The following is a 55,601-nucleotide window of genomic DNA, read 5'->3' on the forward strand; positions in this document are numbered from 1 at the left end:
CCCCGCCCCCCCCGCCCCCCGCCCCCCCCCCCCCCCCCCCCCCCCCCCCCCCCCCGTCGCATCGCGGACTATGTGATCAGGAGACCCTTGTCCATCATCTGCAGGGGATCGAAGGTGGCGAAATCGGCCTGGTGGATCAGCACGGTCTCGATCCTCTTGGGCGCCCCCTCACCCTCCTTCGCGTGGCAGGCGATCATGTTGATGATCTCGGGGGGCAGGCCGGCCCTGCCCGCCACTATCGAACCCGAGACGGGATGCCGCAGACAGGCGCCGTTCCGGCTCTTCCTGATCGTTCCGTCGACGCGCTCGTACTCGAGCAGCTTGCCCACGTCGTGCAGGAGACCGCCGACGATCAGCCAGTCCGTGTTTATCGAGTAGGGCAGCTGCATCTCGCCCTTCATCGCCTCCGCGAGCGCGAGGGCGCCTTCGGTGACGGCCCGGGTGTGCTGGATCAGATTGATCCCGTGGCTGTTGGCCAGGAGCGTGAAGGGGATCTGCTCGAGGTCGTCGGGCGACCACCCGCCGCCCGTGGCCGCGTCGACCCAGACATCCACGGCCGCCCTGCGGAGCCCGGGATCGGTGATCCTGTCGAGCTGCCTGCTGAACAGGGATTCGACCTTGTTCCTCACTTGTCGACCCTCCCGAGAGCCTCCACGACAGCATCGCCCATCCCCGGAGTGCTCGCGGCGCCCTGTGAGAGAACCTCCGGGCAGCCCCGCAGCTTGAGCATGTCGTAGGTCTTCACCCTGCCTTCGGAGATGACCATCTTGACGGCGTTCATGATCCTGCCGGCCCTGGCGTTGTCGCCGAGGTGCTCGAGCATCATGCACGCGGACAGTATCATCGCGATGGGATTCACGATGGATTCAGGATAGTCGGCGTACTTCGGGGCCGAACCGTGCGTGGGCTCGAACACTGCGACCTTCTCGCCGATGTTGGCGCTGCAGGCGAAGCCCAGCCCGCCCGTGAGCCCGGCGAAGCCGTCCGACACGATGTCGCCGAACATGTTGCCGGAAACGATCACCCTGTAGTCCTCCGGGTTCTTCGTCAGCCACATCGTCATGGCGTCGATGTTCACGTCGGACACCCTGATGCCGGGGTACTCCGCCTTCGCCATGTCCTGGGCGACCTTGAGCATCATGCCGGAGGTCTCGCGTATCACGTTGGGCTTCTCGCACACGTAGACCGTATCGATGCTCCTGGCCCTGGCGTACTCGAAGGCCTCGCGGACGATCCTCGAGGTGTACTTCCTGGTGAATATCCTGGTGGAGACGGCGAGCTCGGGCCTCGGGCACCAGGCGAAGTTGGCCCTGAACTTGGGGTGCGTCATCAGAGCGTCGTAGACCTGGTCGGGGGGGTTTGTCCATTCCACTCCGCCATAGAGGCCTTCCGTGTTCTGCCTGAAGATCATCGTGTCGATCGCGGGCTCCTCGATGGTACCGCCGGGGCCGCGCCTGACGAAGTTGAGAGGATTGCCGATGAAGGAGCGGCAGGGCCGCTTGCAGATGTCCAGGCCGAAGTGCTGCCTCATGGAGACGATCGGGCTGTAGTAGACGCAGCCCTGGTCCCTGAGGGCGGGAGACAGCTCGGCATCCGCAGCCGACTTGGGCTTGGACGTGATGGCACCGAAGAGGGCCACCGGATGCTTCTCGAGGAGCTCTATCGTCCTGTCCGGCAGTGCGTTGCCCTCGGCCTTCCAGAACTCCCAGCCTATGTCCCCGTGGACGTAGTCGGCCTCGAAGCCGGAGGCGTCGAGCACCTTGAGCGCCTCCTTCATCACTGCCCTGCCGATGCCGTCCCCGGGCATCACCGTGATGGTGTGTCTCATATCACTGCCTTTCTTGAGGTTTACGGGCCACAGGCCCGGCCGCGCCCTCTAACATACCGGATTGCATCCGGTGCCGCCCTCACATACCGGCAAGGATGGCCCGCACGGCCTCCTCGAGCTGTCTGTCGAGATTGGCGGCTGCATCCCCCGGCATGTCGGCAACCGGGATGTCGGGCTCCACCCCGAGGTTCTCGAGGTTGTCGCCCGAGAGTGTGAACCAGCCGCTCGAAGGGATCCGGAAGCCCGTACCATCGACCAGATCGACGTCGACGGTGCCGATTACGCCGCCGAACGTGCCTGCGCCGACAACGGGGCCCAGGCCGAGTTCCTTCCACGCCGCAGGGAAGATCTCGGCGTCGGAGAAGCAGGTCTCGTCGATCAGGAGTGCGAGGGATCCCTGCCATACCCCCAGGGGCTGGAGGGACTCGAGGCCGCCTCTCGATCTCGAAACCAGGTAGGAGGGCCTTGCGAGCATCTTCAGTATCTCGTCGTGGGTGCTGCCGCCTCCGTTGCCCCTGATGTCCACGACCATCCCGTCGCGGCCGAGCCCCTCGGCATGGAGGTCCGCCAGGAAGCCGGCGACGGATTCGTCATCCATCGAGGGGATGTGCAGATAGCCGACCCTGCCTCCAGAGAGGCGGTCGACGATGCGCCTGTTCCTCTCAAGACGCGCCTCGTACACGAGGCCGCCCAGCGCCCAGCGGGTGACGGGCTCGACGATCACGGTGTCCGGGCCGCCTGCCTTCCGGACCTCGACTGAGACCTCTTCTCCGGCAGTGCCCGACAGGGCGCGGTAGAGGTTCAGGCCCGGCCCGACCGGGATGCCGTCGATGCTCAGGATCACGTCGCCCGGGACGAGACGGGCCGGATCGGCGTCTGCCGGGCTCCAGGGGATCACGCTGTCGATCCTGATCCCCTCGCCCGTCCAGGAAGGATCCGGGATTATCCCGAGTTCCCCGGAATCCATCGAGGAATCCCACTCCCAGGGGCCGTAGATCCCGAGGTGCGAGGCGGACAGCTCGCCGAGCATGCGGTTCACGACGTCGTTGAACTCGGGGTTGGAAAGACATGCGGCCGCCCTGTCGCGATAGGCCGTGCGCAGGCTGTCCCAGTCGGTCCCGTGGAGGTCCGTGTCGTAGAAGCCGTCGCGCAGGAGGCGCCAGCATTCGTCGAACTTCTGGCGCTGGAGATCCCATACGGAGCCGGAGGTCCTGCACCTCCAGCCGAGGAAGCGCTCCGCGCCTCCGGACACGTCGACGCACTGCAGGCTGCCCCCGAGGCCGACGAAGTACGCGGTGTAGCCGTCCGATATCGAGATGCGGTACGGCTCGCATCCGCTGGAAGTGATCCTGTCGAGGTTCCCGCCCTTCCAGTCCACAGACCAGAGGTCGGAACCGCCCGACCGGTCGTAGCCCCTGAAGGCGAACCAGCGGCAGTCGGGCGACGCGCCGTAGAAGTCGTAGTAGCCCTGCACCGTGCAGAGCGTCTCCGTGCGCCTCTGCAGGCCGTCGAGCTCGATCGAGACCGTCTCCACAGGCTCGTCGAGGAGTTCCTCACGCCTTTCCGGGTCGGCCTCCCAGTCCTCCCGCGTCAGCCAGAGCTGCCTCAGGGAGTAGTCGCCCCCGTCGGTCCTGCTTGCATAGACAAGCCTCCTGCCGTCGGAGCTCCAGGTCGGCTGGAAGTCGTCGTTGGAATGCCTGCTGACGTCCACGGGTTCGCCTCCCGCGGAGGGCACGATGAAGACGTCCTCGAGGTGCCCCTCCACGGGGGTGCTGAAGGCCAGCCATGCGCAGTCGGGGGACCACGAGACGTGGATGACGTCCCTGGCGGGGCAGACTTCCCAGTCCCTTCCTGTCGGGAGTTCCACGACCCGGATCGAGGCGTTCCTGTCCAGATAGGCCAGCATGGAGCCGTCGGGCGACCAGCGGGGCCCCAGTGCGGTGCCGCCGGGAACCGGGAGCACCCGGGAGGGCACCGGGCGGAAACCGGTGAAGAGGCTCTCGGCCAGCACCGGCCCCGCGATCTCCAGGTCGGACCTCCCGTCGCGCTCGACCGTGTATGCGAGCATCGTACCGTCGGGGCTCCATGCGGGGGATCCCTCCCTGCCCGGGCTTTCCGTCAGCCTCCGGACATCCTCGATCCCTTCGGCGGCGAGCCTTCCGCAGAAGATCTCCCCCCCCGAACAGAGCGCGACCGTCCCGGAATCGCCGGTGAGGTCGTACGCATCGATGAAGGGCCCCGCCCATTGGTCGTAGAGGGGCGCCACCTGGAGGTCGGCTGCGCACTCGAGCGCGATCTCCACCGGTTCCCATGAGGGGAAGGAGGCCCTGAAGAGCCCGCCTGCGTATTCGAACAGCACGGTCGAGCCGTCGGCGGTGATCGAGGGGAAGGTCACATCTCCGGGAAGTCCCGTCAGCCTGCGTATGGAGCCGTCTCCGGCGAGCAGGTGGAGGTTGGCGGCTCCCGTGGAATCCTCCATGACGAAGACCAGGCCGTCTCCGGCGGGGCTCCACATCGGCCACCGCTCGTCGATCGGACTGTCGAGGAGCCTGGTCCAGACACCGTCACCGGACAGGAGCCAGACGTCCCTGGAGCCCGAACCGCTGTAATGCCTCCTCCACCAGGGGGTGACGCCGGTCACGACCGCGAGGCCCCGGGGGGTTCTCGCGACGTCGAGCAGCGAGGCGCGGATCACGGGAACGGGAGTGCCGCCCGAGAGAGGGACCGAATAGAGCCAGGACTCGAAACCCTCCCGGCTGGAGATGAAGTAGACGCTGTCGCCGGAGGCGGACCAGCCCTCTGCCTCGTCCAGGCCCCCGTGCCAGGTCAGCCGCACGGCCTCGCCCCCTCCGGCCGGCATGGCGTAGACATCGCCGCCTCCCGTACGGTCGCTGGTGAAGGCGAGGGTCGACCCGTCCGGCGAGTAGCACGGCAGGCTCTCGAAGGACCCGCAGGGCGTGAGATCGCGCATCAGGCCACCCGAGGAGGAGACCTCCCAGAGGTCGCCCCGGTAGCTTACGACGACCCGCGAACCGTCGGGCGAGACGGCGGGGGTCCGGGGGTCGGTCACGGACATGGCGATGGCCGAGAGGAGAAGGATCATACCCGGTCCTTTCGGGATGCGAGCGTGAGCATCCTGGGGGATCCGCACGGATCGAAGGGCGAACAGTCGTAGTCGCCCCAGAGTTCGACGGTCTCGAGGCCTGCACGGGCCAGCTCCTCCGAGAGCAGACCCGGCGGTATCAGGGCGAGTTCGAGATCGAGTTCGGAGACGTGCCGGTCTCCGGAGTCGTACCTCATGTGGAAGCTGATCGAGCCCGCGCTCCGCCTGACGGTCTCCGAAAGCCTCAGCCTGAGCCTGCCGTCATGGAAGTCGTATCGCTCTGCGTCGGTATCCTCGGGCCTCCGCGAGAAGCCGGGGCAGGTTTCCAGGAGGAGCCGGCCGCCCCTGTCCAGAAGCCTCCCGGCCTCGGAGAGGAGCGCGATCCGCTCGTCCGGGCCGGGGAGGCAGTGCAGGCCGTTGTAGGGGAATGTCACGAGTCTGAAGGATCCGTCGCGGAAGGGCATCTCCTGCCCCAGCGCCATGACCCGGGAGGCCCTGGAGGCATCGGCCCTGCGCCATCTCCCGAGCATCCCGGCCGAAGGCTCGAGAGCCACCGTCCGGTGGGGCGGCAGGTAGAGCGATCCCGCCAGCCGTCCGCAGCCTGCGCCGATCTCGAGGGCGTCTCCCCTGAAGCGGTTGCGCATCTCGGCATAGAACCGGAGTTCGAGAGCGTCGACGGGGAACACGGTTCCCTCCTCGGCGTCGAAGTACGGGGCGTACTCGTCCCACAGCCGGGAGTCGAAGCCGCGGCCCATCCCGTCAGAACACCGACTGCCTGGCGCCGGTGCGGATGATGAAGTCGTCAGGGTCTATCTGGACGCCGTCGCAGAGGACCTCGTAATGGAGGTGCGGGCCGACCGCCCTCCCGGTCATGCCCATTCTCGACAGCAGGTCGCCCCTCCGGACCGACTGCCCCACCGTGACGCACACGGACGAGCAGTGGGCGAACCTCGTGGAGATCCTCGCGGTGTGCCGTACGATGACCTCGAGGCCGTAGCCCGATGTCCATCCGCAGAAGGTCACCACACCGTCGGCCGGGGCGTAGATCGGCGTGCCTGTTCCCTCGGCGATGTCGATGCCCTGGTGCCTTCGCACGGCACCCGTGAACGGGTCTATGCGCGACCCGAAGTCGCTGACGTAGTATCCCTCGGCCGGCCAGATGGAGGGGATCCGCCTCAGCTGCTCGGTTATCTCGAGGAAGTGGGCCGCCAGTGAGTCGTAGGCTTCGAGCTCGGCTTCGGCCAGGCGTTCCGCGAGGACCAGCCTGAGGTCGATGTCGTCGATGTACATGAAGAGTTCCTGCTCGGATTCGGGGTCGGAAAGGGCGGAACCGGGGAGAAGGGACGAGAAGTCCATGTTGAGGCCCGCGCCGGCGAGCATGATCCGCTCCTCCCTCTCGGCGATGTCGACCAGACGCGCCGAGAGTTCGTCGACCCGCTCGCTGAGCTGGTAGATCTCCCCTTCGAGAACGGCCTCGTCACGTCCCGCCCCGGTGAGACCGTGCCTCATACCCGCGGCCCGCCCGAGCATGAAGGCCGCCCCGATGAGGCCCGAGATGGCCAGCGAGACGAACAGTCCGGCCAGCTGGAGCCTCAGCCTGGTGAGGACGACCGGGCGCCCCCTTCCGGAGCGCCACGGGACCCAGTGGATCGTGCCTAGGCGCATCGGGCCGCCGGACGGATCAGCCCAGGAACAGGAGCAGGGTGTTGCCGTCGGCCGATTCGTACAGCTTGCTGATCGCCCTGTTCTTGAGCTGCCTCACCCTCTCGCGGCTGATGCCCATGGTGCGGCCTATCTCGGCGAGAGTGTGCCTGCGGTCGGTGCCTATGCCGAAGAAGAGGCAGATGATGGTCTTCTCACGGTGGTCGAGGATCTCGAGCATCAGGTCGACGCTCTTCTTCATGGCCTCGTGGACGACGGCCTCGTCGGGAGAGATCTGGTTGTCGCTCGCGATCATCTCCTGGAAGGTCTTGTCGCTGCCCTCGTATACGGGGCTGTCGAGCGAGAGGTGGGTGCTGTGGATGGACATCATGCCCTCCACCTCCTCGCGGGAGACGTCGAGCTCCCTGGCGATCTCGTCGGTGGTGGGGTCGCGGCCGAGCGTGTGGCCGAGCTCGCGCGTGGCGCGGCCCATCTTGTAGAGCTCGCCCACCCTGTTCAGGGGGAGCCTGACGATCCTCGACTGTTCGGCGAGGGCCTGCAGTATGGCCTGCCTGATCCACCACACGGCATAGGTGATGAACCTGCAGCCCTTCGTCTCGTCGAAGCCCTTGGCGGCCCTTATCAGGCCTACGTTGCCCTCGTTGATCAGATCCTCCAGCGCCACGCCCTGGTTGGCGTACTGCTTGGCGATGCTGACCACGAAACGCAGGTTGGCCTCGGTGAGGAGGTTGAGCGCGGCCTGCTCGCCGGCGCGGATCCTCCTGGCCAGATCGGCCTCCTGCTCGGAGGTCAGGGTCTCCTTGCACCCGATTTCACGGAGATAGAGTTCGAGGGATCTGCCCTCGGTCCTCCTCGTAGCCAAGTGACACCGCCCTTCCGAAAACCCGTTCCATTCATTCGGCGTATAACCCCGGGACGCTCCGCCGGTTCCCCCCGGGGGGAGCCCGGCGGGCGGGGCATGCCTTTCGTGCGATCCGGCAACATCCGTCAAGCCCGCCGCCGTGTCAATACCGGAGCCCTTAGTGTTGCACGGCATACGATTGTGACCACCCCAGGCGTTCCCGACCCATGAGTGTCAACCATTCCGGGCGTGCCGTCAAGGGTTGACCGCAGCCTTCCTGCACGACACGTTGCGGGCTATGGAACCGAACCTGCTGGAGCGCGAGGAGACGTGCTGCATGCTGTGCGGATCGGCGGAACGCACGATCCTCAGCGTCCAGGACACGTGGCCGGTGGCGAGGTGTACCGTGTGCGGGCTCGTATACCTCTCCGAGAGGCCGAGCGAGTCGGCACTCGCGGAACTGTACGGGAGCGAGTACTACAGCGCGGGAACGACAGGCTACAGGGACTATGTCGACACCTTCGAGCGCCATGCCGACGTGTTCGGGAGACTGTTCGCCAGGCGCGAGTCGGACCTCCGCAGGCACGTGACGACCGGGCGCAGGCTCCTCGAGGTGGGATGCGCGCACGGATTCCTCCTCGACTATCTCCGGGGCCGCGGCTGGGATGTGGAGGGCGTCGAGGTGAGCCCCCTGTCGTCATCATTCGCCCGCGAACGTTTCGGCCTCCGCGTCCACACGGGCACCGTCGAGAGAGCCCCCCTCCCCCGCGGCTCGTACGACGCGGTGCTCCTCCTCGATGTCCTCGAACACCTCCACAGGCCCTTCGACACGCTCTCGCGCATCGCAGGACTGCTCGTACCCGGAGGAACGCTGGTGGTGCAGTGCCCCTGGGAGCTGACCCACTGGGAGGAGGCGCTGCAGGCCGTCCTCAGAGGCATGAGGACCGGCGGCATAAGACCGGATTCGATTCCGGCCCACCTCTACTTCTTCGGCCCCAGGACGCTCGAGGCGGTGCTCTCGAAGGGGGGCTTCCGTGTCACCGCCAGGCAGTCCGGCAACTACGGGGAGATCCGCGGCAGGGTCTCGCCCCCCGCGGTGCGAACCGGATCGCCGCTCGAACAGGCCTTCAGATTCGCATACTTCCGCCTCGGGGTCAGGAGGATCCTCTACCGGGCGTCGGCCGCCGCGGGCCTCGGCAACGGCCTGATTAGATACGCGACGCCCCTCTCGTGATGGACTGCATCCACGTCCCTCACTGGGCCGCGGCTCCGGGGTTCTTCGGACCCGGCAGCAGGCTGCCGGGAGGCGCCACGATCGAGCAGGCCGAACTGGCGATCCTGGAGCGCGCCGTTCCGGGCGGTATCATCCGGCAGGGGCGGATCGCCCCGGGGTTTGCGGAAGGCCTGTCAGATCCCTTCCTGCTCGTCCACGGCACGGGGATACGCAGTTTCGACGCGCCCGAACTGCTCGAAGAGATGACGAGCCGGCGTGCCGGCGCGCTGGTGGTCGCCCATCCGCGACCCGGAGCCGGCCGGCCCCTCCTGAGCGATCCCGACGGGCGGCTCACGTCCTTCGGCAGCGATCAGGCCTCCAATCTGAGGGATTCCGGGGTCTGGCTGGTCGGCCGGGAGGCCGCCGGCGCAGGAGCGGGCGCCCTCTCGTCCCCCCATGCATTCCTCGCCGCTGCGATGGAGTCGGGCGCGGCCCTATATTCCGAGTGCCTCGCCCGGTATTGCAGGGTTGTGGAGTCACCGGCCGACTTCCTCGCGCTGTGCGGTGACGTCCTCGGGGGAAGGATCCCGCGGGCGGCGGGGCTGGAAGCGAATCCGCACGTCGTGGATCCTTCGGCGACGACAGGAGAGGGGACCCTGATCGAAGGGCTGGTCTGGATCGACGGCGGAGCCAGGATAGGCAGGGACTGCCGGATCGAGGACTCCGTCGTGCTCGGGGGGGCCCTGGTGGGAGAGGGCTCCAGGCTCCGGAACACGCTCGTCATGCCGGGGTGCAGGGTGGCCGCCTTCTCGGACTCGTCCGACAAGTACATCGAGATCATCGGAGGATGACATGCTCGAAATGATCCGCTCCTACCTGGACGGAGTCGGCAGCCTGGTCATGAGGATCCCTCCCGAGGAGATCCGCAGGGTCACTGACATCATCTTCAAGGCCTGGAGATCGGGGCGCAGGGTGATGGTCTTCGGGAACGGAGGGGGATCCGCCACATCGGCCCACTTCGTGTGCGACCTGGCGAAGGGCACGGCCGCGCCCGGCAGGAGGAGGCTCAAGGCCATCTCCCTGGCCGAGAACGTGCCGCTCCTGACGGCATGGGCCAACGATACCGACTACACCAACACCTTCGGCGAGCAGCTCAGGAACCTGGTAGAGGCGGGGGACGTGGTGATCGGGCTCTCGGGCAGCGGCAGGAGCCCGAACGTCGTCAATGCCCTCAAGCTGGCGAACGAAGCCGGGGCGATCACAGTGCTGTTCTCGGGATTCGACGGCGGGGAGGCGGCGCAGGTGGCGTCGGAATCCATCATCGTCCCGTCGGACGACATGCAGATGATCGAGGACGTGCACCTGATGCTGGCGCACATAGTGTTCAGGTGCGTCCGCGGGCAGATGGAGTCGGAAGAGGGCTAGGAGGGCATCCAGCCGTCGAAGTCGTCGCCGCCCTTGGCGAGCACGTCCTTCAGGGCGTCCCTGAAGATCCCGACGCCCGACTCGCTCATCTCGGGGAACCTCGACTTCCAGAGCTGCCACGACCTGTCTATCTCGGCCTTCAGGAGCATCGGGAGGCTGCCGTCTAGGCGGGCCTTCTCGACGGTGTCCCTGTTGTAGACCACCATGTCGCTGGCAAGGACCCTGGCGAGGCGCCTGGCGCGGGTCGTGGCGTCCTCCTCGGCGGGCTCCTCCCTGCCGCGCCTGTCCGGCCCGGCCGAGATCGTGAAGACTTCCGAGCAGCTCCTGCACCTGAGCTTGCGCGGCCCGGCGCCGAGCTTGTCCTCGGGTATCTGATAGCGCTTACCGCAGCTTGGACACTCGACTATCATCGGATACCCCTCTTGGCTAGGAAGGATGACAGACGTTCCACTCCGCCGCGAATATCCCCGTCGGAAGCCGCGAAGGAAAGCCTGAGCCTGTTCTCCACGCCGAACGCGCTTCCGGGTATGACCGCGAGCCCTTCCTCGTCGAGCAGCAGGCCGCAGAGTTCGGCGCTGGAAAGCCCGATCGACCGGGGATAGCCGGCGAACACGTAGAACGCCCCTTCCGGCTTCGGGAAGGACATCCCGGGGATACCCGAGAGAAGGGAGCAGATCAGGTCACGCCGCGATGCGAACGACGCGAGCATCGACCTGCGCTCGCCCTCGGCGGCCCCCGAGACCACCGCCAGTGAGGCCCACTGGGAGATGGAGCAGGGATTGGATGTCGTGTGCTCCTGCACCCGGATGGCGAGCTTCGCCCAGTCGACCGGAGCCACCGCCCAGCCTATCCGCCACCCTGTCATCGCAAAGGTCTTGGACACCCCCGAGACGATGACGGCCCTCTCGCGGAGCTCGGGCCGGAAGTCCAGGACATGCGGCGCCGCCGAGCCCGTGAAGACGAGATCCTCGTAGATGTCGTCGGAGATGACCCACATGCGGGTTGCCGCGAGAGCGTCGGCCAGTTCACGGGCTTCCGCGGGCGTGTAGACGCATCCCGACGGATTGCCCGGGGAGTTGAGTATCACGCCGGAGACGCCGGATGCGGCGGCCTCCTCGACGTCGGCCGCTGTGATCAGGGAGTGGCCCGACCCCGGGTAGACAGGCTGCCCGCCGGCCAGGCGCACCATCTCGGGGTAGCTCACCCAGTACGGCAGCGGGATGAGCACCCTGTCTCCGGGGTTGATCACGGCCATCAGCAGATTTGCGAGGCTGTGCTTCGCACCGCAGCTCACCACGACCTCGGCTGGCTTGAACTCGATGCCTCGCCTGCGGGAGGTCGCGGAGGCCACCGCCTCGCGCAGCTCGGGAATGCCTGCTGTCGGCGTGTATCCCGTCCTGCCCTGCTCCATCGCCCTCACCGCCGCCTCGCGGGCTGCGGGCGGGCTGGGGAAGTCGGGCTGGCCGGCCGAGAGAGCGATGATCGACCTTCCCTGCCGGGTGAGCTCGGCCGCCCTCGCGGTGAGCTGAAGGGTCGCGGAAGGCTGGAGGCTTGCGATGTTCCTGGAATAGTTCATGTTCCCCGCCGCTCCGAAAGGCCCTCGGCGCGGCGCAGTGCGTCCTCGACGCACGGCTGCACCAGGGCGGAGAGGTCTCCTCCGTAGGCTGCGATTTCCTTCACGACCGTGGAGGAGAGGTACATGTTGTGCTCGGCCGGCATCAGATAGACCCCCGTGATGTCGGGCGCGAGCTTCCTGTTCATCAGCTGCATCTGGAATTCATACTCAAAATCGGAATTGGCTCGCAATCCCCTGATGAAGACGCGGGCTCCCGCCCTCTTCATGTAATCGACGAGCAGCCCGTCGAAGGCTTCGACATCGACGCCCGTGATGCCGGCCTCGGAAAGCGACATCCTGGCCAGGTCGACGCGCTCCCCGACCCCGAACAGGAGCCTCTTGGAGCTGTGCTGCACCACCGCCACCCTGAGTTCCCCGAATATCCGGGCCGCGTCCCTGACGACGTCGAGGTGCCCCCGGGTCATCGGATCGAACGTCCCGGGGTAGATCACCAGCCCGCTCATCGCATCCACCGCCAGGCCAGGGTCGTCTCTCCGTACCGCCTGCGTTCCCAGGAGCCGTCGGTTTCCAGGTTCGACGGGACCTCCACCAGGACTATCCCTCCTGGAGCAGCGAGGGAGCCCCAGTCGAGACCGAAGGCCCATGAGTAGACCCCGGTCGACGAGTAGGGCGGGTCGATGAAGACCAGGGAAGGCCTGGACAGTCCGGACAGGTCGATGGAGGTGACGTCACCGCAGACCAGGAAGGCCCTGCCGAGCGCACCCAGGGACGAGAGCGTCTCCTTCACGAAACGCACCGCCCCCCTGTCGCCGTCCACGAAGGAGCAGCCGGCCGCCCCGGCGCTGAGGCATTCGATGCCGAAGGCCCCGCTTCCGCAGCAGAGGTCCCAGACGTGATTCCCCTCGAAGTTGCCCGCTATGTCCATGGCAGCCGATCTTGTGCGTCCCGAGGACGGCCTCATGGTGTCAGGAGGGCGGAGAACGCGGCCTTTCCATGTCCCCCGCCCTATCCTGAGCACGTCTGTCCGCTAGTAGGGCCTGATGATGTGCGGAGTCACGAATATCACGAGCTCGGTGCTGTCGGTGCTGTTCGACGTGTACGTGAACAGCAGGCGGCCGAGCAGCGGGATGTACCCCAGCACGGGGACCCTGCGCTCGACCTCGGACTGCTTGCTGCGCATGATGCCCCCGATCACCGCCGTGGCGCCGTCCTCGATCATCAGGGTGGTGTTGGCCTCCTGGGTGAGGATGATCGGCTGGGAAGCCGTGCCCTCGCCGGAGAGCTCGCTCACCACGGGATTCAGCTCGAGCGTCACGTTGTTGTCGGCGTTGATGTGAGGCGTGACCTCGAGGCTGACGCCCACGTCATAGAGCTGGATGTAGGTGTTGCCGTCGGCATCCTGCAGGGTCAGGGGCACCTGCTTGCCCGAGAGCACCGACCCGGTCATGTTGTCGATGATCGCGATGCGCGGCTCGGACAGGATGTGCGCCCTGTTGTCCTCCTCGAGGAAGCTCAGGGTGGCCTCGATGTCGAGCAGGTTCAGGGACGTCCCGAACGTTATCGACCCCGTCGGGTCGCCCACGCCGAGGCTGCCCGTGCCGCCTATGTGGGTCAGGGCGTCGCCCCTGCCCAGGTTGCCTGCGGCCCAGTCGATGCCCAGCTCGCTGCTCGCGGACGCATCGATCTCGACCAGCTTGGCCTCTATCATCACCTGTGCCGTCGGGCTGTCGAGGATCGGCAGGAGCCTGCCTATCTCGTCGAGCCTGGCGGGGATGTCGGTGACGACCAGCGAGTTCGTGCGGGTGTCGACGGACACCTCGCCGCGCTCTGACAGGACGGTCGAGGTCGCCTCCATGATGTCGTCCGCCGTGGCGTAGCGTATCACGAAGACCTCGGTCTGGAGGTCCTGGAGGTTCTGCCTGTCCCTCCTGTTGGTGGCCATCGTGCTGATCTCGGTGTAGAAGTCCGCGCGGTTGGCCAGCCTGAGGACGTTGGTCCCCTCGAGCGTTGCCACGAGGTTCTGCGTGTTGAGGATGGCCATGAGGGCGTCGCGCCAGCCCACGTTGCGCAGGCGCGCCGTGATGGTGGCCTCGTATCCCTCGGGGAGGATGATGTTGTAGCCGCTGACGTCGGAGATCGACCTCATGACGGTCCTGATGTCGGCCTCCACCACGTCGATGGTCACCCTGCGGCCGCCGGTGCCCGTCCACTCTACGGGGAAGCCGTCGGCTGTCGCAGCCCAGGGCTCGCTCACGGTGATGCCCTGCGTCTCGCTGACGTAGGTACTCTGCATCACGGTCTCGCCCGGTGCGGACAGCGCCGCCACCTCGCCGCCCGCGAAGCTGCGGCTGACGCCCGAGCTGGATGCGGCCCAGGCCGTGAAGGGTGTCCCGGACGGGTTGGTCTGGAGCGTGAGGACCAGGTCGTTCCCCTCGGTGTCGGTGCTGTAGTTGAGCAGCTCGCCCGAGACGTCGACGATGATCCTGACCACGCCGTCCGGCGGGGCGACGTACTGGCTGGTGCGCACCGCGGCCACGCCGCCCCTGCCGACCGTGAAGTCGGCGGCGGGCAGCGCGTGGACGGAGCCGCTCAGGTCGAGGACGACCCTCATGGGATCCGTCAGGAGGAACTTCTCGTACGAGATCGGTCCGTCGGCGGTGATCGTGACCTGGGTCCTGTCACCGCTGGGTTCGACGGCTATGTCTGTGACCCGGTAGGCCGACGCGGGCAGGGCCAGCGCCAGCAGGGCAACGAAAACGATTCGCCTCATTACAGACCACCCTCTTCGTGAAGCCGCATCGTGTAGATGGTGGGGATAGAAGCGGTTCCTCCTTGCTCCGGCCCGTAGTCGACCGTTACCTCCTGCACCACTATCACTTCGTTGGAAGTTATCTCGGCAATCCTGGTGTTGTTGGCGAGTTCCGTGTCGACGTAGAGGATGTAGGGGACGCCGTTCACGTCCTCGACCATGGCCTGGTCGCCGCCCGACGGATCCAGCGTGATCCCGACCAGCCTGAGCTCCTCGATGGCGATCTCGCTCAGGGGTCTCCTGAGATCCCTGCGCCTGGCGGGGAACTCGGTGAAGGGATCGGGCCTGCTGGATACCGATTCATAGATCCTGAAGGCACCGCTCGCCGCCGAGAGGACTGGGGTCACCCCGGCAGAGCCGCCCGGCGTCGAACCCGTCTGGCCCGCGAGTGCGCATTCGATGCGCTGCATGTCGAAGCCCGGGATCCTTGTCTCGATCGCCCCGAGCTCGGCGCAGACCAGCATTCCGGCATCGTCGACCGCCCATACCGGCGCGCCCTCGGATGCCCTGAGCACGGTTCCCGGTTCGACGGGCAGGGCTTCGGCGACGGCAACCGACGGTCTGGCCGGATCGAGCACCCTCTGGCCCGAAACCGCCAGGTCGCCGCAGAGCCTGCCCCTGAAGACCGTGGACCACGTTCCGTCAGCGGCCCGCTCGAGCACCTCGCCGCCCGACGAGGAGAAGAGCCTCCCGCCGGCCACGAGCACAGGTCCCGCCCCGGGCAGGGTCTCGTACTGCCACAGGTCGGCGGCCGGATCGTACCTGACCAGCGTGCCCCCGGACGTGAAGATCCAGTCCGGCCCCATCAGGGCGAGCCCGGAAGATCCCGGTGCGGGGGCCCCGGGAGAGCGGACGTCCCAGACGCCTTCGGACAGCATCGCGATCGATCCGCCTTCGGAAAGGATCACCGGTGAAGATGCCGCATCCAGGGCCAGGCCCGCGGGCTCGAAGCCTTCGGGCAGCGGTGTGATCTCCGCCTCCGCCCCGTCGAAGCTCACCAGCGCCGAATCGCTCAGCAGCAGGAGGCCCGAGGGCATCGACACGGCACCCACCGGCGAGGCCGCCGCGGGGCCGAGGTCGTAGCTGCTCCACCTGCCGTCGCTCATCGAGCAGTAGAGCACGCCCCCGCCCTCGAAGGCCGCCCAGGCGCCGCCGTCATCCACGGCGACAGCCTCCGGCGGGCCGGCCGGGAGGACTATCTCCTGCCAGCCCACGGGAGAGGGTCTCTCGGCGATCGCCACCTGACCGTCGCTGGCGGCGGCCGCGCCGGTCCTGTCCGGACCCGACCCGCAGCCCGTGGAGAGGGCGGCCAGGAGGATTGTCAGGACGATTCTCGCGTCACGCAATTCCACGTCCTTCACCCCCTACGGCTGAGTGTAGGCGGAGAACACGAAGGAAGCCTCGATGTTGTCGAACTTCCCCTCCGCCGCCTTCAGCTGCTGGATGTTCAGGTCGGTGATGGCCGTCATCATCGTCTCCTGAGTGAGCTGGTCGAAGAACACACCCAGCCTGTGATACCTGCCCGTCAGCCTTATCTGCCAGCTGTAGACGGCATACTGGCCTTCGAGCGCCGGCGGCAGGGGGTTCATGTTGACGATCTGGATGCCGCTGCTCGCGGCCTTTGTGGTGAGGAGCTCGAGCACCTCGTCCTGGCTGTACTGCCTGGGCAGGAACCTGTCCAGGTTCTCCAGCTCCTGCTGGTACATCTCGATCTGCTGGGCCATGACCGCCATGTCCTCGGAGGTCTGCGCCCGGAGCTGGTTCAGCTCCATCTGCTTCATCTGGAGCTGATCCTCCTGCGAGGTGATCGACTCCCTGGTGTCCTTCGCCACGAAGTTGAAGTAGACGTAGACGAGCGCGGCGAGCAGCAGGAGCCCCAGGAAGAACCGCAGGAGTTTGGGATCGCGAAGGTCTAGTGCCACTTCGTACCTCCTCCCGGCCGGTCCGGGGCCTTCACTCGCCGCCGCCCAATCCCATGGACTCGAGATCGATGTCCCAGACCTCGAGGGTGTCGCCGAGCTCGATGAAGAAGGGCGACTGGTCGATGTCGGCATAGACGTATGTCAAGATCCCGAAATGGGCGGTGAAACCCAGCGCGGCGAACTCGGGCATGGTGTAGCCGGTGCCCTCCTCGCCCGGAGTGGGATAGAGAGGGACCTCGACCCAGAAGACTCCGGATTCTCCGGTCTCCGAGCTGCGGTCGAAGGTGTTGACCGAGTCTCCGTGCGCCACGACCGTTATCCCCTCGGCGGGGATCGTGTGCGCCGAGTCCTCCCATATCATGCCGGTGATGTAGACGCTGGTCTCGTCTGTCCCGAAGGGATCGCAACCCGACAGGACGGCGAGTGCTGCAATCATCGATAGTACCACGATCCTGTTCATGATCCCCCCATCAGATCCCGGAGTAGTTGCCGACGAGGGGCAGCAGGGAGCCCCTGTTGACACTTACTTCCAGATCGAACTGGTATCTCATCTCCCCGCCGGTGGCGCCGGTGGGATCGGTAGCTGGCGTGAGCGTGTAGGTCTGGCCGTATTCGGCGAGCTGGAACAGGGCGGTCTGCCCGTCGGGCATCTGCTCGACCAGTCTGCGCTGGAATGCGACCACGTCGCCCCATGTCCTGGCGATGCCGGTCAGGTGGAGGCTCTCGACGGAGACCACCATCGCGGTCAGGTAGATCCCCTTGTCGGCCTCCTCGGCGAGCGTGGTCTGCTGGGGATACAGCGCCCTGCAGAGGTATTCCATCACGTAGACGGCGTATCTCTGGTCGAGCGCCAGGCTCTGGATCGCCGCGCGCCTGGCCTCCAGGTCCGCCAGCAGGGCGTTGGCCTCGGCCTGCTGGCTCACCTGCGTCTCCATCTGGGCTATCTCGCTGTCGATGGCGGTTATCTGGCCCTGGAGCTCCGACTGGCGCTTCTTGAGTCCGGCGTAGTGGATCCCCATCGCGACTATCCCGCCGACGATCAGGAGTATCGGCAGATAGGAGAGGATCGCGGCGGCGGGCGAGGCGGCTGCCGCCGCCGGAGTGCCGGCCGCACCGGCCTTCTTGCGCCTCGTGTCGGCCTCCTCCATCACGTTCACGTCTACCCTGCCGGGTTCGAAGGCGCGGAGGGCAAGCCCGATGCTGACGGCTAGGAGGGCACTCATCACGGGCTTGTCGGAATCGGGGATCACCGACGAATCGGCCGAGACGCTCCTGAAGGTCTCGAGCTGCTCGACGGGAAGGCCGTGCTGTTCGCTGAGGGTCGCCGCGAGGCCGGGCACCTGCGAGCAGCCGCCGCTGATGTACATCCTGTCTATCCTGGTGCTCTCCCCCGAGGCCTGGAAGGAGATGAACGAGCGCCTGACGCTCGTGGAGAGCTCTTCGATGACATATCCGATGGCCGACTTGACCTCGTCCTGGGAGGCCCCCTCGGGCAGGTCGCCCTTCAGGACCGCCTCGGCCGTCTCGTAGTCGAGGCCCATGGACCTCTGGAGAGCCTCTATGAACCTGTTGCCGCCGATCGAGAGGTCCCTGTTGAAGCTGGGGAGCCCTCCCTTCACGACAACCATGTTCGTGACCTCGGCGCCGATGTTGAGGATCGTCACGCACTCGTCGGCGCCCGGCCTGTAGTTGTACTCGTATGCCCTCTGCAGGGCGAACTGCTCGAGTTCGATGGCCGTGGGCTTCACGCCCGAGGCCTGCAGGAGGCTGCGGTGGAGGTCGACCGCCTCCTTCTTCGCGGCGACCAGCAGGACCTCCATCTGCCCCGGAGCCATCTCCGGGTTGATGATCTTGAAGTCGATGCTGACCTCGTCGATCCTGAACGGTATGTGCTGCTCCGCCTCCCAGCGGATGGCCTGGCGGGCGTTCTCCTCCGACATCTTCTCCATCGGGATGCGCCTGACGATGACGCTCCTGCCGGAGACCGCGGAGAAGACCAGACGGGACTTGATGCCGGCATTCTTGAGGGCATCCCTTATCCCGGCGTTGACCAGCTCCCTGTTGACTATCTCACCGTCGGCCACTGTACCGGGAGCCAGTTCCTGTATGGCGAACCTGGCGAGCTTGTAGGTCTTCCCGGACCTGATCAGCTCGACCACCTTCACCGAATGGCTGCCGATATCCAGGCCTACGGCCGACTTGACAGAACCGCCGAAGCCCATCTGTGCCTCCAACCGTTCAGCTAGACCCCGCACCCGTGCATCGTGCCCGGGGAGGGATCACAGTGCCCTCCTGCACCGATCGAAGTTTAACGAGTGTGTCCAATGTCGTCAATACCCAAATTCATAACTCCGAAACTTCATATATCCCTTGACGCCCATGGAGCGCCCGGTATGTTTGCCCCGGAGGTCGAGATGACTGCGAGGACAAAGCCCGGGATAGTCTCCAGCATAATGGACTTCGAGGAGGGTGACTCCGCCAGTGTCAGGCTCACCGTACCGGTGCGGCAGGACCAGGAGGAGGTCCTCACCCGGATCGTACGTGCGATCTCCCAGAACAGGGACAGGCACCACAGGCGGCAGCGCATCACGAAGGCCGCCGTCATAAGGGCCTACATCGACGCCCTGAGCTCCATCCCCGTGGATCTGCGCAACATCTCCGACGAGAACGAACTCCTCCGCAGGGTCATGGAGTCGTTCAGGAATCACCCGGGGAGCCTGAAGAGCACGTAGGGGCCCTTCGAGACCACCGGTTCCAGCCGTGTCGCGACGAACTCCCGCCATCGTCCGAACTCTCCGTCGTCCAGTTCACCGGTGATGTTGATATCGGCAATATCCATGTCCATCGCAACATATGATATGCCGCGCGCCCTGAGGCTCGAGGCGAGATCGTCCGCGCCCGCGCCCCCCCAGACCGGCTCCAGCACGTCCAGCGGGAACCTGTGGCTGTTGAAGATCGCGCAGGAGGGCCAGTAGAAGGCTCTGTTGCCCATGTTCACGAAGAGGGTGGTGTCGGTTTCCTCAAGTACCCTGTCAGCCTCCATGTAGAACGGCATGTACGGCAATCTGTTCTCGAGGAAGGACGGATCCAGGGCCTCCAGGGGCCTCTCCGACGAGTAGAGCCTGACGAGCCATGAGCCGCTCCACACGAGGCACAATGCCATCGCGACACCCACGGCCGCCCTGCCCAGCCGGCCCGTGCCGAGAGCCCTGGAGAGCCCTGCTGCCGCGAACGGCACCAGCATCCCTACCGGGCCGAAGAGATACCTCACCCTGGCGGAGGGGATGCTCAGGAGCACCGTCAGGACGAGCGCGGCCATCGCCGGCAGGACCTGCGCCCTGTTCCTGCAGAGCAGCAGGAAGAGCAGCACCCCGAGCAGGAGGAGGGGGCCGGAGGCCCCGTCGTACAGCCTTGGATCGTCCCATCTGCCGCTGACGGACATCCTCACCGGCAGGGCAAGCAGTTCGGACGGCGTCGATACCGATGCGGCGTATTCCGAGAACGCCCCTAGCAGTTCCTGCGTCCTTGCCGGGACTTCCTCCTCGACTCCGAACAGCCGGCCCAGCATCGGATGGAACGGGTTCCCGTGCTCGATCGCGTTGGGCAGGGCCCAGGTGGCCGACAGTGCGAGAGCTAGGCCGAACGGGGCCGCCAGCGCCCCGGGGCGCTTCCGGTGCCTGACGGCCAGCACGAGGAGCGTGATCACGGTCACCGGGAAGCCGTTGTACTTGCATGCCCCGGCCGCGGCTCCCCACAGGGCCGCGAGCGTTGCGTCGCCGTCGTCCCTGGCGAGCTCGCCGGCAGCCAGGATCGAGAACAGGAGGAGGAAGGAGTCGGAGTATGCCCAGGTCGCGTTCCGCAGAGCCTCGGGGATGCTGAGCAAGACCAGCGGCGCCAGCAGGGCGGCCCTCCGTCCGAAGGGCGCGGCGGCGTGCCTCGCCGCCGCCACGGCTCCTGCGAAACCGGCCAGGCTGACCATGCCGGAAACCCTGAAGCCGAAGGTCCCTCCGACGAGCGCATAGAGAGACTCGACCAGGTATGGATAGCTGAAGAACGGGCACCAGGCGGGCCTGTGGATGGAGCCTTCCGAGAGCCACAGCCTCGGGAGGTACATGTGGTGGTTCATCGCGTCCCTCGCGGTCTGCGGCATGGCGGCCAGCGGCAGGAGAAGGGCGACGGCCGCCAGGGGGGCGATAGCCTCCCTCCCCGGCTTCATCCCGGATCCGAAGAGGAACGCCGCGGACGAGACACCGAGGATCGCCCAGAGGACGGCGGGCGTCAGCAGCGAGAGCCACCCGGCCAGGGACACGGCCAGGGAGACCAGGACCGCGCCGAGAGCCATGCGGATCACACGCGGCCTCCCGCCGGCCAGGAGACCTCCGGCTCCCGTGAAGGCTCCGGTCAGTGCGGCGAGGGCCGGGATGCAGAGAAGGAATCCAACCATGCGGATAACAGAACACCTGCGGAGCCCGGCAGCAAGAATCGGGCTTGCCGGTGCGGCCCGCCCGGACGATCTTCCCGGAGGCCGGGGCCTGGCCTGCACTCGCCTAAGGGGGCCGGATGCGCGTTCTGGTGGCGATCCCCGCATTCAACGAAGAGAAGACCGTTGGCGCCGTGATATCCGGAGTGCCCCGCGGGATCCCGGGAGTCTCCTGCGTCGACATCCTCGTGGTCGATGACGGATCGTCCGACTCGACCGCCGGTGTGGCGGCCGGGGCCGGGGCGAGGGTCTGCAGGCACCCGGGCAACAGGGGTCTGGGCGCAGTGTTCAGGACCGCCCTGGCGGAGGCCAGGGAGGGCGGATACGACGTCCTGGCGACCATAGACGGCGACGGGCAGTTCGATCCTTCCGGCATCGGCGGTCTCCTGGCGCCCATCCTGGCCGGAGAGGCGGACATGGTGACGTGCAGCCGGTTCATGCCGGGCTCGGGAGGCGGCCGGATGCCCTGGGTGCGCAGGACGGGGAACAGGTGGGTCGCCTCGATGGTGAACGTGCTGACCGGCGCACGGGTGCACGACGCCACATGCGGCTTCAGGGCCTACGGCCCGTCGGCGCTCGAGCAGCTCAGCTCCTTCAGCAGGTTCACCTACACCCAGGAGACCCTGATCGATCTGGCATGGAAGAGGATGAAGATCGCGGAACTGCCCCTCCCCGTCAGGGCCACGAGGGAGCACGGACGGAGCAGCATCTCGGGCAACATCGCAAGGTATGCGGCCCTGTCGCTGGGGGCGATCTATTCCGCTTCCCACGACCACATGCCCTGGCGCTTCTACGGGCTGCCCGGGCTGTGCATGACGGCCGCGGGCCTCGCCACCGAGGCCGTGCTGTTCGTGCGATGGCTGTCGGTCGGCGCGGTGTCGCCCTACAAGGGAGTGGCCATAGCCGGCCTGTTCCTCGTGGTGATAGGCATCCTGCTCACGATAATGGCGTCGCTGGCCGACTCTTCGTCGCACGCGAGGCACCTTCTCGAGGAGCAGACAGCCGAACGCGTCCGCGCCAGGCGCCGGGAGGCGTCGCGCGGCTAGCTGCGCAGCCCGAGTATCCTCTCGGTCTCGATGGCGATCATGAGCTCCTCGTTGGTCGGGACGACCAGGAGCTTCACACGGCTGTCGGGCGAGGAGACGATCCTCTCCTGTCCCCGGCACCTGTTGGCCTCGACGTCGAGCCTGGCGCCGATGGCCTCGAGCCCGGCGCAGATCGTCTCGCGGATCTCCCAGCCGTTCTCGCCTATGCCCGCCGTGAACGTGACGGCGTCCACCGAGCCCAGGGTGACGGCATAGCCGCCGATGTACTTCCTCACCTTGTCGGCGAAGAGGTCGAGGGCTAGCTTCGCCCGTTCGTTGCCGGCATCGGCCGCCTGCTCGACGTCCCTCATGTCGCTCGACACGCCGGAGATCCCCAGGAGTCCGCTCTTCTTGTAGACGAGGTCCTTGACCTCGGACGCCGACATCCCGTGGCTCTCCATGAGCTCCAGGAGGATCGCCGGATCGACGTCGCCCGACCTGGTTCCCATCATCACGCCGCACATCGTGCCGAAGCCGAGGCTCGTGTCGATGCTCCTGCCGCCCCTGACCGCGGTGATGCTGCTGCCGTTGCCGAGGTGGCAGACGATGATGTTCAGCCCTGACACCGGCTTCCCCAGGATGGCCGCAGTGCGCTCGGCCACGTACTGGTGGCTGGTGCCGTGGAATCCGTACCTGCGGAAGCCCTTGTCCTTGTAGAGGTCCCAGGTCAGGGGATAGACGTAGGCTACCGGCGGCATCGTCTGATGGAAGGATGTGTCGAACACCGCCACGTTGGGCACCCCTTCGAGCATCTCGATCGCGGCCCTGATGCCCAGCAGGTTGGCGGGGTTGTGGAGGGGGGCCATGAAGCTGTTCTCCTCGATCTCGGAGATCACTTCGGGGGTGATCAGTACGGCCTGTGTGAAGCGCTCGCCGCCGTGGACCACCCTGTGGCCGACCGCCTCGATCTCGGTGAGTGAGCCGAGTGCGCCGTGCGCAGGGTCGGTGAGGTTGCGCAGGACCAGGGACAGCCCGAACTGGTGGTTGGGGATGGGGAGATCGGTCCTGATCTTCTCATCCGAGCCCCTGCGGTACTCCATCCTGCCCTCGGCCAGCCCTATCCTTTCGAGCAGACCGCCTGCCAGCGTCTCTCCCGAAGTGCTCTCCACGAGGCGGAACTTGATCGAGGAACTGCCGCTGTTGATGACGAGGATCTTCACTCCTGGCCTCCACTGGTGGTTTGCGGATCCGATTCCCGCGCAAGGGGCGTCGATCCGCGATCATAAGGACGGGGAATCCCCGGGGCCAACAGGCCGGTTCCGCGGGACCCCGGCCCGGGTGCCCGCCTCCCTGTTCCTCTCGACCTGGAGGATGGCGAGGAGGACGGCCCAGAGTGCGACATAGTTGTAGTTGGTCAGGAGGGATCCCATCATGGACGCCACGAGGAGGAGTATCAGCGAACAGAAGATGCCCATCGCCCTCGCGGCCCGTTCGATGTCCGGAGTGGACAGGAAGAGCCGCGCCGACTGGACCAGTGCGGTCCCGTAGATCAGGGCGAGCAGGGCAGCCCCGGCGATCCCCATGTCGAGGACGAGCTGCCAGAACGATCCGTCCACGAAGGACATCGTCCAGACCTCGCCGAACTCGGGCTTGAAGTATGTGATCTCGGCTCCGGTGCCCCTGCCCGCCAGGAGCTCCGCCGGCCCCGCCCCGTCGAGGATGGTGGCCCACGAGATGATCCTCGACAGAAGGCCGATGTCGATCGGGAGGGAGTAGGATCCGCCTCCTCCGATCCTGCTGGCCATCTGGGAGGTGGAGATGATGCCGGCGGCCGAGACCGCGGCGACGGCGGCAAGCGCGGTGAGGGCCGACACGGTCAGGAGGGTGACGTGCCTCCCCATCCCTCCGGGGACTCCACCCTTCCTGAAGAGCGCCAGGACCCATGCGGACGTGACGGCTGCCGCTGTGCCGCCCCAGAGCGCCCGGGTCGAGGAGATGACGAGGCAGGCCCCCATCAGCACCGCGACGGGCAGGGCCAGGGAGAGCGGAGGCCTGGAGGGGCTCAGCCAGAGCCTCGTCAGCAGGATGAGCAGGATGACCGCGAACGCGTTGGCCTGCCTCGACCCTATCCGCAGACCGCTCGCATAGAGGTAGTGCACGCCCTCGCCCGAACCGGTCAAGCCCTTGATGAAGAAGACGATCCCTGCGACCACGGATACCGCCAGGACAGCCTTCCAGAATGCATCGAACCTGTCCTCTCCCGAGAAGAGCCAGAGCGCGGGGAAAAAGGAGGAATAGAGCATGAACGTCCTGGTGAGCGAGATCACGTTGCTCCGGGGATAGCCGGCGGCGAACCCCCTGGCGGCCGCGAAGAGCGAGAGCGCCAGGAAGGCTGCTATGAAGGCGCCTACGAGACCCGCCCCGGCGAGCGAGGCCCTTCCTTCGGCCAGGGCCAGGGCCCACAGGAACCCCGACCAGAGCAGCAGGATGTCGTCGGGGCCCAGCACCGGTATGCCCAGGGCGGCCTTGACGGCATCGAGCTGGCTGGCGGTGACGAGGATCTGGAGGAGGAGAGCGGCGAGCATGGTCCTGAACGAGGATCCGACCACCATGACGAGGACGAGGGCCGCAGCAGCCGCGCCTGCCGCGGGCAGGAAGGCGTCGAGCACCAGCCCGGCGGCCAGGGCGGCGCCGATGACCGCGAATCCTGCCTTCTCGAGGGTGCCCGGCTTCATGGACCCGGACCCGGCCGGCCCGGTCAGCCGACCTCCCGCCGGAGCCTCCCGGCTGTCTCTACTCCGAGCGCCCTGCACGAGGAGAGCACATCACCGCCGGGCCTGAACTGACAAGCCAGCCCGGGATGCAGAAGTTCTACCTGCATTTCCGTCATCGCCGCGGAGAGGCGGCGGACTCCCTCCCCGCCCCACCCGTGGGAGCCGAAGGCCGCCCCGACCAGGTTCATCCTCCTGAGCCCCCCGAGATACGTGACGAGGTCGGCCACGGTGGGGAACATCGAGGCGTTGAGCGTGGGGGTGCCGAGGAGCAGGGCGCCCGCCTCGAGGAGATCGGCGGCGACATCGCTCCTGTGGCTGCCGTGGAGGGGGTGCACGACCGGGTCGGCGCCGCCTTCCCGGAGCCCTTCCGCGATCGCCCGGGCCATGATCTCGGTGGAACCCCACATGGTGTCGTAGGCCACGACGGCCCTTAGGGTCGGTTCCTGCGCCGCCCAGCGGGCGTAGAGCCCCGTGATGAGGCCCGGGCCGGATTCCGTCCCCGCGAACCACGCAGGGCCATGGTCCGGCGCGATGATGTCGATGCCGAGGTTCATCGCCGACACCTTCCCGAGCAGCTTCGTCACGAGCTGGGAGTACGGCATGAGGATGTTCGCATAGTACCTCCCGGCCTCCTCCCTGAGGATGGCTGCATCGATCCGGTGCGCGGCGGTCTCCGGGGTGGCGAGATGCATGCCGAATGCGTCCTGGCTGACGAGTATCCTCCGCGATGGCAGGTAGCTGAACATGCTGTCGGGCCAGTGGAGCATCCTGGTCTCGATGAAGGAGATGTTCTCCCCCCCGACCTCCACGGTTTCGCCGTCGCTGACGGCGGAGAGCCCGTCGAGGCCGCCGAGCTGCATGGAGAGGTTCTTCACGCCCATCCGGGAGGCGACGATGCGCGCCCCCCCGGCGGCCCGGGCGAGGTCTGCCAGGCCGCCCGAGTGGTCCATCTCCGCATGGTTCGAGACGATCAGTTCGATCGAGGCCGGATCGACGACGGAGGCTATCCGGGACAGCATCACGTCCATGAAGGGCTTCTTGACCGCGTCGAAGACGACGTTCCGGCCGGAGGGCGTGGTGAGGAGATAGCTGTTGTAGGTGGACCCCCTGTGGGTCGAATAACCGTGGAAGTCCCTCAGGCCCCAGTCCACCGCCCCTACCCAGTAGAATCCCTCGGCAAGGCGCACCGCTTCATAAACGCCGCTCATCAGACCCTCCACGCAGTTCGGAGGCAGCCTCCGACACAGATTCCGAGCAGCATCCCGCGAGCCGCTCCAGGAAAGCCGCATCCGCTTCCGTGAAGGCCGCCCGCGTGTCGGAGTCGATGTCCAGCTCTCCGACGAGCCTTCCTTCGCGGAAGACGGGGATCACGATCTCGGATTCGACGGTCGGGCTGCAGGCCAGGTAGCCGGGATCGGCGGAGACGTCGTCGACGAGGATGGTTCCGAGCGACGACGCGGCGCGCCCGCACACCCCGGCTCCGAACGGGATCCTGACGTGTTCCGTGGGCTTGCCGGAAAAGGGGCCGAGCACCAGGACGCCCTCTTCCGACGGATCCACGAGGTAGAAACCGACCCAGCCGAACCTCGGATCGGAGGCGTGCAGCAGGTCGCAGACCGCCTGGAGCCTGCCGGCATGCAGTCCGTGCCGCCTTCCGGGCTCGCCCCCGGGAGGGCGCCGCGACTCCATCCCGTTCCACATGGCGACGGCCCTCCGGAGATGGGGGATGGTGATCGTACCTCCGATGAGGCAGGCCAGGCCCATGGCCTCCATGACCTCTTCCCCGCTCGCTCCGGTGTCCCTGCAGCCCCCGAGGTGGTATGCCACGCAGTCGTCGCACCGGAGGGCGAGAGACACCGCGAGGCCTATGATCTCCTTCGTCGCGGCGCCGAGAGCTCCGTCGCCCCAGGCCTGTGCGTCGGCCGAAATCACTCTCTTCGCAGTCCTGTCGGCGCGCCCGAGCAGGAGCCCGTTCAGCTCCGCCCGGGTCGCGGCGAATTCGTCCCAGTCCATCGGTCCTCCGCAGGACCCTCCGGCACGGTCAGGCACCGGTGTCCTTCAGCTCCTCGCCCCCAGCTCGCGGTCGAGCATGAAGAGGGCGCCGGTGGAGTCGCCGGCGAGGACGAGCTTCTGTACTATGGAGTCCGCGTGCGCCTCCTCCTCGACCTGCTCGTCCACGAACCACTTCAGGAAGCTCGCGGAGGCGTGGTCCTTGACCGAGATCGAGAGGTCCATGAGCGTGTCGATGCGCGCTGTGATGTGCTTCTCGTGGGCGAGAGCGGCCTTGAAAGCCTCGAGGGGGGTCTTCCATTTCGCGGTGGGCTGGGCGATGGCCTTGAGGGCCACCTTGCCGCCCCTCTCGACGATGAAGGAGAAGAACTTCATCGCGTGGGCGGTCTCCTCCTGGCTCTGGACCCTCATCCACTTCGCGAATCCCGGCAGGTTCACGGACTCGAACCAGGCCGCCATGGCGAGGTACAGGTAGGCCGAGAAGGCCTCCTCGTTGATCTGGGCGTTGAACTCGTCGAGCACCTTCCTGTCCATCATGTCGCACTCCTCCAGAGGCTGTGGATGTTGCAGTACTCACGCGCCGAGAGCCCGGAGGCGACCGGGCCCGGGAAGAAGGCCTCGGGCGCCAGCCCGGGTGCCAGGTGACGCCTGCACGTGCGACCGTCGGCCACGAGCTCTATCCACTCGATGAAATGGTTCTCGAGCATCGGGTGCGGAACGCTGCCCACCCTGACCGTGTACCCTCCGTCGACCCTCTCGATGATGGGAACGTGCTTCTCGACAGAGGAGTCGGCGGTCTGCTCGACCAGGGCGGTCATCGGCTCGCCGCAGCAGACAAGCGTGCCGCCGCCGTGGTGGAGCATCTCGACGATGTTGCCGCATTTCCCGCACTTGAACACGGTTCCTGTCATGTCAGACCTCCGGGTTCGCGCCCATGGACCGATACTACAATATCGAGGGCGGGCGGGGCACGCCCGGCGCCCGCGACTTCAGGACGACCAGGGTCACGTCGTCGTCCGGGATGTCGCCGTCCGGAGGCTCCGAGCCGCTCAGCAGCCTCTCGACGAGCTGATCCGGCGAGGCTCCGGGATGATCCCGGACGAGCGACGCCATCCACTCCAGAGGGTTCTCCCCGATCCTCTCCAACCTGTCCGACAGCCCGTCGGTGTAGATGACGAGCGTATCTCCCGCTCCCATCGGCACCGTCGCCGATCCGTAGACGGCTCCGGGCGAGATGCCGAGCACGAGCCCGCCTTCTTCGAGCTCGATCGTCCCCCCTCCGCACGAGATCCCGATCAGGAGCGGGTGGTCGTGGCCGGCGTTGCAGTACTCGATCGAGCACGAGGAAGGATCGAGCACGGCGCAGAAGAAGGTCACGAAGCGGTCCTCGGGGCATATCCTGCAGAGGAGTCCGTTGAGGGCGGAACACGTCCCGGCCGGCGGGTAGCCCTCCTCGAGGAGGGTGGTCGCCGATGCGTGCACGGCCGACATCAGGATCGCCGCTCCGGCTCCCTTGCCGGCAACGTCGGCGACGAAGATCCCGACCCTGCCGTCCTGCAGACGCGAGATCCCGAAACAGTCGCCCCCCACCTCCCGGGTGGGCCTGCAGACGACCGACGCGCCGAAGGGTGAGAGATCGGGGACGGGGGCGGAGAGCAGCCCGTCCTGCACGCTCCTCGCTATCTCGATCTCCTCCTGGTATCTCCCCCTCTCGATGTTCTCGGCGAGCAGGCGCGAATTGAGCATGGCGACGCCGGCGAGCCCTGCGAACGCCTCGACCAGGCCGGTGGACTGCCTCACGAAGGCGAACGGACTCGACGAGACCGCCACCAGGCTCCCGAGATCGATCCCTCCGGCGCGGATGGGCGTGACCAGCAGGGACCTCGTTCCGAGCCCGGCCGATCCCAGCCTCGCGAGCGGGGAGCCCTTCGGGAGCCCTGCGAGCACCTGCGTCCCCCGCATGCCCGGGGAGCCCACCATGCCGCTGACTCCGCATCCCGGCAGCCCCTCCACGATCAGATCGGTGCCGCTCACCTTCACGATGCTCGACGAGCCGTCCGGATCGAGCAGCTCGACCCACGCCGCGTCGACTCCCGGCAGGCCGCAGGCGAGCCTCGCAACGCTCTCGCAGACAGCCTCCGCCCCTGCTCCGGAAAGGATGAGGTCGCCGAGCTCCTGCACCGACCTGAGCCCCCTCCTGAGGCGCTCCATCGCACCCGCGGAGGGGAGCGAGAGGAGGATCGCGAAGGCGGCAGCCCCCGATATCCCCGAACCCGCGACGGAAAGAGCCGTCGACAGCCCGGAGACCGCCCGGGAGGCTCCGGCCCGGTCCGCCGAGTCCGCCGCTGCCGCAGAGGCCGCGGCAAGGGCTATGGCGACGGCCATGGCGATCCATCTGCCCCTCGAATCGAGGTAGTGGATCCATCCCGATCTGAATCCGGCGAGCAGAGCGGCGGCAGCGGCGAGGAACACCACCGGGCCTGTGCCTGCGAAGGATCCGTTCTCTCCCGAGCCTCCTGCGGCCGCCTCACCGGAGGGGAGCACCGAGAGCAGGATCCCGTCCAGGATCAGGAGCCCGATCAGGATCACGGAGACCGCTCCTGCGAAGCGGGGGCTGTCGGTCATCGAAAGGGATCTGGCATAGACCAGGAAGAGAACGGACGAGGCGATGGACAGCCCGGTCAGGACACCGGCGGGAATCCGCGCTCCCAGCAGGGAGAAGCCCGAGGATGCGGCCAGCAGGACGGCTGCGATGGCCAGTCTTGCACCGAGGCTCCTCCGTGCGGGAGTCGCGAGGGTCTGGAAATACAGGAGGGCCGCGGCGAGAGAGGCCCCGATCCCGGCGGGATCCGGGGAGGCGGTACCGAGTGCTCCGGACAGCGCTGCGAATACCGCCGTCAGCAGGGCGGCAGGGAGCCCCGGAACCCTCGGGATGCCCATGCTCAGCCGGAGGCCAGCATGCCGAGGATCCAGCTTGTCAGCGAACCGGACCGGACGCGATGCTCGGTCCCCGACGCCATGTCCTTGACGAGAGCTTCTCCCGAAGCGACCTCCTCCGGTCCGGCGACGACCACCAGCCTGGCCCCCGCCTTCCCCGCGGCCCTGAACTGCCTCGAGATGCTCCTGCCTTCTATCTCCATGACTGTCCTGACGCCGTGCGCCCTGAGGCTCTCGGCCCACGCCAGGGCGGCCGGCGCCTCGGAGGCGGAGTAGACCGCCACGAATACCTGCGGCCTGCAGCATTCCCCGGGATCGGCGGGCAGGAGCCCGTACGTCTCCAGGAACAGCTTCAGTGTCAGGAGGCCCAGGCCGAAGCCCACTCCCGTCACCGGCTTCCCGCCGAACAGGCCCACGAGATCGTCGTACCTGCCGCCGCCGCAGATGGCCCGCCTGTTCCCGCTCCCGGTGTCCGAGAGCTCGAAGACCGTGCCGGTGTAGTAGTCCAGCCCCCTGACCACGGATGCGTCGAACGAGGCGGAGGCAAGCCCGGCGGCTTCGAGCAGCCCGGCGAACTCCTTCATGCGGGCGTAGCTCCCGGATCCCGATGCAGCGCCGGCCAGCCACTCGTCATCCAGGGACCTCACCGAGGCGAACTTCTCGAGGACCGACGCCTTCTCGTCGCTTCCGAGGATTCCTGCGGCATAGGCGAGCCACTCGGGCCTCTGCATCTTGCCGATCCTGTCCACCGCTCCGAGGGCGCTCTGGATCTCTTCCGGAGCGATCCCAACGGCACGGAGGACATCCGTTGCGAGGCCGCGCCCCGAGTACCCGATCCGGTAGGTTCCGGGGAGGGCACCGAGGTTCTTCATGATCCTGTCCAGGACCAGCATGACCTCGAGGTCGCCCATGGAGCCCGTCTCGCCGAGGATGTCCAGGTTGAACTGCCTGAACTCCCTGACCCTGCCGCGCTGAGGGCGCTCGTACCTGAAGCACAGCGGGAAGGACATCCAGCGGACCGGGCTGGGGACCTCGGGGGCCGATGCTATCATCCTGGCGAGGCTGGGAGTCATCTCCGGGCGGAGCACCACCCTCCTCCCGCCGCGGTCCTCGAAGGAGTACCCCTGCTCCGAGATCAGCCCGCCCCCGGACTTGGCGAGGAAGAGCTCGACGGGTTCGATCGTCGGGCCGTCGTACTCCTCGAATCCGTAGGAGCAGGCCGCCTTCCTCACCATCGAGACGATGTAGGCCTCGACGGCCATCTCGGAGGGATAGAGCTGCCTCATCCCGGTCAGCGGCCTGGTGCTGAGTTCCATCGTACCTCCGCTTTGGCACCCGTTCGGTGGCGCATGCGCCGGCCTCCGGGTCCGCCCGGTGCGCGAACCCGCCACGGCTGCTATCTTACAGAATCGGTGGTTCCGTGAAAACCCGGAAGGAGCTCGACCATGCGTGGATCGCTCCTCTTGATCCTTTCGTGCCTGATCCTGGGCCAGTCATCCTGTTCGACCGGCGATGACGCCGCCCCCGCGGGCGATGCCGCGCCACCCCCGCCCGACTCCGCCGGAGGAGCCCGTTCGGTGCAGCGGGAGGGGTTCCTCCTGTCCTGGACCGTCGAGGGCGCGGAGGCTGTGGTGACCATGAGCGCACCGACGACGGGATGGGTGGCCGCCGGGTTCCACACCGAGGGCGCCATGCAGAACGCCCAGATAGTCATGGGCTGGGTGGACGGCGATGCGTTCGCCCTGCGCGACGACTTCGGCACGGGCTTCACGACCCATGCCCCGGACACCTCCCTCGGAGGCTCCGACGACCTCGTGCCGGTGTCGGGCACGGAGGAGGACGGCAGGACTACCATCGTCTTCAGGATGCCGCTGGATTCGGGCGACGTGAACGACAGGGTCCTCGTCCCCGGCGAGCCATGCCGCGCCCTCGTCGCCTACGGGAACGACGGAGACGACGACTTCACGTCGTATCACGCCTGGGCGGCGATAGTGGAGATAGAGATCTGACAGGGGCGCCGGGACCATCCCGCCTCCCGCAGGAGGCCGCATGAGACCCCACATGAAGCCCGTGCTGCTCGTGAGCGAATGCCTCGCAGGCGCGCGATGCAGGTACGACGGCTCATCTGCGGAGGACCCCTTCGTCCTGAGGCTCATGCCGTTCTGCGAGGTCCGAACGGCCTGCCCCGAGGCGGGGATCGGGCTCGGGGTCACGAGACCGCCGATTCGTCTGGTCTCGGACGGATCGGGCGGGGCGCTTCTAGTGCAGCCGTCCACCGGCAGGGACCTCACTGCCGCCATGTCGGCGTTCTGCTGGCGGGTCCTGTCGGACCCCGGAAGCCTGGACGGGGCGGTGCTCAAGTCCAGGTCGCCCTCCTGCGGCATCTCCGATGTCAGGGTCTTCTCCGGCGCCGACGGCCCGGCACGAGACGGCACGGGGCCGGGGATGTTCGGAAGAGCCGTGCTGGAGGCCATGGGCGGCAGGCCCGTCATCCACGAGGGCAGGCTGTCGAACCCGAGGCTCCGCGAGCACTTCATGACGTCGCTGTTCACCCTGGCCAGGTTCCGGTCAGCAGAAAGCGAGTGCTCCGAAAGGCGCTCGCTGGGTCCGCTCGTATCCTTCCACGCCTCCGCCACGCTGCTTCTCTCGGCGTACAGCCGCGAAGAGGGAAGGAGGATGGGCAGGCTCGTAGCAGACGGGGGTCCCGGGTCGGTATCCGCCTATGGGGCATCCCTCGTCCGGGCCCTTGCGCGGCCCCTCCGCACGGATCCGGCCGTCGACGCTCTCATGCACGCCTTCGGCTACTTCAAGCGGGACCTGTCCTCCGCCGAGAAGGCCCTGTTCCTCGACAGCCTCGAGGACTTCGGGGCAGGGAGGACCGCCATGGGGATACCGGGCTCCCTGATCAGATCATGGACCGTCAGGTTCGGCACCGCCTGTCTCGATGACCAGATCATCTTCGACCCGTACCCCCCGGCCCTCGCCGGCACGGAGGATCCGGCCCGCGGGGAGGCCCCTCCGCGATGATGGAGGAGAGGGTCCGGCAGGCTTCCTGCACTCCCTCCGCGCGCGGGGCCTCCTGGATCGTGTACTGGATGCAGCAGGCCCGTCGGGAGGCCTGCAACCACGCCCTGGAGTACGCGCTGGCGAGGGCGTGGGACATGGGTCTGCCGGCCTTCGTCCTCTTCTGCGTCGACCCGTCGTACCCGGGGGCGGGACCCTCGCACTACCGGTTCATGCTGGAGGGTCTCGAGGAGACGGCGGGCGATCTTGCCGCCAGGGGCATCAGGCTCCTGGTGCGGATCGGCGATCCCGTGGAGGAGCTGGTCGAGGCATGCGGAAGGGCCGCCCTCGCCGTCACCGACGGCGGGCACACCCCCGTCCAGAGGCGGTGGAGGGCGGAGGCGGCGGCGAGGTGCCCCTGTCCGCTCTACGTGGTGGAGACCGATACGGCCGTGCCACCCGGCATGCTCCACGACCGCATGGCGTGGTCGGCGGCCGTGGTCCGGAGGAGGATGGAGCCCCTCCTGGAGGGCATGCTCGAACCTCCGCCGAGGCTCGGGGTCGCCATCCCGGGCTTCCTGCCCGACATGCCGGCGATGAGCCCGCTCGAGGCGCTGGCCCTGCTCCCCGGGCATCCCGGAGCCGGCCCGGCGGGGAGGATCAGGCCCGGTTCCGCCGCAGCCCGGACGGCGCTCGGGCGCTTCATCGACGAGGACCTCGACGAGTACGGGTCCTCTTCGCGCGATCCGGCGAGGAACTGCGTCTCGGGGCTCTCGCCCTACCTGCACTTCGGCCAGATATCCCCCGTCGAGGCGGCCCTCGAGATCAGGAATACCGGCAGCCCGGGAGCCGGAGCCTTCCTGGAGCAGCTCCTCGTGCGCCGGGAACTCGCGGTCAACTTCTGCGCGAGGTCGCCCGCCCCCGGCTCGTGGGGCGCCATTCCGGAATGGGCCAGGAGGACGCTCGGGGAGCATACCGGGGATCCGAGGGAGTACACGTACACCCTGGAGGAGATGGATGGCGCCCGCACCCACGACGATGCATGGAACGCCGCCCAGAAGGAGCTCGTCACGACCGGCACCATGCACGGATACATGAGGATGTACTGGGGCAAGATGATCCTGGCGTGGACGCCCTCTCCGGAAGAGGCCTTCCGCAGGGCCACCCTGCTCAACGACAGATACGCGCTGGACGGGAGGGATCAGAACAGCATGGCGGGCATCGGCTGGTGCTTCGGGCTCCACGACAGGCCGTGGCCCGGGCGCAGGGTCTTCGGTTCCGTCAGGTCCATGACGCGCCGGAGCCTGGAGGCGAAGTACGACATCGGCGCCTATGTAGCGAGGATCGAGAGCATCGCGGGGGAGGACATGCGATGATGAGTGCCGGGGATGCCGGATTCTCGGCCCTGCCTGCAGGCGGGGTCGTCATGGATCCCTTCGACGGGATAGGCAGGGGCTGGATGCTGGTGACCGGAGGCGCCCCCGGGTCATGGAACACCATGACGGCGAGCTGGGGCGGGCTGGGGCACCTCTGGAACAGGGACGTCTGCTTCGTGTTCGTGAGGCCGCAGAGGCACACGCGCCGTTTCATGGACGGGTCGCGCCTGTTCACTGTGTCGTTCTTCGGGGAGGAGCACCGGGCCGCGCTGGAGTACTGCGGGAGCCATTCCGGCCGCGATGTCGACAAGGCCGCCATGACCGGGCTCGAGCCCTTCGAACCGGTGCCGGGATGCGTCTCCTTCAGGCAGGCGTCCCTGGTCCTGGCTGCCCGGACGATATACACGCACGACCTGTCGGCGGAAGGCTTCCTGGACGATGCCCCGCTGAGCCTGTACCCGCACTCGGACTTCCACAGGATGTACGTGGGCGAGATCTCGGCAGCGCTCTCGGGGCCCGGCCGCTAGCCGCCTTCCGCGCGGAGAGAGGCGAGCATGCCGAAGTGCTCCCGCTCCTCCGCCACGAGTTCCCGGAGCCCTGCTAGTTCGAGCATCCCGGATCTCCCTGCTCGAGGGTGTAGGCGGGGGGCATCTGCGGCGTCCACATGACGTTCGGCGGGACTGGATAGAGCGGGCCGGCCTTCGAGAGCTCGGCAAGGGCGCCGGCCATTCCCTCGAGCATCGGGTGCGGACAGGCGAACACGAGTTCGTGGTTCTGCGTACCGCCGAACCTCCTGTCACCCGCGCAGGGGAAGCCGATCACGGGTCTGCCGGTGCCGGACACGAATCCTATGGCCGAGCACGCCGCGGCTTCGGCAACGGTGTCCGCGGCGACCCTCTCCCCGGTCCGGTAGAGCGCGGCATGCACGAAGCGCATCACCTGGGCCGGATTGCAGTAGAACAGCACGGCGTCGGGCACGGGATCGCCATCGGGATACCCTGCGAGCGGCGCGACCGAGACGGCCTGATAGCGGGCCCCGGAGTCGCCGAGCTTGAAGGTGTTCCTGAAGAAGGCCTCGCCGGCCTCCCGCGATGCGACGTACCTGCCCACGGCTGCGGAGCCGTCCCTGAACGCCGGAGGCGTCTCGACCAGGCCGAGGCATGCCGCCCCGATGGCGCAGACCATCCGCTCGGGCACGCCCGACGCCTGCCTGCCCTGGTGCCTGGCCATCGATATGAGCTGGCAGATGTTGACCGGGAAAGGCAGGGGCCTGCGGGGGAGGTCCTCGCGTGATGCGTGGAGCTTCACCGCCACGGGTCCGGTTTCAAGCCTCAGGATGCTCGCGAACTTGCCGGCCAGGGTCGCGTTGTCCATGCGCCGCTCCTCCCGGAGAACTCCTGCCGTCTGCGGTCATCTCCCGTACCGGGAGGCGAGGAACACCATCGTAACCGTGGTCAGGAGGATGCCGAAGGCTATGGCTGCTATCCATACCGAACCGGGTTCCATCGCCCTCGCAGCGGCCTGCGCCACCTGGTGGAACCCGTCGCCTGCGAGCAGGCTCCTGCCCGACGACGCGAGAAGCCTCCAGGCTCCGAACAGCACCGCCGCGGCGGCTCCCGAGGCTGCCACGGCCCTCAGGATCGTGAAGCGCCCGGAGGGCTTGTCGAGCAGGTCGATGGAGGCGTCGATCCGATCGAGGAGGCCGTCGGGGATCCCGTAGGAGCCTGCGAGGCCCTGTTCGATCAGCTTCTCGGCCTCGAGCGCCTTCGTGCATTCCGGACACCCGGCGCAGTGCTCGAGGAACGACGCGGCCATGGGGGGATCGAGCAGCCCGAGCAGGTACTCGACGGCTTCAGCAGATCTGCTGCACGAGCTCATTCTCCCTCCCTTCCAGGATCTCTCTCAGCCTGCGCCTGGCGCGCAGAAGATACACCCTGACGTTCTTACCGGGGATTCCGAGGACATCGCCCGCCTCGGCATGCGTCATCTCGTGGAAATAGACGAGGGTCAGGAGGGACCTGTCCCTCTCGGGGAGCCTCGACAAGGCTGTCTCCAGGAGGCCGGACCCGGGATCGGGCCGCCTGTCCTCGGCTCCGTACCCCTCGATGTCCTCGCCTTCCAGGACCTGGCCGGGGATCCTCTTCCTCAGGTGGTCGATCGCGGCCCTCCGCGTGATCGAGGCCAGCCAGGAGGGAAACCTGCCGCTCTCCCTCAGGAGGCCCAGGTTCAGCCAGGCCTTCACGAAGACCTCCTGCGCGATGTCGCAGGCCTCGTCAGGATCGCCGACGGTCCTCCTGGCGAGCGCATGGACGAATCCGGCGAAGTCGCGGACGAGTGAGTCGAATGCCTGCCTGTCGCCGGCCTTCGCGCGATCCACCACATCCGCGACTCCGTCCGCATCTCTCAACTCCCGTCGCCCTTCCTTGCGGTAACGCGCCAGATCACCACGAGGGCGATACCGCCGAAGAACAGATAGGCTCCGGGTTCGAGCATGCCGGTCTGACCCAGCACCAGCGCCGTGAAGGCCATCGCAGCCGCGATGCCGATCAGGAAGACCCCGGCCTTCACGGTCCAGAGTCTGTTCCTCGGCTGTTTCGGGTTGATGATCCCCACGATCTCCCTGATCTCCTCGGGACCCTTCCCGGATGCCACCGCACTTGCGACCATCTCCTGGAGGGCCATATCCTTCCTGTGCGAGAAGTGGATCACGAGGGCCGCTATCGCGAGGGGTCCACCGATGCTGAGCAGGATCGCGACAATCGGGATCGCCGATTCCATGAAGCCGTCCATTCCGGGTCTCCTTTCTGCTGCCTCGACCATAGAGACGCCGCGGCCGGCACGGGGGTTACACGCCACCCGCCATGCCGAGCATAAGGGCCCGCGGGGCAAGGCACAAACGATAGACTGGAGGATCAGATGACCAGTTCCTTCACCGGCCTGGGCGGCAAGCGGGGCCTCTCGCCCGGAACCCTGGTGAGCAGCCCGGGGAGGGAGCAGATCGAGACCAGGATCACCCTGCTCCGCTGGAGTGAGGAAGAGTTCTCGATCCTGGATGTCGACGACCCGGCGTCGCCCGCGCAGGAAGGAGAGGACTACACAGTCCGCTGGATGAGGATCAGGGGATTCTCGGACCTCTCCGTGGTCAACACCGTCGGGGGCCTGTTCGGCATACATCCCCTCCAGCTCGAGGACGCCGTCAACAGGCACGACAGGCCCAAGGCGGAACTCGACGAGGAGAGCGTCTTCGTCACCCTGAGCTCGATCTTCCCCGGAAACGGCGGGCCACCGGTCCACGGCCACCTGGCGCTCTTCCTGAAACCCGGCATCCTGATCTCGTTCGAGGAGGGCGATACTCCTCTCTTCGACGCTGTTGTCGATAGGATGAAGAGGGGCGGCTCGAGGCTCCGCAGGTACGGGCCGGACTACCTCTTCTACGCCCTGATGGACGCGGTGGTGGACGGATACTTCGCGACCCTCGAAGACATGGCCGACAGGATAGAGAAGCTCGAGGAGGACGTGGTGGAGGGGGACGGCTCGGATCTGCTCGAGAGGATCCACTCCATGAGGAACGAGATGCTCCTCTTCAGGCGTTCGGTCTGGCCCATGCGGGAGCTCGTGGGGAACCTGACGAGGACGGGCGACTCGGCCTTCTCGAGCGTCACGCTGCCGTACATCAGGGACCTCTACGATCACGCGGTGCAGGTCGTGGAGACCTCGGAAACCCTCAGGGAGATGCTGTCCGCCATGCTCGACACCTACCTGTCGAGCACCAGCAACAGGATGAACGAGGTCATGAAGGTCCTGACGATCATCGCGACCATCTTCATGCCGCTGACCTTCATAGCAGGGATCTACGGGATGAACTTCGAGCACATGCCCGAGCTGGGAAAGGCGTGGGCCTATCCCGCGGTGCTCGGTGCGATGGTGCTGATCGGTTTCGGGATGGGCTTCTGGTTCCGGAAGAAGGGCTGGCTGTGAACGGCCGCGGGATGCCCCCCCTGCTCGCGGCCCTGCTTCCCGCCCTGTTCGCGCCCGGGCCGGGCTGGAGCAACTCGGCGACTTCCGCGGAGTTCCTGGGCTTCTCGTCCGACGCCCGCTTCGCCGCCTGGGAGGAGTACGGCATCCAGGACGGCAGCGGATTCCCGGTCTCCATCATCACCGTCCTCGGCCTCGGGGACTGCCGTCTCGCGGGGCGCTTCGAGATCGTGCTGGAGGACGGGTGCGGAGACCTCGGGACCGCGAGGGACCTCTGCCGTGAAGAAGCCTCGGGGCTGCTCGACTCGCTCTCGGAGGAATGGCTCGAGGGCCGGCTGTGCGTGCTGCACCTCCCCACCGACCTGTCCGCCCCCCGGGATTCGGCCAGGTTCCACTCCTGGAGGCCCGTTCCGGGATACCACGTCGGCGACAGGACGGTCATCCTGACCTCGGAGGCCGTCCACGGCACGGAACTCGAGGAGTACTGGCTCCTGGTCCCCGAGCTGCTCTCCGTTTCCGTCAGGGACAACGCGACAGGCGTCCTCAGGGTGATCAGACGCGACACGGAGACGGATCCCGGGCTGTCGGGCATGTTCGGCTACGGGATCGAGGGGATCTGGGCGCTGGGCGACAGCGCCTTCGCCGTATCGATACAGTCGCTCAGGCTGGGATTCGAGGGGCCGGACCTGATGTACGAATACGCCGGCTGGCGGGACTAGACCATGCCGGGCAGGGGCGATCCGGCCGCGAAGTAGCCGGCAGCCTCCAGGGGGGCTGTCCCGGTGAGTTCGAAGAAGAGCTTCTCGAGCCCCTCCTCGCCTATGGACGAGGTCTCGACAAGCGAAGCCAGCCTGCCCCCGTTGATGATGCCTATCCTGTCGCAGATCCGGAGCGCGATCGGGAGCGTGTGGGTGGAGAGCACGACCGCGGACCCCGAATCGGCCGCGGCCCGGCACATCCTGTGGAAGGTCCCGGCAGAGGCCGGGTCCAGCCCGACCATGGGCTCGTCGATCACGTAGAGGTCGGGTTTCGAGAGGAACGCGGCGGAGAGAGCGACCCTCTGCGTCATGCCGTGAGAGTAGGATTCCGCCCTGGCGTCCAGCCATCCCTGCATGTCGAAAAGCTCCTCGCAGAATCCTATCCTGGACTCCGACGATGCGGGATCGAGCCTCCTGGCCCTGGCTATGAACCTCAGGAACTCCCTGCCCGTGAGTTTCGGGTAGAGCGTCGGCTGGTCGGGCACGAAGGCCGAGATCTCCCGCGCCCTGTCGGGGTGCCTTATGGCGTCGATCCCCGACACCTCGACGGCGCCCGAATCGGGTATCACCAGACCGGCCACGATCTTGAGCGTTGTCGTCTTCCCCGCCCCGTTGGGTCCGAGGAGGCCGAAGATCTCGCCGCTCCGCACCTCGAGGGAGAGACCGTCCAGCGCCCTCTTCCTGCCGTAGGACTTCACCAGCGACTCGAGCCTGAGCCTGCTATCCATCGGGACCTCCGAGCAGCGCCTCCACGAAATCCGCAGGGGAGAACACTTCGAGATCGTCCGGCGACTCGCCGGTGCCGGCATACTCCACCGGGATCCCGAGCCCGGCCGCGACAGCCACGACGGCGCCGCCCCTGGCAGTCCCGTCGAGCTTCGTGAGCACCAGGCCGGTCAGGGGCAGGGCCCCTGCGAACTGCCTGGCCTGCGGAAGCGCGCTCTGCCCGATCGAGGCGTCGATGACCAGGAGCGTCGAATGGGGCGCCCCGGGCAGGGCCTTGGAGCATACCCTGTGCACCTTTCCCAGCTCGGCCATCAGGTCGGTGCGCGTGGTCAGCCTGCCGGCGGTGTCGATCAGGATCTCGTCGTACCCTCCCGCGGCCGCCTCACGGATCGAATCGTAGGCTACCGAACCCGGATCCGTGCCCGGAGGGCGGACGACGACCGGAATGCCGAGTCTGCCGCCCCACTCGGAGAGCTGTTCCGAAGCGGCGGCCCTGAAAGTGTCGGCGCATGCCAGGAGGACCTTCCGGCCGCGGCCGGAGAGGAGCTTCGCCACTCTTGCGATGGTGGTGGTCTTCCCGGACCCGTTGGTCCCCACGAAGAGGACGACCCTGGGGCCTTCCGCCGGCGCCTCCGCCTCCGGCACCCCCGGGAAGTACCCGGCGAGGGCGGACCCCAGCCTGCCCCTCCACTCCGGGTCCCCCTTCCACCCCTCTCTCCGGGCGCGTTCCACGAGCCCTTCGGTGATCTCCGGGCCCAGATCCCCGGCGAGGAGGATCTCCTCGAACCTGCCTGCGCCCTCCTCGTCGGCCCTGTTCCTGCCGAAGAGGCCGGACAGCGCGCCGCCCAGCGAAAACCCGCGCCTCCGGAGCGTTCCCGGGAGTCTCATGGCCTGCGCGCCTCCTCCAGGCTCACGGATGCCAGGGCCGAGACCCCGTTCCCGGCCATCGTCACTCCGTAGAGCCTCTCGGCCGCCTCCATGGTCCTCCTGTTGTGGGTCACGACTATGAACTGGGTCCCGGCCGAGAAGCTGCCCAGGAGATCGATGAACCGGTCGACGTTGGCGTCGTCCAGGGGAGCGTCGAGCTCGTCGAGCACGCAGAACGGCGCGGGTCTGACGAGATACAGCGCGAAGAGGAGGGCTACCGCCGTCATCGCCTTCTCTCCGCCAGACAGGGCCGAGATGCTCTCCAGCGTCTTGCCCCTTGGTCTCGCCATGACCGAAACCCCGCCTTCGAGGGGATCCTCGCCGGGTATCGCCTCGAGCCGGGCCTCCCCGCCCTCGAAGAACCTCTGGAAGATCTCGGAGAAGTGTTCCTGGACGGCCCTGAAGGTCTCTCCGAACCTCTCGGCCGCAGTCCTGTTGATCTCGCCGATCGCCTCGGAGATGGAAGCCCGGGCCTCGAGCAGGTCCGCCTTCTGTGTCTCCAGGAATTCGAGCCGGCTGGCCGCCTCTTCGTGCTCGGCCTTGGCGAGCATGTTGACCGGGCCGAGCCTGTCCCTCTCGGCGGAGACCCTGCCTATCTCCGCGGCCAGGTCATCGTCGGCGAGCCTGCGGAGCTTCGGATCGGGGGAACCGGCATCGCCGGCCCTCTCCTCCAGGGGGCGGAGCTTCTCCTCGAGGGCGGCTGCCTCCGTCGCGCATTCCAGGAGCGCAGCCCGGGCAGACTCCAGATCGCCCCGCGCGGCATCGGCCTCCCTCTGCACCGCGATGGCGCGCTCTGCCGCCGCCGATCTGAGGGAAACGGCCTCCAGCCGCCCGGCGGAAGCCTCCTCCAGCTCCGCCCTCACCTCGCCCGATCTTGTGCGGGCTTCGTCAGCCGTCCCGGAATGGAGCTCCGCCGCCTCGGCCGACTCGGCGGCCCTCGCGGACAGCACGGCCGCTTCGAAGCGCTGCCGGGACGCGAGCTCCCTGTCCCTCTCCATCCCCTCCCTCGCCGATGCGATCCCCGATAGGACGATCTCGTGGCCGTGCACCGCCCTGTCCCTCTCGGCGCTGGCTGCGACCAGCTCCCTGGAGCATTCCATCAGCCGGTCCTGCGCATGCTGCGCAGCGGCGGCGGCCTGACGGTCGGCCTCCTCCAGGGCGGCCAGACCGGCCCCGTCCGCATCCGGCATGGGTTCCGCAGGCCGCGGAAGCGCAGCCAGGGCGGCATCGATCTCGACGAGCCCCGCGGAGACCCGGGCCTCCCGCTCCCGCAGGGCGCGGGCTTCGGCCGCGGTCGAGGAAGCCCTCTTCTGCAGGTCGAGCACCGACGCCGTCATCCTGGCGCGGTTCTCCACCATCGCCGACCTGGCGGCCTCCAGTTCGGCCCTCTTCGCGGACGAGGCCGAGATCCCGCCCCTTGCGGAGGCGATCCTGGCCTCCAGGGCCTTGAGCATCGCCTTGCGTTCGAGGGGGCCCCTGTCGGCGGCTCCCGTTCCCAGCCTCACCAGTCCGTCGGGCCTGAAGATGTCGCCGCCGGGCGTGACGATCACGAGACCGGTGCCCGTTGCGGCTGCGGCCATCGCGGTCTGCCTGTCGGGAGCCATCGCGGCCCTCGAGAAGATGCTCCAGGCCTCCGCAGGGCCGTCCGTGAGGAATTCCGACAGCCGCCTCGTGCCGGGCGGCACGGTTTCGGCGGAGATGCCGGCATCGACGGCGTATCTGCCGTCTTCCGCGTCCGCCGGGACACCATGTCCGGCGGGACGGGCCGAATAGAACGAGTCCAGACAGGCGCCGGCCGCCGCCTCGCAGCCTTCCTGCACCGTGACGAGCGAAGCGATGGTGCCGGAGGACTCGCGCGAGATCTCCCCCTCGAGCACCCGCGCCTGCTCCCCGTACTCGCCTGCCCTGCCTTCGAGCGCGGCGATGGACGATCTGCATTCCTCGAGGGAGCGGGCGGCATCCTCCAGGGCTGTCTCCGCTGCGGACGCCCCTGCGGAGGCCTGTTCCAGCGAGACTTCCAGGGAGGCGGCCTCCGAGTCGAGGGCAGCGATCCTCACCCTCAGCGCCTCCAGCTCGGCCCCGGCCGACGACCGCTCTCCGTCGAGCCTCGCGAGATCCGCCGCGGCCCTCTCCCTGTCCCTCGCCGCCTTCTCGACCGCCCTCCTGCGCTCCTCCAGCGCATTCCTGGCGGCGCGCGAGAGACCGCCCGATTCGTCGCAGGCCTCCCTTGCGACCGCCAGCCTGGAAGCGGCGGCCTCGGCAGCCGATCCGGCCTCCCCTGCGAGCCTGAGTGCGTCCTCCGCGCTCGCAGCGAGCGCCGCGAGCCTCTCTGCAGCGAGGGCCGACCTTGCGTCCAGTTCGGCCGACCTCTCCTCCAGATCGCGAGCCCTTGCGCGGAGTTCATCTCCGAGCGCCCCGGCCGCGCGAGCCCTCTCCGACTCCACGAGGACCAGCGCTTCGGCTTCCGACAAGCGCTTCTCGAGGGCCGAGACTGCGGTCTGCCTGCGGTCGAGATCCGCCTGGGCGAGTTCGAGCGAGTTCCTCGCCTCCGAGAGCCGGGCCGTATGGGCCATCGAGGACGCAGCGAGGTCCTGTTCGCGCTTCCTGAGGTCCGAGAGCCTCGACTTCGCAGCCGCGAGATCGGCCCGCACAGCTTCCGCAACGCGCCCCGCAGCCTCCGCCTCGAGGGCGTGCAGCCCCTTCATGGTCTTCTCGTACCTCGCGAGGACGGCGGCCTGCCTCCTCAGCTGATCGACGTTCCTCGTGACTTCGGAGATGATGTCCTCGAGTCGCTCCAGGTCGCCCGACGCCGCATCGAGCTTGAGCTGGGCCCTGTGCCTCTGCACCTTGTACCTGGTGATGCCTGCGGCCTCGTCGAACAGGAACCGCCTCTCCTCGGTCCTGCTCGAGAGAATCGCCTTGACCATCTCCGACTCCAGGATCCAGTACCCGCTGCTGCCCAGCCCGCAGTCGGCCAGCAGGTCGGTGATGTCCATCAGCCTGCACCTCGAGCCGTTGAGCAGGTATTCGCTCTCGCCCGACCTGAAGAGCCTCCTGGTGATGGAGACCTCCTCGAACTCGAGCGGGATCGTCCTGTCGGAGTTGTCGAGAGTGATGAGCACCTCGGCCATGCCCATGGGCCTCCGGGCCGCGCTGCCGGCGAAGATCACGTCCTCCATGCGCTCGGCCCTGAGGGTCCTGGGGCTCTGGTTGCCGAGCACCCACCTGAGGGCGTCGGCAATGTTGCTCTTGCCGCATCCGTTGGGGCCCACCACCCCGGTGATACCTCCGTGGAAACGGAGTTCGACCGGGTCGGCGAATGACTTGAACCCGCCGATCCTCAGGGATTTCAGCTTCATGTTCGCGCCGCCCTGGATGCATAGGAGAGTGCGGCCGCGGAAAGCGCAGCCAGGGCCGCCAGCCCGAGGGCGTCGAGGCCGATCAGGACCTCGGCTCCCGAAGGTGCCAGGGCCTGGCGGACCATGTATGCGGAGAGGACCACCGTTCCGGCCTTGCCCCAGACGTTCGAGGCCGGCACCTCGGCCGACCTGCCGCGAAGGAGTACGCCTCCAAGAGCTATGAGGAGATCCCGGGCCACGACGAACGCGAGGAACCAGACCGGGACCCTCCCGGAGGCCGCGAGGGCGGTGCCGAACGCCGCGAAACCGATCTTGTCGGAGGCGGGATCGAGGATCCTGCCCCACTCAGATTCCGTCCCCGATCTCCTGGCCAGGAAACCGTCCAGCCAGTCGGTCAGGATGGCCGTCGATGCCAGGATCGCCATGGCTGCCGGTCTGTCCAGCCATAGCATGACGGATGCGGCGAGGGAGAGCGGGATCCGCGACAGGCTCACCAGATTCGGAAGGGTCAGGAAGGGCCCCCTCAAGACCCGGTTCCTCCCAGGAGGGCCTTCGCGTGAGCGAGCGCGGCCTCGCCGCCCCCCAGCATGCGCGCCACCTCGACGGCCCGCTCGCCGCCCTCGAGGACCGAGACGCGGGTGCTGGCGAGTCCGCCGGATACGTCCTTGACCACAGAGATGTGCCTTCCGGCCCTTGCTGCGACCTGGGCGAGGTGCGTGATGACCACGAACTGGCGCCCTCCGGCAGCCCTTGCGAGCGAATCCGCCAGGAGGTGCGCCACCGTGCCCCCGACCCCGCTGTCTATCTCGTCGAAAACCGTGGTCGCCCCGCCCGGACCGCCCTGCGCGAGCTTCACGGCCAGGCTGAGCCGCGAGAGCTCGCCGCCGCTCGGGACGGACTGGATGGGGCCGGCCGGCATGCCGGGGTTGGCGCTGAACCTGAACTCGGGAGATTCGAAGCCGTCGGGTCCGCACGGCCTCCCTCCCAGTTCGACCGCCCTGTCGGATGGAGGACTGCGCAGATCGACGATGAAGGACGCTCCCTCCATGCCCAGTCTTTCGAGCTCCGCCTCCACCGATCCCTCGAAGACGGGGCGGGCCGCCCCGCGGGAGGCGCTCAGTGCGCAGGCTGCCGCCGACAGGGCCGAGAGCGCGCCGGGCCTCTCGGCTCCGAGGGCCGAGAGTTCCTCCGAGAGCCGCGCCATGGCGTCCAGTTCGTCTGCGACCTCGCCGACCCTCGAGACGAGGCGGTCGATGTCGCCGCCGTACCTGCCGAGGAGCTTCCCGTACTCGTCCAGGCGGGCGTCCAGCCTGGCGGCGTCCCAGCCGTCGTCTCCGGCTCCGAGCCTGGAGTCGCAGATCCTCGATGCCTCCTCTATCGCAATCCCGGCCTCCAGCAGGAGGGCCGTGAGATCCTCGAGCCCGGGCGAGCCTTCCAGCTTCGCCCTGATCTCCCTGAGCGACCTCGCGAATCCTCCCTCTCCGGGCGAGAGGAGTTCGGCCAGGGCCGACATGGATTCGCGCAGCTTCGAATCCTTCTCCAGCTCGCGCCTCCTGCCCGAGAGGCCGAGGTATTCGTCCTTCGAGGGGGCGAGCCCGGAGAGCAGGGAGGCCTCGTGCTCGAGCAGCTCGCGCCTCGAGGCCGACAGGCCCAGCGCTTCGGATATCTCGCGCATCCGCGCGTCGATGCGGCCGATCCTCCCGTGGAGGGCGCGGACCTCCGACGCGGCGTCGAGGCATCCTGCCGCCGCATCGAGGAAGGCCTGCTGGACGCGCCGCGAGAGCAGCGCCGGAGTGGAGCGCTGGGTGTGCAGATCGACGAGGTCGGCCATCCGCGCACGCACCGTCTCGAGATCGGTCGGCTCGTCGTCCAGGAGTATCCTGCTCCTGCCGGAGGCGTAGATCTCTCGCCTGACGATCACATCGGCGCTTCCGTCGGTGAAGAGGGCTTCGACGTTGGCGAGCCTCTCCCCCGGGCGCACGATGGAGTGGTCGGCCCGTTCGCCGAGGGCAAGCAGCAGGCCGTCCACGAGGATGGACTTGCCGGCGCCGGTTTCGCCCGTGAGCACGTTCAGCCCTTCGGACAGCTCGAGCGTCGTGTCGCTTATGGTGGCTATGTTCCGCAACCTCAGGCTGCAGAGCATCTAGCCCCTCACCCCCCAGCCGAACTTCCTGCCGAGCCGTTCGTAGAAGCCGTTCGCGGGTGCGAACCTGACGACGGGGCAGTGCCCCTCGGACAGCTCGATCCCCACGGTCCCGCCCTGTTCGAGGGTGCAGACCGGCCTTCCGTCGACGCTCACCACGGGTCCGTCCCCCCTCACCCATCCCGCCTCGACGGTCAGGACCGACGATGGCGGCAGGACCATGGGGCGTATGGAGAGCTGATGCGCGCATATCGGCACGAGCAGGACCGCGGGCAGGCCGGGATCGATTATCGGGCCTCCTGCGGAGAGCGCGTAGGCCGTCGAGCCGGCGGGGGTCGAGACCACCAGGCCGTCGCCCGCCATGCGGGCTATGGGCCCGTCGCCCGACTGGACCAGGAGGTGCAGCATGCCGCCGGACAGGGACCTGTTGAAGCAGATGTCGTTGACGGCCCTGACGCCCCGGCCGTCCGGCAGCCTCCCGACCAGGACGGGCAGGCGGTCGATAGTGAAATCGCCTTCGGCCAGCCTCCGGACAGCCGTCTCCATCTCGTCCGGTTCGGCCGAGGCGAGGTAGCCGAGGTGGCCGATGTTGATGCCGAAGGAGGGGATGCCGAGCTCCATGAAGAGATCGAGCCCCCTGAGGATCGTGCCGTCACCCCCGAGTATCACTCCGACGGCGTCTCCGGGCCCGGTTTGCGGGATCTCGCCGCCCTGCGCCCGGGCAATTGCGATGCCGGCGGCACGGGCGGCCTGCGAGAGCCTCTCGACAGCCTCCGGGGGGGCGGGTGTGCTGGATTCGGTGTAGAGGAGGATCACGCGGGGTCTCATGCCATCGCCCTTCTGGCCGCATCCGCGATCCCGGCCCGGTCGAGGCCCGATGCGGCGAGAAGGCTCTCCCTCGTGGCATGGGGCTGGAAGGCGTCGGGTATCCCGAGGACGGAGACACGGATCCCGGCGGTCGAGAGGCGGGAGGCGACGTGCTCGCCGAAGCCGCCGGAGGAGGCCCCGTCCTCGACGGTCAGGACACGGCCGGTTCCCGCGGCCAGTGTCTCGATTTCGCCATAGGGTGCCGGCTTGATCCAGATCGGATCGTACACGGCCACGCTCGATCCCTCCGCCGCGAGGTCCTCCGCAGCTCCGAGGGCCGGCCCGGCCGTAGTCCCGCAGGCGATGACGAGCAGGTCGGTCCCCTCCCTGAGGAGCTCCCCCCTGCCGGGAGGTGTCTCGGGCGGAGGCGGGGGCAGGCCCTCGGGTCCGTTCCCCCTGGGATAGCGGATGACCGTCGGATACTCGGCGAAGGCCACCGCCTCAGCGAGAAGACGGCCGAGCATCGTGCAGTCCCTGGGGCAGGCTATCCTGAGGGATGGTACGGGAAGGGTCAGCGGGATGTCGAAGACTCCGTGGTGCGTGGGGCCGTCTTCGCCGACGAGCCCGGCCCTGTCCAGCGCGAAGACCACCGGAGCCCTCTGCAGGGCGGCGTCGTGGATGAGCTGGTCGAGCGCCCTCTGCATGAATGTGCTGTAGACCGCCACCACAGGCCTGAGGCCGCCGAAGGCCAGCCCGCAGGCGAACGTCACGGCGTGCTGCTCCGCTATCCCCACGTCGAAGAACCTCGACGGGAAACGCTCGGCGAATGCGGCCAGCCCCGTGCCGTCGCGCATCGCCGCCGTGACGGCCGTGATGCGGTCGTCCGACTCCGCGAGGCCCACGATGGCGTCGGAGAAGGCCTGTGTGAAGGTCGTGCCGGGGGCGCGCCCCTCACCCCCCGAAATGCCGTGCCAGTGCGTGGAGTCGCATTCGGCAGGCTCGTAGCCCTTGCCCTTGCGGGTGACGACGTGCACCAGCACCGGCCCCCTGAGCCTCGAGGCCCGGTCGAGCACCGCGGTGAGCACGGCGAGGTCGTGGCCCGGGATGGGTCCTATGTACCGCACCTCGAAGTCGTCGAAGATCGTCTTCCTGGAGACGAGGGTCTTCTTGAGGGCGGTGCCGGCGAGATGCCCGGCCCGGCGCATGCGCTCCCCGATGTTGGGGAAGCGCCCCAGCAGGTTCCATATCTCGTCCCTGGCCCTGTTGTACGCAGGATCGGTGATCAGCGCGGCCAGGTGCCTCGAGAGGGCACCGACGTTGGGCGATATGGACATCTCGTTGTCGTTCAGGACGAGGGTGAGATCCGTCGTCGACTGGCCGAGGTTGTTGAGGCCCTCGAGGGCCATCCCGCCGGACATGGCCCCGTCGCCCACCACGGCCACCACCCGGCCCTGTCCTCCGGTGATGTCGCGGGCCATGGCAAAGCCGAGTGCGGCGCTGATGGCGGTGGAGCTGTGACCCGTGCCGAATGCGTCGAACGGGCTCTCGTCCCTCCTGGGGAATCCGCTCAGGCCGCCTTCGGTCCTTATGGACCCGAACCTGTCGGCCCTGCCGGTGAGCAGCTTGTAGGGATAGCTCTGGTGCCCCACGTCCCAGATGATCTTGTCGCGCGGCGGCTCGAACACCGACAGGAGCGCGATCGTCAGCTCGACCACCCCGAGGCTCGATGCGAGATGCCCGCCGTTCCTGCAGACGACCTCGATGATGCGCTGGCGCATCTCGCCTGCCAGCTCCGCCCTCCGGGAGAGATCGAGGGCGGCCACGTCGGCCGGGCAGTGGATACTGTCCAGCAGCCCCATCAGTTCCTCCTCGTGGGCAGGTATTCCGCGAGGAGCCTGACCCCGGACCAGTCGCCCGGAAGTGCGGAGAACCCCGAATCGATCTCCTCCGCGAGCGCCCCTGCCAGCTCCGACGCCCCGGGGACGCCCAGGATAGTCACCAGGTTGGCCTTGCCCCTGGCTTCGTCCTTCCCCACCGCCTTTCCCATCTCCTCCGGCGTGCCCCGCACGTCGAGGAGGTCGTCGGTGAGCTGGAACAGCAGCCCCAGCCTGTCACCCAGCCCGGACAGGCCTTCGGGGAGGACGGGCCTGGCCGACCCGGCCAGGGCGCCCAGTTCCAGGGAAACCCGGATCATCGCCGCCGTCTTGCCGTCTATCATCCTCCGCGCCCATGCGGCGTCGGGGCGGGACGGGGGGTTCATGTCCATGTGCTGCCCGCCCACGAGGAACGACGGCCCCGCGGCGGAAGCCAGCCTCCGGATCATCAGACCCGTTGCGGCGGGGGGCAGGGAGCTCCGGAGCAGCACGGTGAAGGCCCCGGAGAGGAGGAAGTCGCCCGCGAGGATCGCCTGGGGGCTGCCGTGCATGACATGGAGGGTGGGCCTCCCCCGGCGCGTGGAGTCGTCGTCGAGCGCGGGCAGATCGTCGTGTACGAGGGAGTAGGTGTGGACCATCTCGACCGCGGCGGCTGCATGCACCGCCCGCGACGGGCTGCCCCCGCACGCCTCGCAGGCCGACCTGACGAGGAAGGGCCTCACCCGCTTGCCGCCGCCCTGGAGGCAGTGCGAAGCCGCGGCGGGCAGGAGCGTGGCGGCGCCGTAGTCCTTCAGGAATCCGGCCAGGACCTCGTCGATCCAGACGGCGGATTCCGCCAGCGAGGACAGCAGGGGTGCGAAATCACGCCCCGGCATGGACGGTCTCCAGTGAAGAGGGCTTCAGGTCGGGTCCGAGCGTGACGGAGAGCCCGGAGACGTACTCATCCCCCTCGCAGACCGACAGGCGCGACGGCCTGCAGGTCAGGAACCGCTCCAGCACATCCCCGTACTCCACTCCGATCACGCCGGCCGAGGAGCCGCACATGCCCAGATCGGTGACGTAGGCGGTGCCGCCCGGGAGGATGCAGGCGTCCGAAGTCTGGACATGGGTGTGGGTTCCGGCGAAGACGGTCACACGGCCGTCGAGATAGCGGCCGAGCGCGATCTTCTCGCTGGTTGCCTCCGCATGGAAGTCGACGATGACGATCCCGGCGGACTGGGACTGGAGCATGCGGTCGGCCGCCCTGAACGGGCAGTCGCAGTCCGGCATGAACACCCTGCCCTGGAGGTTGATCACGGTGACCGACTCCCCGGCGGCCCTTATCGTTGTCATGCCCGAACCCGGGTTGCCGGGAGGGAAGTTACCGGGTCTGAGGAGCCTGCCGCCACAGGAATCGAGATAGGGGAAAACCTCGCGGTGCGCCCACACGTGGTTGCCCGTGGTGATGACGGAGACTCCCGCATCGAGGAGCTGCCCCGCCACCCCGGGAGTGATTCCGATCCCCCCGGAGGCGTTTTCACCGTTCACCACCACGATGTCGTGGGGGTTCTCGCGGATGTAGCGGACGGCGCAGCGCCTGCCCGGGGAACCGACGACGTCTCCGAGGAGGAGGACCTTCATCACCGGGCGGTCTCCGTCGCCCTGACCTCCCTGATGACCGTCACCTTGATCTGGCCCGGGTACTCGACCTCGGACTCGACCCTTCTCGCGATCAGCCTGGCGAGGTCCGCCGAACCGGCGTCGTCCACCGCCTCCGGCTTGACAGCTATCCTGAGCTCCCTGCCGGCCTGGATCGCATAGGACTTGCCGACTCCGTCGAAGGAGTCGGCTATCGTCTCGAGCTTCTGGAGCCTCTTCACGTAGAGTTCGAGGCTCTCCCTCCTGGCGCCGGGCCGTGCGCTGCTGACAGCGTCGGCGGCCTGGACGAGGACCGCGTAGAGGGATTCGGGCTCGATCTCCTCGTGGTGGGACCCGATGGCGTTGCAGATCAGCGGCGGCTCCTCGTACTTCCGGGCCAGCTCCATGCCCACCAGGGCGTGGGAGCCGTCCATGTCCTGGTCGGTGGCCTTGCCTATGTCGTGGAAGAGCCCCACCCTCCGGGCGATCGCAGTGTCGAGGCGGAGTTCCGCCGCCAGCAGTCCGCAGACGTGCGCCACCTCGAGCGAGTGCTGGAACATGTTCTGGCCGTAGCTGGTCCGGTATCTGAGGCGGCCGAGATATCTGACGATCTGGGGGTGCACTCCGGAGACGTCAGCCTCCAGGCAGAGGTCGCCCCCGAGCTTCATCATGTTCTTCTCCATCTCGGCCTCGATCTTGGCGACCACCGCCTCGATACGGCCGGGATGGATCCTGCCGTCGGAGATGAGCTTCTCCATGGACTGGCGGGCGACCTCCCTGCGCACGGGATCGAAGCAGGAGAGCACGATCGCCTCGGGCGTGTCGTCGATTATCACGTCGACGCCCGTCGCAGTCTCGAAGGCCCTGATGTTGCGGCCCTCGCGGCCGATGATGCGGCCCTTCATCTCCTCGCCGGGGAGCTGGACGACCGAGACGCAGTTCTCGACGACGTGGTTGGCCGCGCAGCGCTGGACAGCCGTGGTCAGGACCCGGTTCGCCTCGTCGTCGGCGGTACGCTCCGCCTCGTCGATGATGCGCCGGGTGATCCTGCCCGCCTCGAGCCTGGCCTCCTCCTCGAGATTGGACAGGAGAAGGTTCCTGGCCTCGTCCCTCGACAGGCCCGCGATCTGCTCGAGGAGCTGGTTCTGCTCCTCCATCAGCTTCGTGACACGCTGCTGCTTTGCTGCGAGCGCCTGCTCCTTCTCGGACAGGCCGGTCTCCCGGGTCTCGAGGACGGACTCCCTGCGCTCGAGTTTCTCCCTGGTCCTGTCGACGTATTCGGACCTCCGGGAGAGGTCCGATTCCTTCCTGTCGATCTCGGCGCGGCGCTTCTGCTGGCTCTCCAGCTCAGCGGAACGCTCGCGGGCGATGGTCTCGCGCCCTTCGAGGATGGATTCCTTCCTGAGGGTCTCGGATTCGCGCTTCGCATCGTTGAGGATCCGCTCCGCCTCGGTCATCGCGCTTCTGCGCTCGCGGGAGGTGAAGATCCTCCTGAGGAAAAAGCCGAGCAGGAATGCGGCCAGCGCCGCTCCCGCAAGAACGAGTATCGTCGTACCGGACATCGCCGACTCCGTAGTGATTGCGCGGCAACTCTATATAAACGGACGACCGGCATCCCGGCGGAAGTCCCCGCACCCCGCGCTGGTATGTGCAGGGTACCTGTCGACCGTGGACTTCGTACCTCAGGCTCTGTCGGATGTCTCGACCCGCTGGAGTTCCCCTGCTTCGGGGATTTCCGGAGAGGCAGTGAAGGACCGGGGGAGCGAGATGTCGGCCAGGGTCTTCTCGATCCTGTCCGCCAGAACGGAGACGGCCGACTCCTGGTCGTCGGCCGTCTCGCGGATCTGTCTCTCGCGCTGGAATAGCTCGTCGGTGATGTTGAGCGCCGCCAGGATCGCCACCTTGGCTGTCGAAGGGACGGTGGTGTTGTCCGTCATCTGGCGCATCTTCATGTCGAGATAGTGAGCTATCTCCCTGATGTAACCGGGATCCGCGTCCCCCCTTATGGAATACTCCCGACCGTAGATACTCACCCTTATGGTGTCTGGCCGGACATTCACTTCATACCCCTATTGCTGCATGCTCTCCAGCTTCTCGAGCACCCCGGCAAGCCTGCCTCGCAATTCCTCCCTCTCGCGGAGAAGCCTGGCACTGTGGATCCTCAGGAGGTTGTACCCGTCATCCCTCACCGGGGTTCCCTCCTCGAGAGCCGAGCAGCGCTCCTCCAGCTCCCTGACGCGATCCGCAAGGCCGTCCCTCTCCGCCCTCAGGGAGCACAGTCTTACAATCAGCCTGTCGACGGCTTCAGTCAACCTCTCGAGCTCGTTGCCCGACGTCATCCAGGCCTAGAGAGCGGCTTTGGCTGTCTCTGCTATCCTGGCGAACGCCGCCGGATCATTCGTCGCGATGTCGGAGAGGGACTTGCGGTCGAGCCCTATGCCGGCCTTCAGGAGGCCGTTGATCAGGGCGCTGTACGTGATGCCGTTCGCCCTCGCCGCCGCATTGATGCGGATGATCCAGAGCGCTCTGAAGTCGCGCTTGCGGTTGCGCCTGTCCCGGTACTGGTACAGCAGGGCTCGCTTCTCGGCCTCCGCAGCGACGGTGTAGAGCTTCCTCCGGCCGCCGACGTATCCCTTGGCCGCCGCGAGACGGCTCTTGTGACGCTGCTTGCGCGTCACCGCACTCGTTACTCTGGTCATCTGTCGACTCCCGTGCTAGAGCGGCAGCAGCCGCTTGAGTCTGCGCATGTCGGCCGGGGAGGCCAGCCCGCCCTTGCGGAGGTTCCGCTTGCGCTTCCTGGACTTCTTCGTGAAGATATGGTTCGCATGGGAGTGAACTATCTTCACCAGGCCCGTGCCAGTGCGCTTCATGCGCCTGGCCGCGCCCCTGTGGGTCTTCATCTTGGGCATCTTCTCTCCTATTTCCTCGTAGGTGCCAGGAGCAGCGTTACCTGCTTGCCCTCCAGAAGCGGCTCCCTCTCGACCGACGCCACGTCCGCCAGATCGGTCGCGAACTTCTGCAGGAGTTCGAAGCCCTGGTCCTTGTAGACCAGCTGCCTTCCACGGAACATCACTGTGACCTTCACCTTGTGGTGATCGTCGAGGAACTCGCGAGCGTGCTTGACCTTGAAGTCGTAGTCGTGCTGGTCGGTATTGGGCCGCAGCTTGATCTCCTTCAGGCCTCCGCTCTGCTGCTTCTTCCTTGCGTCCCGCTCCTTGCGGTTGAGCTGATATCTGAACTTGCCATAGTCCATTATCCGGCATACCGGAGGTTCGGCTCCGGGAGAGATCTCCACCAGGTCGAGGCTCGCCTGGGCGGCCATGTCGAGGGCCTGTACCAGTTCGACTATCCCGGAATGACGGCCTTCCGCGTCGATGAGGCGGACCCTTGGATATCGGATCTCGCCGTTCACTTTTATGGTATCTCTGATAAGGACCTTCCCCCCTCCGGTAGAGCCGGCCTCCTGCAGGCCTCCTCGATCAGCCCGACTGCCTCTTCCAGCTCGAATACGCCGAGATCACCGCGGCCGTGGGCCCTCACCGCAACCCGGCCCGAACCGGCCTCCCTCTCGCCGATGACCAGCATCATGGGCACCTTGCGGTTCTCGGCTGCGCGGATCCTGTATCCGATGGTCTCGTTCCGCCTGTCCATGGAGCACCTGAACCCGCGGTCGGCCAGCATTCCGCAGACCTCGGCCGCTCTTTCGTGCTGCTGGACGGTAAGCGGTAAGATAACCACCTGCAGCGGTGCGAGCCACCCCGGGAAATTGCCTGCGAAGTGCTCTATGAGGTTCCCCGTGAACCTCTCGACCGAGCCGAACAGGGCCCTGTGGACCATGTAGATCCTGTGCTCGCCACCGTCGGGGCCCGTGTAGGTGAGGTCGAACCTCTCGGGGATGTTGAAGTCGAACTGGATGGTGGGTCCCTGCCAGTACCTTCCCAGGGCGTCGCGCAGCTTGATGTCGATCTTCGGGCCGTAGAAGGCCGCCTCGCCCCTGACGGTGCGGTACTTCTCGCCCATCCCGTCGAGCGCGTCGGCCAGCGCCGGTTCGACCCGGGCCCACATCTCCGGGCTGCCGGCGTAGTGCCCCATGTCGTCCGGATCGCTCAGGGAAAGCTCTATGGCGTATCCGAAACCGAACACCCGGAGGAAGTAGAGGGCGAAGGAGACGACCTTCCTGATCTCGTCGACGATCTGATCGGGAGTGCAGAAGATGTGTCCGTCGTCGACCGTGAAGCCCCTGACCCTCATCAGGCCGTGGAGCACTCCGCTCTTCTCGTACCTGTAGACCGTCCCGAGTTCGGCGAGCCTGAACGGCAGCTCGCGGTAGGACCTCTTCTCCGACTTGTAGATGAGTATGTGCCCGGGGCAGTTCATGGGCTTCAGCACGTACTCGGTCTCGTCGACCGGCATGAAGTACATGTTGTCGCGGTAGTAGCTGCAGTGCCCCGAGGTCTCCCACAGGGAGGCCGGCGCGATGTGCGGCGTGGAGACCAGGTTGTAGCCGTTCCGCCTGTGGGCGGCCTTCCAGAGGTTCTCGAGCTCCTCGCGGACGATGGTGCCGTTGGGGAGCCAGTATATTAGGCCGCATCCGCCCTCGTTGCCCGTGGTGAAGAGCCCGAGTTCCGGCCCCAGCTTCCTGTGGTCGCGCTTGCGGGCCTCTTCCAGCATGGCCAGGTGGTCGGCGAGGGCCTTCGAAGAGTCGAACACTGTGCCGTATATGCGCGTCAGCATCTCGCGCTTCTCGTCGCCGCGCCAGTAGGCGCCGGCGACCGCGGTCAGCCTGAAGTGCTTGAGGAATGCGGTCGTCGGAACATGGGGTCCGCGGCAGAGGTCGGTGAACGCTCCGCACCTGTACAGGGTGATGGACTCGCCCGCGGCCGCGATCTCGTCGAGCAGTTCGAGCTTGTAGGTCTGGCCGAGATCCGTCATCACCCTGCGGGCCTCGTCGATGCCGACCTCGATCCGCTCGAACCGGATGGATTCCGCGGCCTGCCTGTGCATCTCGGCCTCGATCGCCTCGAGCGCGGAGGAGCCGGGGAAGCCCGGGATGTCCATGTCGTAGTAGAAGCCGTCCTCGATGGCGGGACCCACTCCGAACCTGGCGCCGGGGTAGAGATGGAGGACCGCCGACGCGAGGAGGTGCGAGGCGCTGTGCCTCAGTACCTCGCGCCCCTCCGGCGAGTCGAACCCGAGGATCTCGAGCCGGACTCCGTCGCGGAGAGGCTCGGAGAGGCCGGTCACCACGCCATCGACACGCGCCGCCAGGGCCTTCGACGCGAGGCTCCTGGAGATGGACGCCGCGGCGTCGAGCGCCGTGGTGCCCTCCGGGAACTCCCTGCTTCCTCCGTCCGGAAAAAAGACGCGCACACCCCACCCCTCAAGGGTAGAAACCGCTTGTATCAGGTGGTGGGCGATACTGGACTTGAAC

The 55,601-nt window shown here is 67.3% G+C and carries 55 protein-coding genes and 1 tRNA gene (1 of these 56 running past the window's edge); 11 read left to right on the forward strand and 45 right to left on the reverse strand.

From position 1 onward, the window contains the following. Positions 1–68: 68 nt before the first annotated feature. From QUS11_09955 to QUS11_09980, 6 genes are all read right to left on the reverse strand, one after another. The gene (locus QUS11_09955; GenBank protein MDM7993620.1) at positions 69–629 is read right to left on the reverse strand and encodes an HDIG domain-containing protein; all 561 of its coding nucleotides are present in this window, start codon (positions 627–629) and stop codon (positions 69–71) included. Then, positions 626–1,828 (reverse strand): isocitrate/isopropylmalate family dehydrogenase, encoded by a 1,203-nt coding sequence (locus QUS11_09960; GenBank protein ID MDM7993621.1) that lies wholly within the window; start codon positions 1,826–1,828, stop codon positions 626–628. The genes QUS11_09955 and QUS11_09960 overlap by 4 nt, the downstream gene beginning before the upstream one ends. 79 nt (positions 1,829–1,907) lie before the next feature. Beyond that, complete coding sequence (locus QUS11_09965; GenBank protein MDM7993622.1) at positions 1,908–4,931, reverse strand: S41 family peptidase; 3,024 nt, start codon at positions 4,929–4,931, stop codon at positions 1,908–1,910. Beyond that, the gene (locus QUS11_09970) at positions 4,928–5,686 is read right to left on the reverse strand and encodes a class I SAM-dependent methyltransferase (GenBank protein MDM7993623.1); all 759 of its coding nucleotides are present in this window, start codon (positions 5,684–5,686) and stop codon (positions 4,928–4,930) included. Before QUS11_09970 ends, QUS11_09965 begins: the two co-directional genes overlap by 4 nt. Before the next feature lie 4 nt (positions 5,687–5,690). Continuing rightward, complete coding sequence (locus tag QUS11_09975; GenBank protein MDM7993624.1) at positions 5,691–6,596, reverse strand: M23 family metallopeptidase; 906 nt, start codon at positions 6,594–6,596, stop codon at positions 5,691–5,693. 16 nt (positions 6,597–6,612) lie between these two features. After that, positions 6,613–7,455: an RNA polymerase sigma factor RpoD/SigA gene (locus QUS11_09980; GenBank protein ID MDM7993625.1), complete on the reverse strand. Its 843-nt coding sequence runs from the start codon at positions 7,453–7,455 to the stop codon at positions 6,613–6,615. 277 nt (positions 7,456–7,732) lie between these two features. On the opposite strand from QUS11_09980, the gene QUS11_09985 reads away from it, so the two are divergent. The 3 genes from QUS11_09985 to QUS11_09995 are packed head-to-tail and all read left to right on the forward strand — an operon-like array spanning position 7,733 to position 10,072. After that, entirely contained in the window at positions 7,733–8,668 is a 936-nt protein-coding gene (locus tag QUS11_09985) for a class I SAM-dependent methyltransferase (protein ID MDM7993626.1), read from the forward strand. After that, complete coding sequence (locus QUS11_09990; GenBank protein ID MDM7993627.1) at positions 8,668–9,498, forward strand: NDP-sugar synthase; 831 nt, start codon at positions 8,668–8,670, stop codon at positions 9,496–9,498. Before QUS11_09985 ends, QUS11_09990 begins: the two co-directional genes overlap by 1 nt. Before the next feature lies 1 nt (position 9,499). After that, positions 9,500–10,072 (forward strand): SIS domain-containing protein, encoded by a 573-nt coding sequence (locus QUS11_09995; protein ID MDM7993628.1) that lies wholly within the window; start codon positions 9,500–9,502, stop codon positions 10,070–10,072. On the opposite strand, the gene QUS11_10000 is transcribed toward QUS11_09995, so the two are convergent. The 9 genes from QUS11_10000 to pilM are packed head-to-tail and all read right to left on the reverse strand — an operon-like array spanning position 10,069 to position 18,601. After that, entirely contained in the window at positions 10,069–10,482 is a 414-nt protein-coding gene (locus tag QUS11_10000) for a zinc-ribbon domain-containing protein (protein MDM7993629.1), read from the reverse strand. The genes QUS11_09995 and QUS11_10000 overlap by 4 nt on opposite strands. After that, positions 10,479–11,648, reverse strand: coding sequence for a pyridoxal phosphate-dependent aminotransferase (locus QUS11_10005; protein ID MDM7993630.1), 1,170 nt, complete (start codon positions 11,646–11,648; stop codon positions 10,479–10,481). The genes QUS11_10000 and QUS11_10005 overlap by 4 nt, the downstream gene beginning before the upstream one ends. Then, positions 11,645–12,151, reverse strand: a complete 507-nt coding sequence (gene coaD / locus QUS11_10010; protein MDM7993631.1) for a pantetheine-phosphate adenylyltransferase — start codon at positions 12,149–12,151, stop codon at positions 11,645–11,647. The genes QUS11_10005 and coaD overlap by 4 nt, the downstream gene beginning before the upstream one ends. Further along, positions 12,148–12,666 (reverse strand): RsmD family RNA methyltransferase, encoded by a 519-nt coding sequence (locus tag QUS11_10015; protein MDM7993632.1) that lies wholly within the window; start codon positions 12,664–12,666, stop codon positions 12,148–12,150. The genes coaD and QUS11_10015 overlap by 4 nt, the downstream gene beginning before the upstream one ends. Positions 12,667–12,675: 9 nt before the next feature. Continuing rightward, positions 12,676–14,418 (reverse strand): AMIN domain-containing protein, encoded by a 1,743-nt coding sequence (locus tag QUS11_10020; GenBank protein MDM7993633.1) that lies wholly within the window; start codon positions 14,416–14,418, stop codon positions 12,676–12,678. Further along, positions 14,418–15,803 (reverse strand): hypothetical protein, encoded by a 1,386-nt coding sequence (locus QUS11_10025; GenBank protein ID MDM7993634.1) that lies wholly within the window; start codon positions 15,801–15,803, stop codon positions 14,418–14,420. Before QUS11_10025 ends, QUS11_10020 begins: the two co-directional genes overlap by 1 nt. Positions 15,804–15,821: 18 nt before the next feature. Beyond that, positions 15,822–16,379: a type 4a pilus biogenesis protein PilO gene (pilO, locus tag QUS11_10030; GenBank protein ID MDM7993635.1), complete on the reverse strand. Its 558-nt coding sequence runs from the start codon at positions 16,377–16,379 to the stop codon at positions 15,822–15,824. A 31-nt stretch (positions 16,380–16,410) separates the two neighbouring features. Next, entirely contained in the window at positions 16,411–16,839 is a 429-nt protein-coding gene (locus tag QUS11_10035; GenBank protein ID MDM7993636.1) for a hypothetical protein, read from the reverse strand. Between the two features lie 10 nt (positions 16,840–16,849). After that, a complete protein-coding gene (gene pilM / locus QUS11_10040; protein MDM7993637.1) occupies positions 16,850–18,601 on the reverse strand; it encodes a type IV pilus assembly protein PilM in 1,752 nt (583 codons plus the stop codon). A gap of 192 nt (positions 18,602–18,793) precedes the next feature. Here pilM and QUS11_10045 point away from each other — a divergent pair, with 192 nt between their 5' ends. Beyond that, positions 18,794–19,111 carry a hypothetical protein gene (locus tag QUS11_10045; GenBank protein MDM7993638.1) on the forward strand — a complete coding sequence of 106 codons (318 nt, stop codon included), beginning with the start codon at positions 18,794–18,796 and terminating at the stop codon, positions 19,109–19,111. On the opposite strand, the gene QUS11_10050 is transcribed toward QUS11_10045, so the two are convergent. Next, a complete protein-coding gene (locus QUS11_10050) occupies positions 19,084–20,823 on the reverse strand; it encodes a hypothetical protein (protein MDM7993639.1) in 1,740 nt (579 codons plus the stop codon). The genes QUS11_10045 and QUS11_10050 overlap by 28 nt on opposite strands. 116 nt (positions 20,824–20,939) lie before the next feature. Between QUS11_10050 and QUS11_10055 the strand changes: the two genes are divergently transcribed. After that, complete coding sequence (locus tag QUS11_10055; GenBank protein MDM7993640.1) at positions 20,940–21,905, forward strand: glycosyltransferase family 2 protein; 966 nt, start codon at positions 20,940–20,942, stop codon at positions 21,903–21,905. Here the strand turns inward: QUS11_10055 and QUS11_10060 are convergent. From QUS11_10060 to hisS, 8 genes are read right to left on the reverse strand one after another with little or no spacing between them, the layout of a single operon-like run. Then, positions 21,902–23,104, reverse strand: a complete 1,203-nt coding sequence (locus QUS11_10060; GenBank protein MDM7993641.1) for an acetate kinase — start codon at positions 23,102–23,104, stop codon at positions 21,902–21,904. The two genes, QUS11_10055 and QUS11_10060, sit on opposite strands and share 4 nt — an antisense overlap. A 60-nt stretch (positions 23,105–23,164) precedes the next feature. Then, a complete protein-coding gene (locus QUS11_10065; protein MDM7993642.1) occupies positions 23,165–24,619 on the reverse strand; it encodes a hypothetical protein in 1,455 nt (484 codons plus the stop codon). A gap of 23 nt (positions 24,620–24,642) precedes the next feature. Next, entirely contained in the window at positions 24,643–25,866 is a 1,224-nt protein-coding gene (locus QUS11_10070; GenBank protein MDM7993643.1) for an FprA family A-type flavoprotein, read from the reverse strand. Continuing rightward, positions 25,850–26,671: a carboxymuconolactone decarboxylase family protein gene (locus QUS11_10075; protein ID MDM7993644.1), complete on the reverse strand. Its 822-nt coding sequence runs from the start codon at positions 26,669–26,671 to the stop codon at positions 25,850–25,852. The genes QUS11_10070 and QUS11_10075 overlap by 17 nt, the downstream gene beginning before the upstream one ends. 45 nt (positions 26,672–26,716) lie before the next feature. Continuing rightward, a complete protein-coding gene (locus QUS11_10080; GenBank protein ID MDM7993645.1) occupies positions 26,717–27,205 on the reverse strand; it encodes a ferritin in 489 nt (162 codons plus the stop codon). Beyond that, the gene (locus tag QUS11_10085; protein MDM7993646.1) at positions 27,202–27,579 is read right to left on the reverse strand and encodes a desulfoferrodoxin; all 378 of its coding nucleotides are present in this window, start codon (positions 27,577–27,579) and stop codon (positions 27,202–27,204) included. The genes QUS11_10080 and QUS11_10085 overlap by 4 nt, the downstream gene beginning before the upstream one ends. Before the next feature lie 34 nt (positions 27,580–27,613). Then, on the reverse strand, positions 27,614–29,608 hold the full coding sequence (locus QUS11_10090) for a SpoIIE family protein phosphatase (GenBank protein MDM7993647.1): 1,995 nt from the start codon (positions 29,606–29,608) through the stop codon (positions 27,614–27,616). A gap of 2 nt (positions 29,609–29,610) precedes the next feature. Beyond that, positions 29,611–30,921, reverse strand: a complete 1,311-nt coding sequence (hisS, locus tag QUS11_10095) for a histidine--tRNA ligase (GenBank protein ID MDM7993648.1) — start codon at positions 30,919–30,921, stop codon at positions 29,611–29,613. A 129-nt stretch (positions 30,922–31,050) separates the two neighbouring features. Between hisS and QUS11_10100 the strand changes: the two genes are divergently transcribed. The 4 genes from QUS11_10100 to QUS11_10115 are packed head-to-tail and all read left to right on the forward strand — an operon-like array spanning position 31,051 to position 34,511. Beyond that, positions 31,051–31,614 (forward strand): DOMON domain-containing protein, encoded by a 564-nt coding sequence (locus QUS11_10100; GenBank protein MDM7993649.1) that lies wholly within the window; start codon positions 31,051–31,053, stop codon positions 31,612–31,614. A 40-nt stretch (positions 31,615–31,654) separates the two neighbouring features. After that, a complete protein-coding gene (locus QUS11_10105) occupies positions 31,655–32,632 on the forward strand; it encodes a DUF523 and DUF1722 domain-containing protein (protein ID MDM7993650.1) in 978 nt (325 codons plus the stop codon). After that, entirely contained in the window at positions 32,629–33,984 is a 1,356-nt protein-coding gene (locus tag QUS11_10110; protein ID MDM7993651.1) for a deoxyribodipyrimidine photo-lyase, read from the forward strand. The genes QUS11_10105 and QUS11_10110 overlap by 4 nt, the downstream gene beginning before the upstream one ends. After that, positions 33,981–34,511 carry a flavin reductase gene (locus QUS11_10115; GenBank protein MDM7993652.1) on the forward strand — a complete coding sequence of 177 codons (531 nt, stop codon included), beginning with the start codon at positions 33,981–33,983 and terminating at the stop codon, positions 34,509–34,511. Before QUS11_10110 ends, QUS11_10115 begins: the two co-directional genes overlap by 4 nt. A gap of 73 nt (positions 34,512–34,584) precedes the next feature. Here QUS11_10115 and QUS11_10120 read toward each other — a convergent pair whose 3' ends face one another. The 4 genes from QUS11_10120 to QUS11_10135 are packed head-to-tail and all read right to left on the reverse strand — an operon-like array spanning position 34,585 to position 36,774. Then, entirely contained in the window at positions 34,585–35,358 is a 774-nt protein-coding gene (locus tag QUS11_10120; GenBank protein ID MDM7993653.1) for a DUF169 domain-containing protein, read from the reverse strand. Between the two features lie 36 nt (positions 35,359–35,394). Next, the gene (locus QUS11_10125; protein ID MDM7993654.1) at positions 35,395–35,862 is read right to left on the reverse strand and encodes a hypothetical protein; all 468 of its coding nucleotides are present in this window, start codon (positions 35,860–35,862) and stop codon (positions 35,395–35,397) included. Beyond that, a complete protein-coding gene (locus QUS11_10130; GenBank protein MDM7993655.1) occupies positions 35,837–36,391 on the reverse strand; it encodes an RNA polymerase sigma factor in 555 nt (184 codons plus the stop codon). Before QUS11_10130 ends, QUS11_10125 begins: the two co-directional genes overlap by 26 nt. Further along, on the reverse strand, positions 36,388–36,774 hold the full coding sequence (locus QUS11_10135) for a hypothetical protein (protein MDM7993656.1): 387 nt from the start codon (positions 36,772–36,774) through the stop codon (positions 36,388–36,390). Before QUS11_10135 ends, QUS11_10130 begins: the two co-directional genes overlap by 4 nt. 126 nt (positions 36,775–36,900) lie before the next feature. Here QUS11_10135 and corA point away from each other — a divergent pair, with 126 nt between their 5' ends. After that, on the forward strand, positions 36,901–37,962 hold the full coding sequence (corA, locus tag QUS11_10140) for a magnesium/cobalt transporter CorA (protein MDM7993657.1): 1,062 nt from the start codon (positions 36,901–36,903) through the stop codon (positions 37,960–37,962). A gap of 11 nt (positions 37,963–37,973) precedes the next feature. Continuing rightward, on the forward strand, positions 37,974–38,678 hold the full coding sequence (locus tag QUS11_10145; GenBank protein ID MDM7993658.1) for a DUF2259 domain-containing protein: 705 nt from the start codon (positions 37,974–37,976) through the stop codon (positions 38,676–38,678). Here the strand turns inward: QUS11_10145 and QUS11_10150 are convergent. The 17 genes from QUS11_10150 to QUS11_10230 all read right to left on the reverse strand — a co-directional run. Then, entirely contained in the window at positions 38,675–39,445 is a 771-nt protein-coding gene (locus tag QUS11_10150) for an ABC transporter ATP-binding protein (GenBank protein MDM7993659.1), read from the reverse strand. The genes QUS11_10145 and QUS11_10150 overlap by 4 nt on opposite strands. Continuing rightward, entirely contained in the window at positions 39,438–40,331 is an 894-nt protein-coding gene (gene ftsY, locus QUS11_10155) for a signal recognition particle-docking protein FtsY (GenBank protein MDM7993660.1), read from the reverse strand. The genes QUS11_10150 and ftsY overlap by 8 nt, the downstream gene beginning before the upstream one ends. Beyond that, the gene (locus QUS11_10160; protein ID MDM7993661.1) at positions 40,328–43,729 is read right to left on the reverse strand and encodes an AAA family ATPase; all 3,402 of its coding nucleotides are present in this window, start codon (positions 43,727–43,729) and stop codon (positions 40,328–40,330) included. The genes ftsY and QUS11_10160 overlap by 4 nt, the downstream gene beginning before the upstream one ends. Next, positions 43,726–44,256: a CDP-alcohol phosphatidyltransferase family protein gene (locus tag QUS11_10165; GenBank protein ID MDM7993662.1), complete on the reverse strand. Its 531-nt coding sequence runs from the start codon at positions 44,254–44,256 to the stop codon at positions 43,726–43,728. The genes QUS11_10160 and QUS11_10165 overlap by 4 nt, the downstream gene beginning before the upstream one ends. After that, entirely contained in the window at positions 44,253–45,872 is a 1,620-nt protein-coding gene (locus QUS11_10170) for an AAA family ATPase (GenBank protein MDM7993663.1), read from the reverse strand. Before QUS11_10170 ends, QUS11_10165 begins: the two co-directional genes overlap by 4 nt. After that, positions 45,873–46,700: an NAD(+)/NADH kinase gene (locus QUS11_10175; protein ID MDM7993664.1), complete on the reverse strand. Its 828-nt coding sequence runs from the start codon at positions 46,698–46,700 to the stop codon at positions 45,873–45,875. It abuts the gene before it with no gap. Then, the gene (gene dxs / locus QUS11_10180) at positions 46,697–48,538 is read right to left on the reverse strand and encodes a 1-deoxy-D-xylulose-5-phosphate synthase (GenBank protein ID MDM7993665.1); all 1,842 of its coding nucleotides are present in this window, start codon (positions 48,536–48,538) and stop codon (positions 46,697–46,699) included. Before dxs ends, QUS11_10175 begins: the two co-directional genes overlap by 4 nt. Then, positions 48,538–49,428, reverse strand: a complete 891-nt coding sequence (locus QUS11_10185; GenBank protein MDM7993666.1) for a polyprenyl synthetase family protein — start codon at positions 49,426–49,428, stop codon at positions 48,538–48,540. The genes dxs and QUS11_10185 overlap by 1 nt, the downstream gene beginning before the upstream one ends. Next, positions 49,415–50,173, reverse strand: coding sequence for a TIGR00282 family metallophosphoesterase (locus QUS11_10190; GenBank protein ID MDM7993667.1), 759 nt, complete (start codon positions 50,171–50,173; stop codon positions 49,415–49,417). Before QUS11_10190 ends, QUS11_10185 begins: the two co-directional genes overlap by 14 nt. Then, complete coding sequence (gene rny / locus QUS11_10195; protein ID MDM7993668.1) at positions 50,173–51,732, reverse strand: ribonuclease Y; 1,560 nt, start codon at positions 51,730–51,732, stop codon at positions 50,173–50,175. The genes QUS11_10190 and rny overlap by 1 nt, the downstream gene beginning before the upstream one ends. A gap of 120 nt (positions 51,733–51,852) precedes the next feature. Then, positions 51,853–52,203: a cell division protein ZapA gene (locus tag QUS11_10200; protein MDM7993669.1), complete on the reverse strand. Its 351-nt coding sequence runs from the start codon at positions 52,201–52,203 to the stop codon at positions 51,853–51,855. A 36-nt stretch (positions 52,204–52,239) separates the two neighbouring features. Further along, positions 52,240–52,509: a hypothetical protein gene (locus QUS11_10205; GenBank protein ID MDM7993670.1), complete on the reverse strand. Its 270-nt coding sequence runs from the start codon at positions 52,507–52,509 to the stop codon at positions 52,240–52,242. 6 nt (positions 52,510–52,515) lie between these two features. Beyond that, positions 52,516–52,869, reverse strand: a complete 354-nt coding sequence (rplT, locus tag QUS11_10210; GenBank protein MDM7993671.1) for a 50S ribosomal protein L20 — start codon at positions 52,867–52,869, stop codon at positions 52,516–52,518. A 15-nt stretch (positions 52,870–52,884) separates the two neighbouring features. After that, positions 52,885–53,079, reverse strand: a complete 195-nt coding sequence (gene rpmI / locus QUS11_10215) for a 50S ribosomal protein L35 (GenBank protein MDM7993672.1) — start codon at positions 53,077–53,079, stop codon at positions 52,885–52,887. Positions 53,080–53,087: 8 nt separating this feature from the next. Next, complete coding sequence (infC, locus tag QUS11_10220) at positions 53,088–53,582, reverse strand: translation initiation factor IF-3 (GenBank protein ID MDM7993673.1); 495 nt, start codon at positions 53,580–53,582, stop codon at positions 53,088–53,090. 2 nt (positions 53,583–53,584) lie between these two features. Next, complete coding sequence (thrS, locus tag QUS11_10225; GenBank protein ID MDM7993674.1) at positions 53,585–55,540, reverse strand: threonine--tRNA ligase; 1,956 nt, start codon at positions 55,538–55,540, stop codon at positions 53,585–53,587. 37 nt (positions 55,541–55,577) lie between these two features. After that, positions 55,578–55,601 (reverse strand) — tRNA-Val (locus QUS11_10230); it runs 53 nt beyond the window's last position.

It is taken from the genome of Candidatus Fermentibacter sp. (genome assembly GCA_030373045.1).
GTDB lineage: Bacteria > Fermentibacterota > Fermentibacteria > Fermentibacterales > Fermentibacteraceae > Fermentibacter.

Excerpts from the sequence above, each read along its gene's own strand:
- QUS11_09960 (MDM7993621.1), bottom strand. The coding sequence starts at position 1,828 with ATGAGACACACCATCACGGTGATGCCCGGGGACGGCATCGGCAGGGCA.
- QUS11_09965 (MDM7993622.1), bottom strand. The coding sequence starts at position 4,931 with ATGATCCTTCTCCTCTCGGCCATCGCCATGTCCGTGACCGACCCCCGG.
- QUS11_09970 (MDM7993623.1), bottom strand. The coding sequence starts at position 5,686 with ATGGGCCGCGGCTTCGACTCCCGGCTGTGGGACGAGTACGCCCCGTAC.
- QUS11_09975 (MDM7993624.1), bottom strand. The coding sequence starts at position 6,596 with ATGCGCCTAGGCACGATCCACTGGGTCCCGTGGCGCTCCGGAAGGGGG.
- QUS11_09985 (MDM7993626.1), top strand. The coding sequence starts at position 7,733 with ATGGAACCGAACCTGCTGGAGCGCGAGGAGACGTGCTGCATGCTGTGC.
- QUS11_09990 (MDM7993627.1), top strand. The coding sequence starts at position 8,668 with ATGGACTGCATCCACGTCCCTCACTGGGCCGCGGCTCCGGGGTTCTTC.
- QUS11_09995 (MDM7993628.1), top strand. The coding sequence starts at position 9,500 with ATGCTCGAAATGATCCGCTCCTACCTGGACGGAGTCGGCAGCCTGGTC.
- QUS11_10000 (MDM7993629.1), bottom strand. The coding sequence starts at position 10,482 with ATGATAGTCGAGTGTCCAAGCTGCGGTAAGCGCTATCAGATACCCGAG.
- QUS11_10005 (MDM7993630.1), bottom strand. The coding sequence starts at position 11,648 with ATGAACTATTCCAGGAACATCGCAAGCCTCCAGCCTTCCGCGACCCTT.
- coaD (MDM7993631.1), bottom strand. The coding sequence starts at position 12,151 with ATGAGCGGGCTGGTGATCTACCCCGGGACGTTCGATCCGATGACCCGG.
- QUS11_10020 (MDM7993633.1), bottom strand. The coding sequence starts at position 14,418 with ATGAGGCGAATCGTTTTCGTTGCCCTGCTGGCGCTGGCCCTGCCCGCG.
- QUS11_10035 (MDM7993636.1), bottom strand. The coding sequence starts at position 16,839 with ATGAACAGGATCGTGGTACTATCGATGATTGCAGCACTCGCCGTCCTG.
- pilM (MDM7993637.1), bottom strand. The coding sequence starts at position 18,601 with ATGGGCTTCGGCGGTTCTGTCAAGTCGGCCGTAGGCCTGGATATCGGC.
- QUS11_10045 (MDM7993638.1), top strand. The coding sequence starts at position 18,794 with ATGACTGCGAGGACAAAGCCCGGGATAGTCTCCAGCATAATGGACTTC.
- QUS11_10050 (MDM7993639.1), bottom strand. The coding sequence starts at position 20,823 with ATGGTTGGATTCCTTCTCTGCATCCCGGCCCTCGCCGCACTGACCGGA.
- QUS11_10055 (MDM7993640.1), top strand. The coding sequence starts at position 20,940 with ATGCGCGTTCTGGTGGCGATCCCCGCATTCAACGAAGAGAAGACCGTT.
- QUS11_10065 (MDM7993642.1), bottom strand. The coding sequence starts at position 24,619 with ATGAAGCCGGGCACCCTCGAGAAGGCAGGATTCGCGGTCATCGGCGCC.
- QUS11_10070 (MDM7993643.1), bottom strand. The coding sequence starts at position 25,866 with ATGAGCGGCGTTTATGAAGCGGTGCGCCTTGCCGAGGGATTCTACTGG.
- QUS11_10075 (MDM7993644.1), bottom strand. The coding sequence starts at position 26,671 with ATGGACTGGGACGAATTCGCCGCGACCCGGGCGGAGCTGAACGGGCTC.
- QUS11_10080 (MDM7993645.1), bottom strand. The coding sequence starts at position 27,205 with ATGATGGACAGGAAGGTGCTCGACGAGTTCAACGCCCAGATCAACGAG.
- QUS11_10085 (MDM7993646.1), bottom strand. The coding sequence starts at position 27,579 with ATGACAGGAACCGTGTTCAAGTGCGGGAAATGCGGCAACATCGTCGAG.
- QUS11_10090 (MDM7993647.1), bottom strand. The coding sequence starts at position 29,608 with ATGGGCATCCCGAGGGTTCCGGGGCTCCCTGCCGCCCTGCTGACGGCG.
- hisS (MDM7993648.1), bottom strand. The coding sequence starts at position 30,921 with ATGGAACTCAGCACCAGGCCGCTGACCGGGATGAGGCAGCTCTATCCC.
- QUS11_10100 (MDM7993649.1), top strand. The coding sequence starts at position 31,051 with ATGCGTGGATCGCTCCTCTTGATCCTTTCGTGCCTGATCCTGGGCCAG.
- QUS11_10105 (MDM7993650.1), top strand. The coding sequence starts at position 31,655 with ATGAGACCCCACATGAAGCCCGTGCTGCTCGTGAGCGAATGCCTCGCA.
- QUS11_10110 (MDM7993651.1), top strand. The coding sequence starts at position 32,629 with ATGATGGAGGAGAGGGTCCGGCAGGCTTCCTGCACTCCCTCCGCGCGC.
- QUS11_10115 (MDM7993652.1), top strand. The coding sequence starts at position 33,981 with ATGATGAGTGCCGGGGATGCCGGATTCTCGGCCCTGCCTGCAGGCGGG.
- QUS11_10120 (MDM7993653.1), bottom strand. The coding sequence starts at position 35,358 with ATGGACAACGCGACCCTGGCCGGCAAGTTCGCGAGCATCCTGAGGCTT.
- QUS11_10125 (MDM7993654.1), bottom strand. The coding sequence starts at position 35,862 with ATGAGCTCGTGCAGCAGATCTGCTGAAGCCGTCGAGTACCTGCTCGGG.
- QUS11_10135 (MDM7993656.1), bottom strand. The coding sequence starts at position 36,774 with ATGGACGGCTTCATGGAATCGGCGATCCCGATTGTCGCGATCCTGCTC.
- corA (MDM7993657.1), top strand. The coding sequence starts at position 36,901 with ATGACCAGTTCCTTCACCGGCCTGGGCGGCAAGCGGGGCCTCTCGCCC.
- QUS11_10145 (MDM7993658.1), top strand. The coding sequence starts at position 37,974 with ATGCCCCCCCTGCTCGCGGCCCTGCTTCCCGCCCTGTTCGCGCCCGGG.
- QUS11_10150 (MDM7993659.1), bottom strand. The coding sequence starts at position 39,445 with ATGGATAGCAGGCTCAGGCTCGAGTCGCTGGTGAAGTCCTACGGCAGG.
- ftsY (MDM7993660.1), bottom strand. The coding sequence starts at position 40,331 with ATGAGACTCCCGGGAACGCTCCGGAGGCGCGGGTTTTCGCTGGGCGGC.
- QUS11_10160 (MDM7993661.1), bottom strand. The coding sequence starts at position 43,729 with ATGAAGCTGAAATCCCTGAGGATCGGCGGGTTCAAGTCATTCGCCGAC.
- QUS11_10170 (MDM7993663.1), bottom strand. The coding sequence starts at position 45,872 with ATGCTCTGCAGCCTGAGGTTGCGGAACATAGCCACCATAAGCGACACG.
- QUS11_10175 (MDM7993664.1), bottom strand. The coding sequence starts at position 46,700 with ATGAGACCCCGCGTGATCCTCCTCTACACCGAATCCAGCACACCCGCC.
- dxs (MDM7993665.1), bottom strand. The coding sequence starts at position 48,538 with ATGGGGCTGCTGGACAGTATCCACTGCCCGGCCGACGTGGCCGCCCTC.
- QUS11_10185 (MDM7993666.1), bottom strand. The coding sequence starts at position 49,428 with ATGCCGGGGCGTGATTTCGCACCCCTGCTGTCCTCGCTGGCGGAATCC.
- QUS11_10190 (MDM7993667.1), bottom strand. The coding sequence starts at position 50,173 with ATGAAGGTCCTCCTCCTCGGAGACGTCGTCGGTTCCCCGGGCAGGCGC.
- rny (MDM7993668.1), bottom strand. The coding sequence starts at position 51,732 with ATGTCCGGTACGACGATACTCGTTCTTGCGGGAGCGGCGCTGGCCGCA.
- QUS11_10205 (MDM7993670.1), bottom strand. The coding sequence starts at position 52,509 with ATGACGTCGGGCAACGAGCTCGAGAGGTTGACTGAAGCCGTCGACAGG.
- rplT (MDM7993671.1), bottom strand. The coding sequence starts at position 52,869 with ATGACCAGAGTAACGAGTGCGGTGACGCGCAAGCAGCGTCACAAGAGC.
- rpmI (MDM7993672.1), bottom strand. The coding sequence starts at position 53,079 with ATGCCCAAGATGAAGACCCACAGGGGCGCGGCCAGGCGCATGAAGCGC.